The organism is Ectopseudomonas khazarica (assembly GCF_004521985.1).
GTDB classification, from domain to species: Bacteria; Pseudomonadota; Gammaproteobacteria; order Pseudomonadales; family Pseudomonadaceae; genus Aquipseudomonas; species Aquipseudomonas khazarica.
The window spans coordinates 110,199-165,811 of sequence record NZ_SBHZ01000006.1; the positions used below are offsets into that span (position 1 = coordinate 110,199).

At 65.0% G+C, this 55,613-nt stretch carries 54 protein-coding genes (2 of these 54 cut by a window edge); 25 read left to right on the forward strand and 29 right to left on the reverse strand.

Annotated features, from left to right (window positions below):
• Positions 1-493, reverse strand: partial view of a M16 family metallopeptidase gene (locus tag EPK82_RS09490; RefSeq protein ID WP_134676416.1) — the start only. Its footprint begins 881 nt before the window's first position; 493 of the gene's 1,374 nt are visible here — the first part of the coding sequence; it begins with the start codon at positions 491-493; its stop codon lies beyond the left edge, outside the window.
• A 142-nt stretch (positions 494-635) separates the two neighbouring features.
• Here EPK82_RS09490 and ftsY point away from each other — a divergent pair, with 142 nt between their 5' ends.
• From ftsY to EPK82_RS09515, 5 genes are all read left to right on the forward strand, one after another.
• Complete coding sequence (ftsY, locus tag EPK82_RS09495; protein WP_134676417.1) at positions 636-2,102, forward strand: signal recognition particle-docking protein FtsY; 1,467 nt, start codon at positions 636-638, stop codon at positions 2,100-2,102.
• Entirely contained in the window at positions 2,099-2,767 is a 669-nt protein-coding gene (gene ftsE / locus EPK82_RS09500; RefSeq protein ID WP_037056449.1) for a cell division ATP-binding protein FtsE, read from the forward strand. The genes ftsY and ftsE overlap by 4 nt, the downstream gene beginning before the upstream one ends.
• Positions 2,767-3,783, forward strand: coding sequence for a permease-like cell division protein FtsX (ftsX, locus tag EPK82_RS09505; RefSeq protein ID WP_134676418.1), 1,017 nt, complete (start codon positions 2,767-2,769; stop codon positions 3,781-3,783). Before ftsE ends, ftsX begins: the two co-directional genes overlap by 1 nt.
• A 143-nt stretch (positions 3,784-3,926) precedes the next feature.
• The gene (gene rpoH / locus EPK82_RS09510; protein ID WP_037056445.1) at positions 3,927-4,781 is read left to right on the forward strand and encodes an RNA polymerase sigma factor RpoH; all 855 of its coding nucleotides are present in this window, start codon (positions 3,927-3,929) and stop codon (positions 4,779-4,781) included.
• A 61-nt stretch (positions 4,782-4,842) separates the two neighbouring features.
• A complete protein-coding gene (locus tag EPK82_RS09515) occupies positions 4,843-5,451 on the forward strand; it encodes a hypothetical protein (RefSeq protein ID WP_134676419.1) in 609 nt (202 codons plus the stop codon).
• A 6-nt stretch (positions 5,452-5,457) separates the two neighbouring features.
• Here the strand turns inward: EPK82_RS09515 and mtgA are convergent, their stop codons facing one another.
• Positions 5,458-6,186: a monofunctional biosynthetic peptidoglycan transglycosylase gene (gene mtgA / locus EPK82_RS09520; protein WP_134676420.1), complete on the reverse strand. Its 729-nt coding sequence runs from the start codon at positions 6,184-6,186 to the stop codon at positions 5,458-5,460.
• Positions 6,187-6,397: 211 nt separating this feature from the next.
• On the opposite strand from mtgA, the gene EPK82_RS09525 reads away from it, so the two are divergent.
• The 5 genes from EPK82_RS09525 (at position 6,398) to EPK82_RS09545 (ending at position 10,329) form a co-directional block, all read left to right on the forward strand.
• The gene (locus EPK82_RS09525) at positions 6,398-6,769 is read left to right on the forward strand and encodes a DUF423 domain-containing protein (protein WP_037056587.1); all 372 of its coding nucleotides are present in this window, start codon (positions 6,398-6,400) and stop codon (positions 6,767-6,769) included.
• 102 nt (positions 6,770-6,871) lie between these two features.
• On the forward strand, positions 6,872-7,072 hold the full coding sequence (thiS, locus tag EPK82_RS09530; protein ID WP_037056584.1) for a sulfur carrier protein ThiS: 201 nt from the start codon (positions 6,872-6,874) through the stop codon (positions 7,070-7,072).
• A gap of 19 nt (positions 7,073-7,091) precedes the next feature.
• Positions 7,092-7,886, forward strand: a complete 795-nt coding sequence (locus EPK82_RS09535) for a thiazole synthase (protein ID WP_037056582.1) — start codon at positions 7,092-7,094, stop codon at positions 7,884-7,886.
• 220 nt (positions 7,887-8,106) lie between these two features.
• A complete protein-coding gene (trmB, locus tag EPK82_RS09540; protein ID WP_037056580.1) occupies positions 8,107-8,823 on the forward strand; it encodes a tRNA (guanosine(46)-N7)-methyltransferase TrmB in 717 nt (238 codons plus the stop codon).
• A 162-nt stretch (positions 8,824-8,985) separates the two neighbouring features.
• Positions 8,986-10,329: a DUF1329 domain-containing protein gene (locus EPK82_RS09545; protein ID WP_134676421.1), complete on the forward strand. Its 1,344-nt coding sequence runs from the start codon at positions 8,986-8,988 to the stop codon at positions 10,327-10,329.
• Between the two features lie 7 nt (positions 10,330-10,336).
• On the opposite strand, the gene EPK82_RS09550 is transcribed toward EPK82_RS09545, so the two are convergent.
• The 13 genes from EPK82_RS09550 to EPK82_RS09610 all read right to left on the reverse strand — a co-directional run bounded on the left by EPK82_RS09550 (position 10,337) and on the right by EPK82_RS09610 (position 20,541).
• Positions 10,337-10,765, reverse strand: a complete 429-nt coding sequence (locus tag EPK82_RS09550) for a GNAT family N-acetyltransferase (RefSeq protein ID WP_134676422.1) — start codon at positions 10,763-10,765, stop codon at positions 10,337-10,339.
• Between the two features lie 78 nt (positions 10,766-10,843).
• On the reverse strand, positions 10,844-11,167 hold the full coding sequence (locus EPK82_RS09555) for a DUF3392 domain-containing protein (RefSeq protein WP_037056572.1): 324 nt from the start codon (positions 11,165-11,167) through the stop codon (positions 10,844-10,846).
• 93 nt (positions 11,168-11,260) lie between these two features.
• Positions 11,261-12,415, reverse strand: coding sequence for a radical SAM family heme chaperone HemW (gene hemW, locus EPK82_RS09560; protein WP_134676423.1), 1,155 nt, complete (start codon positions 12,413-12,415; stop codon positions 11,261-11,263).
• A 30-nt stretch (positions 12,416-12,445) separates the two neighbouring features.
• Positions 12,446-12,988: a DUF3916 domain-containing protein gene (locus tag EPK82_RS09565; RefSeq protein ID WP_231499351.1), complete on the reverse strand. Its 543-nt coding sequence runs from the start codon at positions 12,986-12,988 to the stop codon at positions 12,446-12,448.
• A 5-nt stretch (positions 12,989-12,993) separates the two neighbouring features.
• Positions 12,994-13,599, reverse strand: a complete 606-nt coding sequence (gene rdgB / locus EPK82_RS09570; RefSeq protein ID WP_047585834.1) for an RdgB/HAM1 family non-canonical purine NTP pyrophosphatase — start codon at positions 13,597-13,599, stop codon at positions 12,994-12,996.
• Complete coding sequence (locus tag EPK82_RS09575; protein ID WP_134676424.1) at positions 13,592-14,008, reverse strand: DUF4426 domain-containing protein; 417 nt, start codon at positions 14,006-14,008, stop codon at positions 13,592-13,594. Before EPK82_RS09575 ends, rdgB begins: the two co-directional genes overlap by 8 nt.
• A 14-nt stretch (positions 14,009-14,022) precedes the next feature.
• Entirely contained in the window at positions 14,023-14,643 is a 621-nt protein-coding gene (metW, locus tag EPK82_RS09580; RefSeq protein ID WP_037056553.1) for a methionine biosynthesis protein MetW, read from the reverse strand.
• A gap of 2 nt (positions 14,644-14,645) precedes the next feature.
• A complete protein-coding gene (gene metX, locus EPK82_RS09585) occupies positions 14,646-15,785 on the reverse strand; it encodes a homoserine O-succinyltransferase MetX (RefSeq protein ID WP_037056551.1) in 1,140 nt (379 codons plus the stop codon).
• Positions 15,786-15,937: 152 nt separating this feature from the next.
• Entirely contained in the window at positions 15,938-17,905 is a 1,968-nt protein-coding gene (locus EPK82_RS09590) for a dynamin-like GTPase family protein (RefSeq protein ID WP_134676425.1), read from the reverse strand.
• 209 nt (positions 17,906-18,114) lie between these two features.
• Positions 18,115-18,405, reverse strand: a complete 291-nt coding sequence (locus EPK82_RS09595; RefSeq protein WP_037056545.1) for a DUF167 domain-containing protein — start codon at positions 18,403-18,405, stop codon at positions 18,115-18,117.
• A gap of 4 nt (positions 18,406-18,409) precedes the next feature.
• Entirely contained in the window at positions 18,410-19,003 is a 594-nt protein-coding gene (locus EPK82_RS09600; RefSeq protein ID WP_037056544.1) for a YggT family protein, read from the reverse strand.
• Between the two features lie 9 nt (positions 19,004-19,012).
• A complete protein-coding gene (gene proC, locus EPK82_RS09605; protein ID WP_037056542.1) occupies positions 19,013-19,831 on the reverse strand; it encodes a pyrroline-5-carboxylate reductase in 819 nt (272 codons plus the stop codon).
• Between the two features lie 17 nt (positions 19,832-19,848).
• Complete coding sequence (locus EPK82_RS09610; RefSeq protein ID WP_134676426.1) at positions 19,849-20,541, reverse strand: YggS family pyridoxal phosphate-dependent enzyme; 693 nt, start codon at positions 20,539-20,541, stop codon at positions 19,849-19,851.
• A gap of 215 nt (positions 20,542-20,756) precedes the next feature.
• Between EPK82_RS09610 and EPK82_RS09615 the strand changes: the two genes are divergently transcribed.
• Positions 20,757-21,791, forward strand: coding sequence for a type IV pilus twitching motility protein PilT (locus EPK82_RS09615; protein WP_037056538.1), 1,035 nt, complete (start codon positions 20,757-20,759; stop codon positions 21,789-21,791).
• Positions 21,792-21,872: 81 nt separating this feature from the next.
• Positions 21,873-23,018 carry a PilT/PilU family type 4a pilus ATPase gene (locus EPK82_RS09620; protein ID WP_037056536.1) on the forward strand — a complete coding sequence of 382 codons (1,146 nt, stop codon included), beginning with the start codon at positions 21,873-21,875 and terminating at the stop codon, positions 23,016-23,018.
• On the opposite strand, the gene EPK82_RS09625 is transcribed toward EPK82_RS09620, so the two are convergent.
• Complete coding sequence (locus EPK82_RS09625; protein WP_134676427.1) at positions 22,984-23,868, reverse strand: TIGR03915 family putative DNA repair protein; 885 nt, start codon at positions 23,866-23,868, stop codon at positions 22,984-22,986. The two genes, EPK82_RS09620 and EPK82_RS09625, sit on opposite strands and share 35 nt — an antisense overlap.
• Positions 23,868-25,079, reverse strand: a complete 1,212-nt coding sequence (locus tag EPK82_RS09630; protein WP_134676428.1) for a putative DNA modification/repair radical SAM protein — start codon at positions 25,077-25,079, stop codon at positions 23,868-23,870. Before EPK82_RS09630 ends, EPK82_RS09625 begins: the two co-directional genes overlap by 1 nt.
• Positions 25,080-25,226: 147 nt before the next feature.
• Here EPK82_RS09630 and EPK82_RS09635 point away from each other — a divergent pair, with 147 nt between their 5' ends.
• Positions 25,227-25,625 carry an NINE protein gene (locus EPK82_RS09635; protein WP_037056528.1) on the forward strand — a complete coding sequence of 133 codons (399 nt, stop codon included), beginning with the start codon at positions 25,227-25,229 and terminating at the stop codon, positions 25,623-25,625.
• Between the two features lie 139 nt (positions 25,626-25,764).
• On the opposite strand, the gene ntrC is transcribed toward EPK82_RS09635, so the two are convergent.
• The 5 genes from ntrC to glnA all read right to left on the reverse strand — a co-directional run bounded on the left by ntrC (position 25,765) and on the right by glnA (position 31,238).
• Positions 25,765-27,198: a nitrogen regulation protein NR(I) gene (gene ntrC / locus EPK82_RS09640; RefSeq protein WP_047585820.1), complete on the reverse strand. Its 1,434-nt coding sequence runs from the start codon at positions 27,196-27,198 to the stop codon at positions 25,765-25,767.
• Complete coding sequence (gene glnL / locus EPK82_RS09645) at positions 27,195-28,283, reverse strand: nitrogen regulation protein NR(II) (RefSeq protein ID WP_037056523.1); 1,089 nt, start codon at positions 28,281-28,283, stop codon at positions 27,195-27,197. The genes ntrC and glnL overlap by 4 nt, the downstream gene beginning before the upstream one ends.
• Positions 28,284-28,469: 186 nt before the next feature.
• Positions 28,470-29,087, reverse strand: a complete 618-nt coding sequence (locus EPK82_RS09650) for a DUF4124 domain-containing protein (protein ID WP_134676521.1) — start codon at positions 29,085-29,087, stop codon at positions 28,470-28,472.
• Positions 29,088-29,101: 14 nt separating this feature from the next.
• Positions 29,102-29,638 carry a DUF4124 domain-containing protein gene (locus EPK82_RS09655; RefSeq protein WP_134676429.1) on the reverse strand — a complete coding sequence of 179 codons (537 nt, stop codon included), beginning with the start codon at positions 29,636-29,638 and terminating at the stop codon, positions 29,102-29,104.
• Positions 29,639-29,831: 193 nt separating this feature from the next.
• Positions 29,832-31,238: a glutamate--ammonia ligase gene (glnA, locus tag EPK82_RS09660; protein WP_037056518.1), complete on the reverse strand. Its 1,407-nt coding sequence runs from the start codon at positions 31,236-31,238 to the stop codon at positions 29,832-29,834.
• Between the two features lie 329 nt (positions 31,239-31,567).
• Here glnA and thiI point away from each other — a divergent pair, with 329 nt between their 5' ends.
• The 3 genes from thiI to EPK82_RS09675 all read left to right on the forward strand — a co-directional run bounded on the left by thiI (position 31,568) and on the right by EPK82_RS09675 (position 36,032).
• Positions 31,568-33,076: a tRNA uracil 4-sulfurtransferase ThiI gene (thiI, locus tag EPK82_RS09665; RefSeq protein ID WP_134676430.1), complete on the forward strand. Its 1,509-nt coding sequence runs from the start codon at positions 31,568-31,570 to the stop codon at positions 33,074-33,076.
• Between the two features lie 143 nt (positions 33,077-33,219).
• Entirely contained in the window at positions 33,220-35,040 is a 1,821-nt protein-coding gene (gene typA / locus EPK82_RS09670) for a translational GTPase TypA (protein WP_037056512.1), read from the forward strand.
• A 245-nt stretch (positions 35,041-35,285) separates the two neighbouring features.
• On the forward strand, positions 35,286-36,032 hold the full coding sequence (locus EPK82_RS09675; RefSeq protein WP_037056509.1) for an NTP transferase domain-containing protein: 747 nt from the start codon (positions 35,286-35,288) through the stop codon (positions 36,030-36,032).
• A 158-nt stretch (positions 36,033-36,190) separates the two neighbouring features.
• Here EPK82_RS09675 and gbcA read toward each other — a convergent pair whose 3' ends face one another.
• Positions 36,191-37,483 (reverse strand): glycine-betaine demethylase subunit GbcA, encoded by a 1,293-nt coding sequence (gbcA, locus tag EPK82_RS09680; RefSeq protein WP_037056507.1) that lies wholly within the window; start codon positions 37,481-37,483, stop codon positions 36,191-36,193.
• A 313-nt stretch (positions 37,484-37,796) separates the two neighbouring features.
• Between gbcA and gbcB the strand changes: the two genes are divergently transcribed.
• Entirely contained in the window at positions 37,797-38,900 is a 1,104-nt protein-coding gene (gene gbcB / locus EPK82_RS09690) for a glycine-betaine demethylase subunit GbcB (protein WP_037056505.1), read from the forward strand.
• An 84-nt stretch (positions 38,901-38,984) separates the two neighbouring features.
• Here gbcB and EPK82_RS09695 read toward each other — a convergent pair whose 3' ends face one another.
• Positions 38,985-40,025, reverse strand: coding sequence for a threonine aldolase family protein (locus EPK82_RS09695; RefSeq protein ID WP_134676432.1), 1,041 nt, complete (start codon positions 40,023-40,025; stop codon positions 38,985-38,987).
• 236 nt (positions 40,026-40,261) lie between these two features.
• Between EPK82_RS09695 and EPK82_RS09700 the strand changes: the two genes are divergently transcribed.
• The 8 genes from EPK82_RS09700 to fdhA all read left to right on the forward strand — a co-directional run bounded on the left by EPK82_RS09700 (position 40,262) and on the right by fdhA (position 50,401).
• Positions 40,262-40,561, forward strand: a complete 300-nt coding sequence (locus tag EPK82_RS09700) for a hypothetical protein (RefSeq protein ID WP_037056501.1) — start codon at positions 40,262-40,264, stop codon at positions 40,559-40,561.
• A gap of 691 nt (positions 40,562-41,252) precedes the next feature.
• Positions 41,253-42,506, forward strand: a complete 1,254-nt coding sequence (gene glyA, locus EPK82_RS09705; protein WP_134676433.1) for a serine hydroxymethyltransferase — start codon at positions 41,253-41,255, stop codon at positions 42,504-42,506.
• A gap of 134 nt (positions 42,507-42,640) precedes the next feature.
• A complete protein-coding gene (locus EPK82_RS09710; protein WP_037056274.1) occupies positions 42,641-43,891 on the forward strand; it encodes a sarcosine oxidase subunit beta family protein in 1,251 nt (416 codons plus the stop codon).
• Positions 43,892-44,078: 187 nt separating this feature from the next.
• Positions 44,079-44,405, forward strand: coding sequence for a sarcosine oxidase subunit delta (locus EPK82_RS09715; protein ID WP_037056275.1), 327 nt, complete (start codon positions 44,079-44,081; stop codon positions 44,403-44,405).
• Positions 44,402-47,425 carry a sarcosine oxidase subunit alpha gene (locus tag EPK82_RS09720; protein WP_134676434.1) on the forward strand — a complete coding sequence of 1,008 codons (3,024 nt, stop codon included), beginning with the start codon at positions 44,402-44,404 and terminating at the stop codon, positions 47,423-47,425. Before EPK82_RS09715 ends, EPK82_RS09720 begins: the two co-directional genes overlap by 4 nt.
• Entirely contained in the window at positions 47,418-48,047 is a 630-nt protein-coding gene (locus EPK82_RS09725; RefSeq protein ID WP_134676435.1) for a sarcosine oxidase subunit gamma, read from the forward strand. Before EPK82_RS09720 ends, EPK82_RS09725 begins: the two co-directional genes overlap by 8 nt.
• 127 nt (positions 48,048-48,174) lie before the next feature.
• Positions 48,175-49,038 (forward strand): formyltetrahydrofolate deformylase, encoded by an 864-nt coding sequence (gene purU, locus EPK82_RS09730; protein ID WP_047592001.1) that lies wholly within the window; start codon positions 48,175-48,177, stop codon positions 49,036-49,038.
• Between the two features lie 163 nt (positions 49,039-49,201).
• Positions 49,202-50,401, forward strand: a complete 1,200-nt coding sequence (gene fdhA, locus EPK82_RS09735; protein ID WP_037056281.1) for a formaldehyde dehydrogenase, glutathione-independent — start codon at positions 49,202-49,204, stop codon at positions 50,399-50,401.
• Positions 50,402-50,504: 103 nt separating this feature from the next.
• Here fdhA and aauR read toward each other — a convergent pair whose 3' ends face one another.
• From aauR to EPK82_RS09760, 5 genes are all read right to left on the reverse strand, one after another.
• Positions 50,505-51,824, reverse strand: coding sequence for a two-component response regulator AauR (gene aauR / locus EPK82_RS09740; RefSeq protein WP_134676436.1), 1,320 nt, complete (start codon positions 51,822-51,824; stop codon positions 50,505-50,507).
• A complete protein-coding gene (locus tag EPK82_RS09745; RefSeq protein WP_208651112.1) occupies positions 51,821-53,686 on the reverse strand; it encodes a sensor histidine kinase in 1,866 nt (621 codons plus the stop codon). The genes aauR and EPK82_RS09745 overlap by 4 nt, the downstream gene beginning before the upstream one ends.
• 74 nt (positions 53,687-53,760) lie before the next feature.
• Positions 53,761-54,495, reverse strand: a complete 735-nt coding sequence (locus tag EPK82_RS09750) for an amino acid ABC transporter ATP-binding protein (protein ID WP_134676437.1) — start codon at positions 54,493-54,495, stop codon at positions 53,761-53,763.
• A complete protein-coding gene (locus tag EPK82_RS09755; RefSeq protein WP_175252709.1) occupies positions 54,492-55,160 on the reverse strand; it encodes an amino acid ABC transporter permease in 669 nt (222 codons plus the stop codon). Before EPK82_RS09755 ends, EPK82_RS09750 begins: the two co-directional genes overlap by 4 nt.
• Positions 55,157-55,613, reverse strand: the 3' portion of a protein-coding gene (locus EPK82_RS09760) for an amino acid ABC transporter permease (protein ID WP_134676438.1). The gene runs 290 nt beyond the window's last position; the window shows 457 of its 747 coding nt (coding positions 291-747); the start codon falls outside the window, past its right edge — the gene reads right to left on this strand; its stop codon occupies positions 55,157-55,159. The genes EPK82_RS09755 and EPK82_RS09760 overlap by 4 nt, the downstream gene beginning before the upstream one ends.

The following is a 55,613-nucleotide window of genomic DNA, read 5'->3' on the forward strand; positions in this document are numbered from 1 at the left end:
ACGAGGGACGGTCGTCGGTGCGCAGACGACGTTCCTCCTTGATCACCTCGATTTCCTTGTCGAACTCGTTGGCCGGCAGTTGCAGGCTGGCCAGACGGTCGGCCTCCAGCTCCAGTGCCACGCCCAGGCGGTCGCTGGCCAGGACCTGGTAGTAGGCGGTGTAGTCGTCGCTGGTGAAGGCGTTCTCTTCCGCCCCCAGGTCGCGCAGCACCTGTGAGGCCTCGCCCGGGCCGAGCTTGGCGCTGCCCTTGAACATCATGTGCTCCAGGGCATGGGAGAGGCCGGTGGAGCCAGGTGTCTCGTAGCTGGAGCCGACCTTGTACCAGAGCTGGGAGACCACCACGGGGGCGCGGTGGTCTTCGCGCACGATGACCTTGAGGCCATTGTCGAGACTGAATTCGTGAGTGGGTTGAGCGGGTGAGGCGAAGGCCACCATTGGCGCGCAAAGGGCGCCGAACAGCAGGCCGAGGGAACGGCGGGCAATGGCATTCATCGAGAGTCTGACCTGTCGGATAGCCTGGGCGGTCGTACCGCCAGCGGGCGAAGAGGTGCTAGGATACCCCATCCTTTTCCGGGGCGGCGCAGCAAGGCTTTGCAGCCTGTGAGCGAACGCTCCCTTGAGATGCAAGCGACCCATGTTTGGTTCCAATGACGACAAGAAGTCGCCGGCCGATGCCGGCGCGCAGAACCCGCCTGTGACCGAAGAAAAGAAATCCCTGTTCAGCTGGTGGCGCAAGAAACCCGCCACGTCGACGCCTGAGTCGGCGCCCGAGCCTGTGCCGGGCGTGGCTGACGAGGCCGCGAATGTGCCTGCCGCCGAGGTGCAGGAGACGCCTGCGCCGCGCCTCGACACACTCCCCGAGCCGCAGCCGCAGCCGCAGCCGCAGCCGCAGCCGCAGCCGCAGCCGCAGCCGCAGCCGCAGCCGCAGCCGCAGCCGCAGCCGCAGCCCGAGGCCCCGGCGCCTGTCGTCGAAGCCACGCCGGTGGTGCCGAGCCCTGCTCCGGCACCTGCCCCGGTTGTCGAAGCGGCGCCGAGCCCGGCTGCTGTCCCGGTCGCCGAGCCCGCGCCGAACCCGGCCATCGCGGCAGTGCCCGAGCCGGTCGCAGTCGCCGAACCGGCTGCAGCGGAAGTGCAGGCGCCCGCCGCGCCGGTTGCTGCCACCCAGGACAAGCCGGGTTTCTTCGCCCGCCTCAAACAGGGCCTGTCCAAGACCAGCGCCAGCCTGGGCGAGGGCATGGCCAGCCTGTTCCTTGGCAAGAAGGCCATCGACGACGACCTGCTCGACGACCTGGAAACCCGCCTGCTCACCGCCGATGTCGGTGTCGAGGCGACCACCGCGATCATCGGCAACCTGACCAAGCGCGTGGCGCGCAAGGAGCTGGCCGACAGCGGCGCGCTGTACAAGGCGCTGCAGGAAGAGCTGGTGACCCTGCTCAAGCCGGTCGAACAGCCGCTGCAGATCGACAGTGCCAAGCAGCCCTACGTGATCCTCGTGGTCGGCGTGAACGGCGTCGGCAAGACCACCACCATCGGCAAGCTGGCCAAGAAGCTGCAGCTCGACGGCAAGAAGGTCATGCTCGCCGCTGGCGATACTTTCCGCGCCGCTGCCGTGGAGCAGCTGCAGGTCTGGGGTGAGCGCAACAACATCGCGGTGATCGCCCAGCACACCGGTGCCGACTCGGCTTCGGTGATCTTCGACGCGGTCCAGGCGGCCAAGTCGCGTGGCGTCGACGTGCTGATCGCCGACACCGCCGGGCGCCTGCACACCAAGGACAACCTGATGGAAGAGCTGAAGAAGGTCCGTCGGGTGATCGGTAAGCTGGACGACACGGCGCCGCACGAAGTGCTGCTGGTGCTCGACGCCGGCACCGGACAGAACGCCATCAGCCAGGCCAAGCAGTTCAATCAGACTGTGAACCTCACCGGTCTGGCGTTGACCAAGCTCGACGGCACTGCCAAGGGCGGGGTCATCTTCGCCCTGGCCAAGCAGTTCGGCCTGCCGATCCGCTACATCGGCGTGGGTGAAGGCATCGACGACCTGCGCCCGTTCCAGGCCCAGGACTTCGTCCAGGCACTCTTCGAGGAGCGTGAACGCGGATGATCCGATTCGAGCAGGTCGCCAAGCGTTATCCCAATGGCCATGTCGGGCTGCACGAACTGACCTTCCGCGTTCGCCCCGGCGAGTTTCTCTTCGTCACCGGCCACTCCGGCGCCGGCAAGAGCACGCTGCTGCGCCTGCTGCTGGCGATGGAACGGCCCACCAGCGGCAAGCTGCTGCTGGCCGGGCAGGACCTGTCGACCATCACCAACGCGCAGATTCCCTTCCTGCGCCGACAGATCGGTGTGGTGTTCCAGAACCACCAGCTGCTGTTCGACCGCACGGTGTACGACAACGTCGCCCTGCCGCTGCAGATTCTCGGCCTGTCCAAGCCCGACATCGCCAGGCGCGTCGGCTCGGCGCTGGAGCGGGTCAGCCTCAGCGACAAGGCCGCCCAGGCGCCGGGGGACCTGTCCACCGGTCAGCAGCAGCGCGTCGGCATTGCCCGCGCCATCGTCCATCGCCCGGCACTGCTGCTGGCGGACGAACCCACCGGCAACCTCGACCCGCGCCTGGCCGCCGAGATCATGGGCGTGTTCGAAGACATCAATCAGCTGGGCACCACGGTGCTGATCGCCAGCCACGACCTGGCGCTGATCGCGCGCATGCGCCAGCGCATGCTCACCCTGCAACGTGGCCGCCTGATCGGCGATGGGGAGGCAGCCTGATGAGCGCGTCGAAGATGCCCACGCCGCAACCGGCCGAACGCGTCGGCGCGGCGCCGCGCAACAAGGTGGCGGCCCGTCCGGCGGACGAGCCGGATTTCCGTACCCTGTTCCACGCCTGGCTGGAAAGCCACCGCGCCAGCATCGTCGACAGCCTGCGCCGCCTGGCGCGCCAGCCCATCGGCAGTTTCTTCACCTGCCTGGTGATGGCCGTGGCGCTGAGCATGCCCATGGGCCTGTCGCTGCTGCTGGACAACGTCGAGAAACTCGGCGGCTCCTGGCAGCGTGCGGCGCAGATTTCCCTGTTCCTCGAGCTGTCCGCCAGTGAGCGTGAAGGCGAGGCGCTGCGCGAGCAGATCAAGGCGATGGACGATGTCGCCGACGTCGAGTGGATCAGTCGTGAGCAGGCGCTGGAAGAGTTCCAGCAGCTTTCCGGTCTCGGTCAGGCGCTCAAGGAGCTGCCGGAGAATCCGTTGCCGGGTGTGGTGCTGGTCACGCCGAAGGAGGTCGACAAGGCCAAGCTGGAAGCCCTGCGCCAGCGCCTGGCCGAACTGCCCAAGGTGGAACAGGCGCAGCTGGACCTGGTCTGGGTCGAACGCCTGACCGCGATTCTCAAGCTGGGCGACCGCTTCGTCTTCGGCCTCAGCGTGCTGCTGATCCTGGCGCTGCTGCTGGTGATCGGCAACACCATCCGCCTGCACATCGAGAACCGCCGCGCCGAGATCGAAGTGATCAAGCTGGTCGGCGGCACCGACGGTTACGTGCGTCGCCCCTTCCTCTACATGGGCGCGCTGTACGGTTTCGGTGCCGGTGTCTTCGCCTGGCTGCTGCTGGCCTTCGGGCTGGATTGGCTGAACGATGCTGTAGTACGTTTGGCCGGCCTTTACGGTAGCGATTTCGCGCTGGGTGGCGTACCTTCGGGCGACGGCTTTTCGCTGCTGCTGGGCGCCGTGCTGTTGGGCTATATTGGCGCCTGGCTGGCGGTAGCGCGGCATCTGAACGAGCTGGCACCGCGTTGATGGGCTTGCCCGGCAAGCTGAACGCCAGCTGACAAGTCATTGTTTTGGTTGATATTGACTATCTGTCAGGGAACTTATCCACAGGCCCTGCATCAGATAGCGCAGTGCTACACTGCACGAGTTTCGTGAATCGGAGGATTCGAATGTCCACTTCCTTGCAACCTGTTCATGCTCTGGTTCCAGGCGCCAACCTGGAAGCATACGTGCATGCGGTCAACAGCATTCCGCTGCTGACGCCCGAGCAGGAGCGTGAACTGGCCGAAAATCTCTACTACCAGCAGGATCTCGAGGCCGCCCGCCAGATGGTGCTGGCCCACCTGCGTTTCGTGGTGCATATCGCGCGCAGCTACTCCGGCTACGGTCTGGCCCAGGCCGACCTGATCCAGGAGGGCAACGTCGGCCTGATGAAGGCGGTCAAGCGCTTCAACCCGGAAATGGGCGTGCGCCTGGTGTCCTTCGCCGTGCACTGGATCCGTGCGGAAATCCACGAGTTCATCCTGAAGAACTGGCGCATCGTCAAAGTGGCCACCACCAAGGCCCAACGCAAGCTGTTCTTCAACCTGCGCAGCCAGAAGAAGCGTCTGGCCTGGCTGAACAACGATGAAGTGACCGCCGTGGCCGAGAGCCTGGGCGTCGAGCCGCACGAAGTGCGCGAGATGGAAAGCCGCCTGACCGGTCAGGACATGGCCTTCGATCCGGCCGCCGATGCCGACGACGACAGCGCCTACCAGTCGCCCGCGCACTATCTGGAAGACCATCGCTACGACCCGGCCCGCCAGCTCGAGGACGCCGACTGGAGCGACAGCTCCAGCAGCAACCTGCACGAAGCGCTGGAAAGCCTGGACGAGCGCAGCCGCGACATTCTCTACCAGCGCTGGCTGGCCGAGGAGAAGGCGACGCTGCATGACCTGGCCGCCAAGTACAATGTGTCGGCCGAGCGTATTCGCCAGCTGGAGAAGAACGCCATGAACAAGCTCAAGGGCTGTATCGCCGCCTGAGCCTGTCGAGCCAACGAGAAGCCGCACCTGGGTGCGGCTTTTTTCTGCCTGGAGCCATCGTGTGAACAAGCCACCCCTGAGAGCACAACACGGGCTCCTGTTCATCGTCGTGGCCGTGCTGTTCTTCGCCTGGGGCGCCTGGCTGATGCGCAACACCGAGGTCCAGCCGGTTGCCAACCTGCAGACCTGGCGCGACGCGCTCCTGCAGCCTCTGGCGGACGATCATCTGCAACTGGCGGATCTCCAGCGTCTGGCCCCCGGTGAGCTGTGGCTGGAACCGCGCCTGGATGGGGCGCGTCTGAGCTACCGTGCCAGGCTTCAGGGAGAGGAGGGTGAATGGTCGCTGCAGGCCGTGCTGGCGTTGAGCGACAGCCAGCGTGACAGCCTGATGGCGGCGCAAGGGTTGCGCCCGGGCGACGCCGAGCAGGTATTGCCCGCTGTACTCGTCGAGCAGATGGCGCGTTTCTCCATCGCCAGTCTGAACCTTGGCGCCCCGGCGTCACTGGCCAGCGAACGTCTGGCTGCCAGCCTGGGGCAGCCGCGTCTCAGCCTGGAGCTGGCAGAGGGACAAGCCTGGGTCTACCCGCAGTGGGGGCTGACGGTGCACCTGCGTGGTGACGACATCGCGCTGCTGCATGCGCTCCCGCGCAAGGCCTTTCGCAGTCGCTAGGGCGCCTTACAGCCAGCCTGGCCACCAGTGCGGATACCTGGGCTTGAGCTGGTTGAGGTAGTGGCCGCCCCCCAGCTGGTTCATCTGCTGGCGGATCCAGGCGGAGCGACGCAGGATGTAGCCATCCGGGCGGCCCGCGCTCCAGCGCAACGGGTTGGGCAGCACGGCGGCCAGCTGGCTGGCCTGCTGGCGATTCAGGTAGGGCGCGCCGACGCCGAAGTGATGCTGTGCGGCGGCCTCGGCGCCGAAGACGCCGTCACCCCATTCCACGCTGTTGAGGTACACCTCGAGAATGCGCTCTTTCGACCAGAGCAGCTCGATCAGCGCGGTGAACCAGGCTTCCAGGCCCTTGCGCAGCCAGCTGCGGCCGGACCAGAGGAACAGATTCTTCGCCACTTGCTGACTCAGCGTGCTGGCGCCGCGCAACGAGCCGCCATTCTGGTTGTGCTGCAGCGCGGCCTGGATGGCGCCGAGATCGAAGCCCCAGTGGTTGGCGAACTTCTGGTCTTCCGCGGCGATCACCGCCATCTTCAGGCTGTCCGGCAGCTCGTTCCATGGCCGCCACCGGCGCTTGAGTTCGAGGGGCTGCTCGCTGCCCCAGGACTCGATCTTGCGTTCGATCATCAGGGCCGTGCCGGGTGGCGGCACCCAGCGCAGGGCGAGCACCAGCAGCACGCTGGCCAGGATCAGCCAGAGCAGGAGTTTCAGCAGGCGGTGGGTCAGTGCTCGGAGCATGAGGCTTCGCAGTTATGAAATCAGCCGCTATTAAAACAAAAAATCGCCTGGAGCGATTTTTGACGTCGCTCCGCGACGGCCCGAAGGGTTGCCGCCAGGGATGGCAGACAACAAAAAGCGCTGGATCAGCCGCGGGTGTGACAATAACAGCCACTGCGCCCGCCGGCGCAGTGGTTAAACTGCGTCCACGTCGACCTCATCAGGAGTTTCCATGGCCCGCCTCTGGTTGCTGTTATCCGCTTTCGCCGGCTTTACCGGTGTCGCCCTGGGCGCCTTCGCGGCTCATGGCCTGAAACACAAGCTGACGCCCGACTACCTGGCGGTGTTCCAGACGGGGACGCATTACCAGCTGGTGCATGCGCTGGCGCTGTTCGGTGTCGGCCTGCTGGCCCTGCATGTGCCGGGACGCCTGGTCAATCTGGCCGGCACGGCGTTCGCCGTGGGCATCGTGCTGTTCTCGGGCAGCCTCTACGGGCTCACCCTCAGTGGCATCGGCAAGCTGGGCATGATCACCCCGTTCGGTGGTGTGGCCTTCCTCGTCGGCTGGCTGTGTCTGGGGCTGAGCGCCTGGAAAATGACCTGACCCTGGCGTCAGATACGAGGACGAATGGCGCCTTTTAGCCTTGGTAGCGGCTGGCTATCGGGCTAGAATGCCGGCCCTCTTTCTAGTTATGACCGAGCCGTCATGCGCATTCAATTGAATGGTGAACCCTTCGAACTGCCGGAAAATCAGAGCGTCGCCGACCTGTTGGTTCGCCTCGATCTGACCGGCCGTCGCGTGGCGGTCGAGCTCAACCTGGACATCGTTCCACGCAGCCAGCACGACAGCACGCCGCTCGCCGAAGGCGACCAGGTGGAAGTGGTGCACGCCATCGGCGGCGGTTGATCCCTCTGAGGAGTTTCCCATGAGCCAAGTTCGCAGCGACAAGCCCTTCGTACTGGCCGGTCGTACCTTCCAGTCGCGTCTGCTGGTCGGCACCGGCAAGTACAAGGATATGGACGAAACCCGTGATGCCATCGCCGCTTCCGGCGCCGAGATCGTCACCGTGGCGGTGCGCCGTACCAACATCGGCCAGAATCCGGGTGAGCCGAACCTGCTCGACGTGATCAGCCCCGACAAGTACACCATCCTGCCCAATACCGCCGGCTGCTTTGATGCGGTCGAGGCCGTGCGCACCTGCCGCCTGGCGCGCGAGCTGCTCGATGGTCACAACCTGGTGAAGCTGGAAGTCCTGGCTGACCAGAAGACCCTGTTCCCCAATGTCATCGAAACCATCAAGGCCGCCGAAGTGCTGGTCAAGGACGGCTTCGACGTGATGGTGTACACCAGCGACGACCCGATCATCGCCCGCCAACTGGCCGAGATCGGCTGCATCGCGGTGATGCCGTTGGCCGGCCTGATCGGCTCTGGCCTGGGCATCTGCAACCCGTACAACCTGCGCATCATCCTCGAGGAGGCCAAGGTGCCGGTGCTGGTCGATGCCGGTGTGGGCACGGCCTCCGATGCCGCCATCGCCATGGAGCTGGGCTGCGAGGGCGTGCTGCTCAACAGCGCCATCGCCCACGCGCAGGACCCGATCCTCATGGCGCGCGCCATGCAGCATGCGGTCGAAGCCGGTCGTCTGGCCTACCTGGCCGGGCGCATGCCGAAGAAACTCTATGCCAGCGCCTCATCCCCGCTGGATGGCCTGATCAAGTAAGGACGATTGACTGCGCGTCGGCCTCGCCGCGTCAAAACAGGCTCGGAACGCCGCTTGCGGCTGACGCACTTTCCAGTGCGGCCGTGAAGCGAGTAACGCTCATGTGCTTCGCCACCGTCGTCCGCGACGCCGAGCGTTCCTTGCCTGTTCCGTCGAAGGCAGTGCAGGCCTTGCATGGCTCCGGCCCGCGAAATCGTAAAGCATTCTAGAAGAGCACAGCATGACTGACACCCAACAGCCCGAACTGACCGAAGACGGTCGCCAGCGCCGTACCATCAAGAGTTTCGTGATGCGTGCCGGGCGCATGACCGAAGGCCAGCAGCGCGGCCTGGACAAGGGCTGGCCGCTGTTCGGCCTGGAGCTGGAAGACGGCCTGCGTGATTTCGACCAGGTCTTCGGCCGCAGCGCGCCGCGCACCTTCGAGATCGGTTTCGGCATGGGCCATTCCACCCTGGAAATGGCTGCGGCTGCGCCGGAGCATGACTTCATCGGCGTCGAAGTGCACAAGCCGGGTGTGGGCGCACTGCTCAACGGGGTGATGACGCAGAACCTGAGCAACCTGCGCGTCTACAGCTGCGATGCCCTGGAAGTGCTGCGCGACTGCGTGGCCGATGCCAGCCTGGATCGCGTGCTGCTGTTCTTCCCCGACCCGTGGCACAAGGCCCGTCACCACAAGCGCCGCATCGTCCAGCCGGCCTTCGCCGAACTGGTCCGCAGCAAGTTGAAGGTCGGCGGGGTGCTGCACATGGCCACGGACTGGGAGAACTATGCTGAGCACATGCTCGAGGTGATGAGCGCTGCGCCTGGTTATCGCAACCTGGCCGCCGATGGCACCTACGTGCCACGCCCCGAGGAGCGCCCGGTGACCAAGTTCGAGCGCCGCGGCGAGCGTCTCGGGCATGGCGTGTGGGACCTCAAGTTCCAGCGTCAGGAGTAAGACCACGCTGCTTGCGATTGACCGGCAGGATGCACGATTAGATCGGGACAACCCGACGGCCAGGATGGCGCCTCACCTCAGAACACAACAACGATAAGCACGCTCACAGAGGGCGTGCAGGTATTGGCGACGCCGCTGTCATGGCGTCGCGAGGAGAGCATTGTGTTGAGATCGGTTTCCCTTCTTCTGCTGACTGCCCTGGCATTTCAGGCGCAGGCCAAGATCGATGCCAGCCAGGCAGCCCGCCTGGGGCAGGACCTGACCCCGCTGGGTGGCGAGCGCGCAGGCAATGCCAGCGGCACCATCCCTGCCTGGACCGGTGGCCTGGCCACGCCGCCTGCGGGCTACCGGCCGGGCATGCATCACCCTGATCCCTATGCCGACGACAAACTGCTGTACCGCGTCGACAGCCAGAACCTGGCGCAATACGAGCAACTGCTGCCGGTTGGCTTGAAGACGCTGCTGCAGCAGAACCCCAGCTACTACCTGCGGGTGTTCCCGACCCGTCGCAGTGCGGCGGCGCCCCAGCGGATCTACGACGCGACGCGTTTCAATGCGCTCAACGCCGAACTGATCTCCGGTGGCAACGGTGTGCAGGGCGCTGCGGCCGGCGTGCCCTTCCCGTTGCCGCAGAACGGCCAGGAAGCCATCTGGAACCACATCATGCGCTACCGTGGCGACCAGATCAGCATGGCCACCAACCAGGCCGCCGTGCTCGCCAATGGCAGCTACAACCTGCTCAAGCTCGAGCGTGACATCTACTTCCTCTATGGGCGCGATGGCGTTGCCCCGCAGGACCTGGACAACACCCTGTTCTACTACAAGTACAAGGTGGTGGCGCCGGCCAAGCTGGCCGGCTCGGCCCTGGTGGTGCAGGAGACCCTCGACCAGGTCCTGGCCATTCGCAAGGCCTGGCGTTTCAACCGTGGCGAACGCCGCGTACGGCGCCTGCCGATGCTCGCCTACGACACCCTGCAACCGGATACCAACGGCATGGCCACCGCCGACCAGGTGGACTCCTACAACGGTGCGCCGGATCGCTACGAATGGCAGCTGCTGGGCAAGCGCGAGATGCTGATGCCCTACAACAGCTATGCCGTGCACCAGCGCGGTATTCCCTACGCCGACATCCTGCAGGCCAAACACGTCAACCCGGAGCTGTTGCGCTACGAGCTGCACCGCGTCTGGGTGGTGGAAGCCGAGCTGCGCAAGGGCTTCAGCCATCCCTACGGCAAGCGGCGTTTCTACCTGGACGAGGACAGCTGGCAGATTCTCGCCGTCGACCTGTATGACCGCAGCGGCGCGTTGATCGGCCTGCAGGAGGCGCACCCGATCAGCTACTACGACGTGCCGATGTTCGGCTCGACCCTGGAGACCATCTACGACCTCAAGGGTGGGCGCTACTTCGCCGACGGCCTCGACAACAACGAGCCGATGTACGACTTCAATGCCAAGTTGAGCCCGCGCGACTTTACCCCGCAGGCCCTGCGCCGCGAAGGCAACTGAAGCCGCCTCAGGGGCGCGACCAGGCCATCGTCAGCTGCGCCTGGCCGGTGTGCGGGTCGTGCCCCTGAGCGATCACCTCGAAACCGGCGCGACGGTAGAAGGCGGTTGCCCGCCCGTTGGCCTGGTAGACATCCAGCTCGAGCCGCGTGCGCTCGGCCATGACGGCCTCCAGCAACTGCAGGCCCAGGCCGCAGCCCTGCTGCTCCGGGCTGACGAACAGCGCCGCGAGGCGCCCCTCATGCACGGATGCAAAGGCCAGGGGCGTGCCGCCCTGTTCCAGCACCAGTGTTTCGGCCTGCGGCAGATAGTGCTCGCGCATCGCGCCGAGCTGATCGCGCCAGAATGCCTCGGGCACGAAGTCGTGGGCCTGTAGCGAGGCGCTCAGCCAGATGTCGAGCATCGCGTCGCAGTCAGTGTTCAGGTAGGGGCGGATCATGCTGACGTCTTTGTCGGGTCGAGTGCTGTGTATGGCGCCGCTGCCGGTGGTCGCTCACCGGCACTGGCGTGAGTCGGGCTAGTTGCGATCGGCGAGGATGCCGATGACCACGAAGATCAGAATCAGCACCGGTGCCAGGGTGAAGTTGTTGAAGTACGTCAGGCCCTTGGTCAGCCAGGGCGTGAGGAAGATGATCGCCAGGCCGTAGCCGACCGCGCAGAAGATCACGAACAGCAGGGTTCGCAGGACGAAATTGAGATTGCCGATGGTGCGCTGGACCCAGGCATTGATCAGCGGGCCGAACAGCACCAGCAGGGTGGCCATGATGGCCAGGGAGATGTCGCTGAGGTGGCTGCGACTCCAGCGTGACAGGGTGACGATCAGGTCCAGTAGCAGATCCATGCAGGCTCCTTGGTAACGGTCGGTGCAGCACTGCCGGTGGCTGCACGAGCGAAGCGCACAAGCCTACCGGATTGCGGCCCTGCAGTGGGTGATCTAGGCCAGGAACAGCTGCAGCAGGTCGTTGAGAAACAGCTGGCCCCTGGCCGTGGCGACCAGGCGCCTGTCGTCGGCCTGCAGCAGGCCCAGGCGTTCGCCCTCGCGCCGTGCGCCGTCGAGCTGTGCGAGTGGCAGGCCGGTGCGCTGGCTGAACAGCTCGACAGGCGCGCCCTCGGTCAGGCGCAGCACGTTCATCAGGAATTCGAACGGCAGCTCCTCGGCATCCAGCACGCGTTCGCCGGCCTGGTAGGCCTTGCTCGGGTCGAGGTAGTCCTTGGGCAGGCGCGTCTTCCAGGTTCGCAGGATGCGCCCGTCCGGTGTGCTCCGCTTGGCGTGGGCGCCGGCGCCGATGCCGAGAAAGTCACCGAAGGTCCAGTAGTTGAGGTTGTGCCGTGCCTGCCGCCCAGGACGGGCATAGGCGGAGACCTCGTACTGGGCGTAGCCCTCGGCGGCCAGCAGGGCCTGGCCGGCTTCCTGGATGTCCCACAGCAGGTCGTCCTCGGGCAGCTGCGGCGGCTGGCTCCAGAACACCGTGTTCGGTTCCATGGTCAGCTGGTACCAGGACAGGTGCGTCGGGGCCTGGGCGATGGCCGTGCGCAGGTCGAACAGGGCGTCCTCGATGCTCTGCTCGGGCAGACCGTGCATCAGGTCGAGGTTGAAGTTGTCGAAGCCGGCGGCGCGCGCCATGTCGGCGGCACGAATCGCCTCGTCGCCATTGTGGATACGGCCCAGTGCCTTGAGCTTGGCCTCCTGGAAACTCTGCACGCCGATCGACAGGCGATTGATGCCGAGGCTGCGGTAGCCCTTGAACTTGGCCTGCTCGAAGGTGCCCGGATTGGCTTCCAGGGTGATCTCGATGTCGTCGGCGAAGGCGATGCGTCGCTCGACGCCCTCCAGCAAGCGCCCCAGCGCCCGGTCGGAGAACAGGCTGGGCGTGCCACCGCCGAAGAAGATCGAGGTCAGCGGTCGGCCATGGGCATGCTGCAGATCGCTGTCGAGATCGGCGAGCAGCGCGTCGACGTACTCCTCTTCCGGCAGGGTCGGCCCGGCCGCGTGGGAGTTGAAGTCGCAATAGGGACATTTGCGCACGCACCACGGGATGTGGATGTAGAGCGCGAGGGGAGGCAGCAGGAAGTGAGAGACGTTGGGCACAGTAGGGCAACGGGATGCAGTAACGGGCGGCTATCGTGGCATGACTTCACCGAAGTACCAACGCTGGGCGATGAAGCGCCCATTAGGTTGGTCTTCGTCGAGGTAGTCGATTTCGGTGCCCAGCTCGCCACAGCCATCTGCCAGTTGCAGTGACCAGGCTTTGGATAGGCTCAGTGGTGCCAGATGGCGGCTATTGCCATACTCGCTCACCGAGGCGCGGGTGTGAGCCTGGAAGTAATCCTCATCCAGATACAAGCACACTTCGCTGGTGAAAAAATCAGGTAGGCAGATTACGGCCGTCACCCGCCAGTTCTCTGCCTCTGGTGGTTTGGAACGCATCAGATGCTGGCAGGCATTGATCAATGCCTGAGCGCAGCGAGCTTGAATCTGGGGATTGGTGTGCCGTCCCTCGACGAGGCTGAATAGCACGGGAATTTTCCAGTTCCAGTAGCGCTCGCCGGCAGGAATGCTCTGCGGAAAGTTGTCCTCAAAGCATGCTGCCCAATGATCTAGCGCCTTCAGCCGACGAGCAACACCGCGTGGTTTCTTGCTGAGAATCAGGCGTCTGACCAAGGCGATTACAGCCCCAGGCGCTGCTTGAACAGTGCCATGGCGCGGGCGCGGTGGCTCAGGCGGTTCTTCTGTTCGGCTGGCAGTTCGGCGCTGGAGCAGCCGCTTTCCGGCACCCAGAACAGTGGGTCGTAGCCGAAGCCGTGTTCGCCGCGCGCCTCATGCAGGATGCTGCCGTGCCACAGGCCTTCGCAGAGGATCGGCAGCGGGTCGTCGGCATGGCGCACCAGGGCCAGGGCGCAGACGAACTGCGCGCCGCGCTGGGCATCCGGCACGTCTTTCAGGGCGTCGAGCAGCTTGGCGTTGTTCGCCGCATCGCCCTTGCCATCGGCGTAGCGCGCGGAGTAGATGCCGGGCGCGCCTCCCAGGTAATCCACCGCCAGGCCGGAGTCGTCGGCCAGCGCCGGCAGGCCGGAGATGCGTGCGGCGTTGCGCGCCTTGAGGATGGCGTTCTCGACGAACGACAGGCCGGTCTCCTCCGGCTCGACCTGGCTGAATTCGCCGATCGAGCGCACGCGCACGGCGTCGCCGAGCATGGCCTGCAGCTCCTTGAGCTTGCCGGCGTTGTGGCTGGCCAGTACCAGTTCCTTGAAGCCATTCACGGGGTCAGTCATCCGGGAACATTTCCTGGTTGAAGGTGATGCGGTGTACGTCGTCGCCCTGACGCACGTTCAGGGTGAAGCTCAGCACTTCGCGCGTCTTGAACGGGAACTGCGCCAGGTAGTAGATGGCATCGCCCTCGCTGACCTGACGGAAGCTGAGCGCGGTGCTCTTGCCCAGCAGGTCCTTCACCTCGCCGGCGACCACGGCGGTGCTGGCCTTGCCGGCCTTGAGCACGGCGACGTTGATCACGCCCTGGGTCTTGCTGCGGGTCAGGCCGGCGGCTGCGGCGATGTCCGGTTGGATGAAGCTGGAGTTGAAGACGCTGTAGTGGACGTCGAGATCGCCGAAGCTCTGCTTGCGTTCTGCGGCAGCCGGCAAGGCCAGGCACAGGGCGATCAGGAAGGGGATGATGCGGCGCATGGTGTTCTCCTCGTTCAGACCGCGACGCGGCGGGCGGCAGGCTCCGCACCGCTGATGCGATAGATGCCGATCTCGCCCAGCAGGTTGGGCCAGGCGCGGCTTGCAAGGCCATGGCGGTGTTCGCGGTCCACTGCCAGGCGTTCTTCCACACGTGCTCCTTGAGCATGGCACAGGCGCTCGAAGTCTTCGAAGGTGCAGAAGTGAATGTTTGGTGTGTTGTACCAGGTGTAGGGCAGGAAGTCCGAAACCGGCATGCGACCTTTTGTCGTCAGGTACCAGCGGCAGCGCCAGTGGCCGAAGTTGGGGAAGGTGATGATGCAGGTCTTGCCGACACGCAGCATCTCGGCCAGCACCTTGTCCGGGTAGTGCAGCGCCTGCAGCGACTGGGTCATCACCACCACGTCGAAGCTGTTGCTGGCGAAGTTGCCGAGCCCCAGGTCGAGGTTCTGCTCGATGACGTTGACGCCGCGCTCGATGCACAGGGCGATCTTGTCCGGGTCGATCTCCAGGCCGTAACCGGAAACCTGCTTGTTGTCGCGCAGCCAGGCGAGCAGCTCGCCGTCGCCGCAGCCCAGGTCGAGCACGCGACTGCCCGGGGCGATCCACTCCTGGATGATGTCCAGATCCGCTCGCATGCTCATACCTCGATTCGCTTCATGTAACTGCCGAACGCCTGCAGGTAGCGCGGGATCGGCATGAGGAAGGCGTCATGGCCTTGCGGGGCGTCGATCTCCAGGTAGCAGACGTTCTTCTTCGCCGCCGTCAGGGCGTCGACGATTTCCCGCGAGCGGGCGGGGGAGAAGCGCCAGTCGGTGGTGAAGGACATCAGGCAGAAATCCGCCTTGGCCACGGCCAGGGTCTGCGCCAGGTCGCCATCCTGTGCGGCGGCCGGGTCGAAGTAGTCCAGCGCCTTGGTCATCAGCAGGTAGGTGTTGGCGTCGAAGCGACCGGAGAACTCCTCGCCCTGGTAGCGCAGGTAGCTCTCGACCTGGAACTCGACGCTGTGGAAATCGTAGTTGAGCTTCTCGCTCTTCAGGCCACGGCCGAATTTCTCGCCCATGGCGTCATCGGACAGGTAGGTGATGTGGCCGACCATGCGCGCCAGCATCAGGCCGCGCTTGGGAATCACGCCCTGCTCCTGGAAATGGCCGCCATGGAACTCCGGGTCGGTGAGGATGGCCTGGCGCGCCACTTCGTTGAAGGCGATGTTCTGTGCCGACAGCTTGGGCGCCGAGGCGATGGCCAGACAGTGACGCACGCGCTCCGGGTAGCTGATGGTCCACTGCATGGCCTGCATGCCACCGAGGCTGCCACCGATCACGGCGGCCCAGCGCTCGATACCGAGCTGGTCGGCCAGGCGTGCCTGGCTGTGCACCCAGTCTTCCACGGTCATCACCGGGAAGTCGGCGCCGTAGGGCTTGCCGGTGGCCGGGTTGGCGCTGCCGGGGCCGGTGGAACCGTTGCAGCCGCCGAGGTTGTTGAGGCTGACGACGAAGAACTTTCGGGTGTCGATGGGCTTGCCGGGGCCGATGCAGCTGTCCCACCAGCCGGGTTTGCGGTCGTCCGGGCTGTGGTAGCCGGCGGCGTGGTGGTGACCGGACAGGGCATGGCAGATCAGCACGGCATTGCTGCGTGCGGCGTTGAGTTCGCCATAGGTTTCGACGACCAGTTCGTACTCGGTCAGGCTGCGGCCGCAGGCCAGGGCCAATGGTTCGCTGAACTTGAACACCTGGGGACTGACCAGGCCGACGGAATCTTCGGGAAAGGCAGTGGGCATGGAGTCGCTGCTAAGGAGTCGGAGGAGGGCGCCAGTCTAAAGAGCGAGGCTGGCAGCGGCAAGCGAGCGGGCGCTCCCTCTGCGCGCCACGCCGCGCCCCAGGTGCGCGGCGCGAGGTGAACGGCCAGCGCGTGTCGTCGTGGCTTGCCGGGTCAGCGGCGTACTGCGGTTGGCAGGTTCACCACCTTGCCCTGGCGCTGCACGGGCGCCGGCCGCCGCAGGATGCGCAGCATGTCGGCAGCCTGGGCCAGTTGCTGCTCCAGCTCCTCCTTGTAGCGCGCCAGTTGCTGGCTGCGCTTGCGCGTCTGCTGGGTTTCCTGGGCCAGTGCCTTGAGCCGCAGCATGTGGCTTTCCAGCATCTGCTTGTGTTCCAGCGTGTGCTGCATCAGCGGCATCAGGGCGTCGGCCGCCCAATGTTCGGCATCCCGGCGCAGGCGCTGGTGCAGGCCGATCACTTCCTGCGCCAGGGTGGCGAAGAAGCGGCGGGTGAGGCTGCGCTGCTCGGTCAGCAGCGTCTTGACGTGCAGGCGGAACTGGTCGCCCTTGGCCTGCAGCTTGTTCAGCTCGCGCAGGTAGCGCTGGATCTTGAACTGCGGCGCATCGACACCGTTCAGCGGGTTGTCTTCGTTGTGCCGGCGGTAGATGGCAGCGACCATCTTGTTGGCCATCTCGGCCTCGTGCTGCAGGTTGTGCAGGTCGTGCTCCACGCTGCGGAAGAAGTGCAGGATGGCCTGGTTGATGCCCAGGGTGGTCCAGCTGCCGGTGAGGTTGCGGCGCACGGCACCGAGGTGCTCGTCCAGGCGTTCGCTGCGCGCGGCGTGGCGCAGCAGCTGGCCCTGGCGGTTGAGCAGGCGCTGGTTGGTCTTCAGACCGAGCAGGCGCTTGTGATGCAGGGTGTGGTCTTCCTTGGTCTTGGCGGTCAGCTCGAACAGCAGCTGGCCATTGTCCTGCTGATGGTTGCCGAGCAGGGCGAGCTGTTCGCTGACTTTCTCCAGGCGCAGGTTGAGCACGTGCTGGCTGTTGTTCAGCAGGGCCAGGACCTGGCGTACCACGTGGTCCTCGATCAGGCGCTCCTTCTGCGCCACGATGCGCTCGCAGAGCAGGGTCTCCAGCTGCGTCATCTGGCTGCGGGCCAGCAGCTCTTCGTCCTTGCGCACCTTGGCCAGCAGCGCCTGCTTGGCCGAGAGCGGCAGCACGTCCTGCTGGGCGATGCCCAGCTGCTTGGCGGTTGCGCTCTGGATCTGGCTGATGGCGTTCTGCACGAAGGCTTCGCCGGCCAGGTCGTCCCACAGCACGTCGATCTTGTTCAGGACGGCGAACAGGCAGGTCTGGGTGTCTTCGTCGAGCTGGCGGATATGCTGCTGCCAGATGCTCATGTCGCTGGCCGTGACGCCACTGTCTGCGGCCAGCAGGAAGATGATCGCCTGGGCGTTGGGCAGCATCGACAGGGTCAGTTCCGGCTCGCTGCCCAGGGCGTTCAGGCCGGGGGTGTCGAGAATGCGCAGGCCCTGGCGCAGCAGCGGGTGGTCGAAGTTGACCATGGCGTGACGCCAGGCCGGTACCAGCACCTGGCCGCGTTTGCCGGTGCCCTCGAGCATGTCCGGGTGGAAGCCGAGCTGGATCGCCTGTTCCACCGGCATGGGCTTGGTCTTGGCCACCTGGCTGAAGGCCAGGGCCATGTTGGCCGGGTCGCTGGTGTCCAGCGGGATGTTCACCCAGTGCCGGGGAATGCGCTTGAACTGCGCGACGCTGGCGGAGGCCGTGCGCGTTTCGATCGGCAGCAGGCGGATGTAGGGGCGTTCCGAGCGGGGGTCGAAGAACAGCTCGGTGGGGCACATGGTGGTGCGCCCGGCGTGCGAGGGCAGCATGCGCTGGCCGTACTCGGAGAAGAACAGGCTGTTGATCAGCTCGGTCTTGCCGCGGGAGAACTCACCGACGAAGGCCAGGGTGATGTGATCGGTGCGCAGGATCTTCAGCGCGCGTTCGAGCTTGGCCTGAACGGCGTCGGAGTTGAGGCGGTTCTGTTCCAGCCAGCTGCGATAGCGCGTGATCTCGCGCATCAGCTCGCGCTTCCAGGCAACGTAGGCGTCGACCTGTTGGCTGAGACGTTCCATGCTCATCCTGGCTCTCCTGTCGCAAGGGCAGCGACTTGCCGGTTAAGGGGTTGAGTGGCTACGCGCTCACCGTCGTCGTGACGGGGCACGGGTTGGCCGCCAGGACGCACGGCATTCGCAAGAATATTCTGCATTATGCGAGACGCGAAGCTGGCGTCAATTGCCTGCCTGTCAGTCCCGCCTTATGGTCGGGTATGGGGGCTGAGCGGTCATGTTCAGGCGCGCTGCAGTCCCGGCAGGGGCGGCAGGCTTTTCGGGGCATGGATACGCAGGCGCTTCTGGCGGTTGAGCTCGCCGCTTTCCAGGCTCACCTGGCTCTTGGCAACGCCGAAGGCCTTGGCCAGGAACGCCTGCAGCTGCGCGTTGGCCTTGCCCTCCACCGGCGGCGCGGTCAGGCGGATCTTCAGCCGCTCACCATGCAGCCCGGCGAACTCGTCCTTGCTCGCCTTGGGCTGCAGGTGACAGTCGAGGATCAGGTCCTCGCCGTCCCAGCGGAAGTAGCTCACCGCCTCAGAGGAACGGGCTGAGCATCGGCGGCAGGCCGGTGTAGGCCGCCAGGCTGCCGATGATGAAGCGGTCCGCGAGGTTGATCGCGATGAACGCGAAGATCGGCGAGATGTCCAGGCCGCCGAGGTTCGGCAGCAGGCGGCGGAAGGGCGCCAGCAGCGGCTCGCAGATCTGGTTCACCAGCTGGGCGCCGGGGTTGTAGCTGCCCGGTGCGACCCAGGAGAGGATCACGCTGACGATCAGGGCGAAGAAGAACACCTTGAGGAACAGCGAGGTCACGCCGATCACCGACCACACCAGCAGCTGCAGGATGAAGCCGCCGACGTTGTAGCCCATCAGGGTCAGGGTGACCACCATCAGGACCAGCTGGACCAGGATGGCCAGGACCAGCGAGGCCAGGTCCAGCCCGGAGAAGCCGGGGATGATCCGGCGCAGCGGCGTCAGCAGCGGCTGGGTGGCCTTGACCACGAACTGGCTCAGCGGGTTGTAGAAGTCGGCCCTGACCAGCTGCAGGATGAAACGCAGCAGCACGATCAGCAGGTACAGGCTGCCGAGGGTCTGGATGATGTAGATCAGCGCTTCGATGAGTCCGGACATGCTGTCTCCTTATTGACCGAGCTGTTCGGCCAGTTCGGCGGAACGGTTGGCGGCGGCATTGAGTGCCTGTTGCACCAGCGCTTCGAAGCCGCCGGCCTGGAAGGTTTTGATCGCCGCTTCGGTGGTGCCGTTCGGCGAGGTGACGCGGCGGCGCAGCTCGGCTGCGTCGACATCGCTCTCGCTGGCCATGCGTGCGGCGCCCAGTGCGGTCTGGATGCTCAGCTGCGCGGCGGTCTCGCGCGGCAGGCCGAGCTGCTCGCCGGCAGCGGTCATCGCCTCGATCAGCAGGAAGAAATAGGCCGGGCCGCTGCCGGAAACGGCGGTCACGGCGTCGAGCTGGCTTTCCTCGTCCAGCCACAGGGCCAGGCCCACGGCGCTCAGGACCTGCTCCGCCTGCGCCTTCTGCGCACTGCTGACTCTTGGGTTGGCGAACAGGCCGGAAACGCCCTGGCGCAGCAGGGCCGGCGTATTGGGCATGCAGCGCACCAGCGGGCGTTCGCCCAGCCAGCCTTCCAGGCTGGCGCAACTGATGCCGGCGGCGATGGAGATGATCACCTGGTTGGGCGCGAGGTGTGGCGCCAGGTCCAGGCAGACCGCTTTCATGACCTGCGGCTTGACCGCCAGCACGATCAGGTCGGCGCCGGCGATGGCCTCGGCGTTGTTGCCGAAAGTGGCGATGCCGTGTGCCTGTTGCAGGCGCTCACGCTGCTCGGTGCCTGGTTCGCTGGCACGGATGGCGCTGGCCTCCACTCCCTGGGCGCGCAGGCCGCCAATCAGGCTGGCGGCCATGTTGCCGGCGCCGACGAAGGTGATGATCGGGTTGCTCATTGCAGGAATTCCTTCATTCAGTGAGTGGGCTGGCCGTAGTCGCGGGCGCCGAACAGGGCGGTGCCGATGCGTACCCAGGTGGCGCCTTCGGCGATGGCGGCCTCCAGGTCATGGCTCATGCCCATGGACAGGGTGTCGAGGTTCAGCGCCAGGTCGTCGCGCAACTGGCGCAGACGAGCGAAGGCGGCGTGTTGCGCGGCGATATCGTCGGTGGCTTCGGGAATCGCCATCAGCCCGCGCAACCTGAGGTTGGGCAGGGCGCTGATGGCCCTGGCCAGCTCCGGCAGTTCCTCGGGGCTGCAGCCGGATTTGCTGGCCTCGAGGCTGACGTTGACCTGCAGGCAGATGTTCAGCGCGGGCAGGTGCGCCGGGCGCTGGTCGGACAGGCGTTGGGCGATTTTCAGGCGATCCACCGAATGTACCCAGTCGAAATGCTCGGCGATGGGCCGGGTCTTGTTCGACTGAATGGGGCCGATGAAGTGCCAGATCAAGGGCAGGTCGCTCAAAGCGGCCTGTTTTTCCAGGGCTTCCTGCAGGTAGTTCTCGCCAAAATCGCGCAGGCCGGCGGCATGGGCCTCGCGAACGGCGTCCGCAGGCTTGGTCTTGCTCACCGCCAGCAGGCCGATATCCTGCAAATTGCGCTGCGAGGCTTGCGCCGCCTCACGGATGCGCGCTCCGACCTTTGCAATATTCTCTGCTATCGTGGACATTACTTGCGCTCTATCAGCCCTGCCGTTCGAGAGGGTGTCTACACGTCGCTGTGCCCGGCCATGCCGCGCTGGAATCAGCCGAAAAATGCTCATGTACGGCTCGTACGTGCCACTTTTCGCCTGATTGCACCCCGCCTGACCGCTGCGCGCTGCCGTGTGAACACCGTCCAATGGGTCGCGGCATTCTACCTGCTTGCTTGTAATTGGGGAGTCCCATGGATATCACTGAGCTGCTTGCCTTCAGCGCCAAGCAAGGCGCGTCGGATTTGCACCTCTCGGCCGGTCTGCCGCCGATGATCCGCGTAGACGGCGATGTTCGCCGCATCAACCTGCCGCCGCTGGATCACAAGCAGGTGCATGCGCTGATCTACGACATCATGAATGACAAGCAGCGCAAGGATTTCGAAGAGTTCCTCGAGACCGACTTCTCCTTCGAAGTGCCTGGCGTCGCGCGTTTCCGGGTCAACGCCTTCAACCAGAACCGTGGCGCCGGTGCGGTGTTCCGTACCATTCCGTCCAAGGTACTGACCATGGAAGACCTCGGCATGGGCGACGTGTTCCGCAAGATCACCGACGTGCCGCGCGGCCTGGTGCTGGTCACCGGCCCGACCGGTTCGGGCAAGTCGACCACCCTGGCGGCGATGCTCGACTACCTCAACAGCAACAAGTACCACCACATCCTCACCATCGAAGACCCGATCGAATTCGTTCACGAGTCGAAGAAGTGCCTGGTCAACCAGCGCGAGGTGCACCGCGATACCCACGGCTTCTCCGAAGCCCTGCGCTCGGCACTGCGGGAAGACCCGGACATCATCCTGGTCGGTGAGATGCGTGACCTGGAGACCATCCGTCTGGCGCTGACCGCCGCGGAAACCGGTCACCTGGTCTTCGGCACCCTGCACACCACCTCCGCCGCCAAGACCATCGACCGGGTGGTCGACGTGTTCCCGGCCGAGGAGAAATCGATGGTTCGCTCGATGCTCTCCGAATCGCTGCAGGCGGTGATCTCGCAGACCCTGCTGAAGAAGATCGGCGGTGGTCGTGTGGCCGCTCACGAAATCATGATCGGTACGCCGGCCATCCGTAACCTGATCCGTGAGGACAAGGTCGCGCAGATGTACTCGGCGATCCAGACCGGTGGTGCGCTGGGCATGCAGACCCTCGATGCCTGCCTCAAGACCCTGGTCAGCAAGGGGTTGGTCAGCCGCGACAGTGCGCGGGAAAAGGCCAAGACCCCGGAAAACTTCTAAACCGTTCGGCCGGCGCGTGTGGAGCACGCCCGCATGCGCCGCTGAGTGCCGAACAGTGCGTGTGGATTTGCGAGAGCGACGATGGAATTCGAAAAACTGCTGCGCCTGATGGTCGAAAAAGGTGGCTCCGACCTGTTCATCACTGCCGGCGTGCCGCCGTCGATGAAGGTCAACGGCAAGATCATGCCCGTGACCAAGAACCCCATGTCGCCGGAGCAGACTCGCGAAACCGTGCTCGGCGTGATGAACGAGGCGCAACGCCGCGATTTCGCCGAGAACCACGAGTGCAACTTCGCCATCAGCGCGCGCGGCATCGGTCGCTTTCGCGTCAGTGCCTTCTACCAGCGCAACCTGGTGGGCATGGTGCTGCGTCGCATCGAGACCAACATCCCCACCATCGATGACCTCAAGCTGCCGGAAATTCTCAAGAAGCTGGCGCTGACCAAGCGCGGCCTGGTGCTGTTCGTCGGTGCGACCGGTACCGGTAAGTCCACCTCGCTGGCGGCGATGATCGGCTACCGCAACAAGAACAGCAGCGGCCACATCATCTCCATCGAAGACCCGATCGAGTACATCCACCAGCACCAGAACTGCATCGTCACCCAGCGCGAGGTCGGCATCGACACCGAGTCCTTCGAGGTGGCGCTGAAGAACACCCTGCGTCAGGCGCCGGACGTGATTCTCATCGGTGAGGTGCGCACCCGCGAGACCATGGACCACGCCGTGGCATTCGCCGAGACCGGCCACCTGTGCCTGGCGACCCTGCACGCCAACAACGCCAACCAGGCGCTGGACCGCATCATCAACTTCTTCCCGGCGGACCGGCAGAACCAGGTGTGGATGGACCTGTCGCTCAACCTCAAGGCCATCGTTGCCCAGCAGCTGGTGCCGACTCCGGATGGCAAGGGCCGCCGCGCGGTGATCGAGGTGCTGATCAACACCCCGCTGGCTGCCGACCTGATCCGCAAGGGTGAGGTGCACGAGCTCAAGGGCCTGATGAAACGCTCCACCGAGCAGGGCATGCAGACCTTCGACCAGGCGCTGTACAACCTCTACACCCAGGGCGAGATCACCTACGAGGATGCCTTGCTCTACGCCGACTCGGCGAACGACCTGCGCCTGATGATCAAGCTCGGTTCGGAGACCGATGGCGACCACCTCACCAGCATGGCCAAGGGCCTGGAGCTGGAGGTCAGCGAGGAAGATCCGGGGCGTCGCTTCCGCTGATGTCTGAGAGGGGACGCAAGGCGTCCCCTTCGTTCATCCGGGCAATGCGTTTGCCCTTCCTGCCGGCCAGCACCCGTGCCTGGCCATCGCGCTGGGCACCGGCGCGCGCCTCGCTCATCAACTGCGGGATCAGCGGGCCTTCCGGCAGGTTCTTCCAGAACCTCAGCGGCAAGTGCTGCTGCATGGCCGTGCGATTGAGCCGCGCCGGGTTGAAGGTGCTGCCGTAATAGGCGCGCCACAGCGCCTGACCACTGTCATCGGGTTGCTGCGCCCAATCCTGCCATTGGGCCGGACAGTGCCGCTCGTGCTGCAGGCACTGGCCATCCCAGTACACGCCGTCACGTGGCGTCGCGATCAGCCAGCTGTGCTTGCCCAGGCGTTCGGCGAAATGACCGCTGGCCGCGGCGAGGATGTCGTGAGCGGGCTCGAACCAGGCGACGAAGTCCGGCGCAGCGGGGGCCACGCATGGCTGGAAGCGCACGAAGGCATGCAGGTGATGGGCTTCGCGGCGCACGGCCTTGAGGCGACGGTGCAGCTCGCTGCCGTCGGGGTCGCCGGCCAGCACGGCGCTGCGCTCACCCTGGACGAAGCGCCAGAGCACGCGGTAGAGCAGGCTCCAGCGCTCATCGCCGCGATACTGCGCGGCGCTCTCCAGCAGTTCCAGCAGCTCGGGCGATACGCGCAGGCGTCCGCTGGGTTCCTGCGTCCGCTCGGCAGGCTGGTCGAACAGACCGGGGGCCGCCTCGTCGTCCTGCCATTGCAGCTGATGCGGCGCCAGGCCTTGCAGCAGGGCACGGCGCGCCACCTGGCGCCAGGTGGCGAAGGTGCCGTCGAAGCGCAGGCCGTGCATCACCACAGCGCCATCTGCGCCGGGGTATCGCGCAGTTGCTGGCGCAGCACCACGGACTCGTGTTCGCCACGCGGCGGCCGGTAATCCTGGGTGACGATGAACGGCTTGGCCTTCTCCAGCACGCAGCGCAGGCGGGTCAGGTCTTCGAAACGGATGCGTCGTTCCCGCCTCAGCGCCCCCAGGCGGCGTGCACTCAGCACGCCGATGCCCGGGACGCGGGCGATCAGGGTTTCGTCGGCGCGGTTGAGGTCGACGGGAAACTGCTCGCGGTTGGCCAGTGCCCAGGCCAGCTTGGGGTCGATGTCCAGCGCCAGGTTGCCGGGGCCGTCGAGCAGCTCGGTGGCGCTGAAGCCGTAGCCGCGCATGAGGAAGTCGGCCTGGTACAGGCGGTGTTCGCGCAGCAGTGGCGGGGCTTCGAACGGCACGCTCCCGGGGCTCTGCGGAATCGGGCTGAAGGCCGAGTAGTAGACGCGGCGCAGGCGGTAGTCGTGGTACAGGCTCTGGGCGTTGTGCAGGATGGTGCTGTCATCGGTGGCGTCGGCGCCGACGATCATCTGCGTGCTCTGCCCGGCCGGGGCGAAGCGCGGTGCCCGCCGTTCTTCCCGTGCTTCGCGTTCGCCCTGGTGGATGTTGTGCATGGCCTGGTGAATGCTGCCGACGTTCTTCTCCGGGGCGAGGCGGACCAGGCTGGTCTCGGTGGGCAGCTCGATGTTGACGCTGAGGCGGTCGGCATACAGGCCGGCCTCGGCGATCAGCTCCGGCGCGGCGTCGGGAATGGTCTTGAGGTGGATGTAGCCACGGAACTGGTGCTGTTCGCGCAGCAGCCTGGCGACGCGGATCAGCTGCTCCATGGTGTAGTCGGCCGAGCGGATGATGCCGGAGCTGAGGAACAGGCCGCTGATGCAGTTGCGCTTGTAGAAGTCGAGGGTCAGGGTGACCACTTCCTCGGGGGTGAAGCGCGCACGTGGCACGTCACTGGAGCGGCGATTGATGCAGTACTGGCAGTCGTACAGGCAGAAATTGGTCAGCAGGACCTTGAGCAGCGCCACGCAGCGGCCATCCGGCGTGTAGCTGTGGCAGATGCCCATGCCGTTGGTCGAGCCGATGCCGTCCTTGCCCCTGGAACTGCGCTTGGGTGCGCCGCTGCTGGCGCAGGAGGCGTCGTACTTGGCGGCGTCGGCGAGGATGGTGAGTTTTTCGATCAGTTGCATGGCGGGCGATATCGATACTGTTTTTTTATACAGTATATGGGCGCCGTACAGCTATCAAGCAGTTCGTCCTGTTGCCTTGCCGTGGCAGGCATGCAACCTTCGCCTGGCGCGCAGCGTCTGAATCGTATCTCGCACAAGGAGTTCCTCATGCAACGACAGGACACGCACAGCAAGCTGATCGGCTACCTGCTGTGGATCTTCGGTTTCCTCGGTTCGCACCGTTTCTACTACGGCAAGCCGGTCACCGGCACCATCTGGTTCTTCACCCTCGGCCTGTTCTTCATCGGCTGGATCATCGACCTGTTCCTGATCCCCTCGATGGACCGCGAGGCCGACCTGCGCTTCACCGCCGGCGACACCGACTACAACGTGGCCTGGATCCTGCTGACCTTCCTTGGTGTGTTCGGCGTGCATCGCATGTACCAGGGCAAGTGGATCACCGGGATCATCTACCTGTTCACCGGCGGTCTGTTCCTGATCGGCGTGCTCTACGATTTCTGGACGCTGAACACGCAGGTCTCGCTGAAGAACGCGCAGCGCGCTTGAGCGGCAGAGGCCGGCGCTATGTACGGTCTGCTCCCTCTCAAGCAAACGTCAGAGGGGAGACGGTTCCGTAGCCCGGATGCAATCCGGGGAAATGAAAAGGGCATCCTGTGGGATGCCCTTTTTTCGTGACTCGGCGGGATCAGTCGTCGCTGTCGTCGTCGTCCCCGCCGTCGACCTTCATGCCCAGCTCCTTGATCTTGCGGGTCAGGGTGTTGCGACCCCAGCCCAGCAGCAGTGCGGCATCCCGACGGCGGCCGGCGGTGTGCTTGAGGGCTGTCTCGATCATGATGCGCTCGAAGGCCGGTACCGCGCTGTCGAGCAGGTTGGACTGGCCACGGGCCAGGGCCTGGTCGGCCCACAGGCGCAGCGCCTGCTCCCAGTTGGTGACGGGCGCGGCATCCTGCGGTTGGGTCAGCAGTTCCGGCGGCAGGTCGTCGACATGCACTTCGCGGCCCGAGGCCATCACCGTGATCCAGCGGCACGTGTTCTCCAGCTGGCGCACGTTGCCCGGCCAGGGCAGGTGCTTGAGGTAGTCCTCGGTTTCGCTCTTGAGCAGCTTGGGCTCCACTGCCAGTTCCTGCGCGGCGCGGGCGAGGAAGTGGTTGGCCAGGGTCGGGATGTCCTCGCGGCGGTCGGCCAGGCGCGGGATGTGGATGCGAATGACGTTGAGGCGGTGGAACAGGTCTTCACGGAACTTGCCGGCCTGCACCAGGGTTTCCAGGTTCTGGTGGGTCGCGGCGATGATGCGCACGTCCACCTTCACCGGGGTGTGGCCGCCGACGCGGTAGAACTCGCCATCGGCCAGTACGCGCAACAGGCGCGTCTGGGTGTCGGCCGGCATGTCGCCGATCTCGTCGAGGAACAGGGTGCCGCCGTCGGCCTGCTCGAAGCGTCCACGGCGCTGGTTGGCCGCACCGGTGAAGGCGCCTTTCTCGTGGCCGAACAGCTCGGACTCCATCAGGTCCTTGGGGATCGCCGCCATGTTCAGGGCGATGAAGGGTGCTGCGGCGCGCGGGCTGTGGCGGTGCAGGGCATGCGCCACCAGCTCCTTGCCGGTCCCGGATTCGCCGTTGATCAGCACGGTGATGTTGGAGTGGGACAGCCGGCCAATCGCACGGAACACCTCCTGCATCGCCGGCGCCTCGCCGATGATCTCGGGTGTGCGCGCCTGGGCGGCGGGGGCGGCCAGGCTCTGCTGTTCCTGGGCATGCTGGAAGGCGCGCTTGACCAGCGACACGGCCTCGTCGACGTCGAACGGCTTGGGCAGGTACTCGAAGGCGCCGCCCTGGTAGCTGGCCACCGCGCTGTCCAGGTCGGAGTGCGCGGTCATGATGATCACCGGCAGGCGTGGATACAGCTCGCGAATGCGCGCCAGCAGGTCGAGGCCACTGGCGCCGGGCATGCGGATGTCGGAGATGATCACGTCCGGCTGCTGGCGGGTCAGGCGGGCGAGGACACCGTCGGCACTGTCGAAACTCTGGGTGGTCATGCCTTCCTGTTGCAGGGCCTTTTCCAGTACCCAGCGGATGGAACGATCGTCGTCGACAATCCAGACGGTTTCACTGCGGCTCATGGCGTGGGCGCTCCTTGTTCCAGCGGCAGGAAGATCGAGAATACGGTGTGGCCGGGATAGCTCTCGCATTCGATCAGGCCTTGATGCTGGCTGATGATGTTCTGGGTGATGGCCAGGCCCAGGCCGGTGCCGTCGGCACGGCCACTGACCATGGGATAGAAGATGGTTTCCTGCAGCTCCGGCGGAATACCGGGGCCGTTGTCGATGATCTCCACCTTGACCACCAGGCGGTGGCGGGTGTGGCCGATGGTGAACTGGCGCAGGGTGCGGGTGCGCAGGCTGATGCGCCCAAGGCCCATGTCGTGCTTCTGCCCGGCGATCGCCTGCATGGCGTTGCGCACGATGTTGAGCACGGCCTGGATCATCTGCTCACGATCGATGAGCAGGTCGGGAATGCTCGGGTCGTAGTCGCGCACCAGGGTGATGCCGCCCTGGCTTTCCGCCTCGATCAGGTTGGCGACGCGCTCCAGCACCTCATGCACGTTGGTCATCGCCAGCGACGGCAGCTTGTTCGAGCCGAGCATGCGGTCGACCAGGTTACGCAGGCGGTCGGCCTCCTCGATGATGACGTTGGTGTAGTCCTTGAGGTCTTCGTTGGGCAGTTCGCGCGAGAGCAACTGAGCCGCGCCGCGAATGCCGCCGAGCGGGTTCTTGATCTCGTGAGCCAGGCCGCGTACCAGCAGCTTGGTGGTCTCCTGCTTGGACAGCTGCGCCTCTTCCTTGGTGATGCGCAACAGGCGGTCGCGTGGGTGCACCTCCAGCAGCAGCAGGGTCTCGCCCTTGCTGAACAGCGGGGTCACCGCGTAGTCCACGGTCAGCGTCTGGCCGGTGACCGAGGTCAGCACGGCTTCGCGCTTGTTGAACGGATGCGCCTGTTCCACCGCCTGGCGCAGTGAAGTCAGCGCTTCAGGCGATTCGGTGAACAGGTCGCTGATGAACTGACCATGGCTGCGCTGGCCGCTGACGGCCAGGAGCATTTCCGCCGCCGGGTTCATGTACTCAAGGCACAGCTGGCTGTTGAGCAACAGGGTGGCGGTGGTCAGGTTGTCGAGTAGCAGGCGGTGCAGTGCGTCGTTGATGGTCATAGGCAGCGCGTTCCGGCAATGGGCAGGAAAATGCAAGAAGCAAACCAAGGCCCCGAAAAGACGCATTTTTTGTGCGGTCTGCCAGGTTTTGGTTGTGTGGCGGCGCGGCTGGGCGGGGAAAAACGACCCAAAACAGGGAGAGTTTAGGAGGTGGTGCGTCAGTGCGCACCATAAAGGTGCGCTCTGTCAGAAGAAGGGCAGGATGCTCACGTCTTCCTTGGGTTTGTCCTTGAGCGGGCACTCGGGACGTACGCCGTAGTCGTTCTTCTTGCAGGGGTTGACCTTGCGCTTCTGCGCCAGGCTCATCCGGTGCATGTGGAACGGTTGTGGCGGTGTGCGCTCGACGATGAGCCCGGCGGCGTCGATGATTTCCGCGGCCAGCTGATGGGTGCCGCGGTCGACGTGCTGCAGCGAGAACACCGGGCTGCGGCTCGCCTCGCCCTGCAGCTCGCCATCTAGCAGCAGGCGATAGCTGTGCCCTGGCAACAGGCCGGGTTCGCTGGTGAGGGTGACGATCATGTCGCCGGAGCCATTGTGAATCGAGGCGTCGGGCTCGGGGACGAGGATGCGCAGGACCTGATAGTGCATGACCGGTTTAGTCACGGCGGGCGCCGGGGCCACGCGCACGGTCGGTGCCGGCGCGTTGAGCTGCGCGCTGTTGGACGGGGCGAGGATCACCCGTTCGGCGCTGCTGCTGCGCGGTTTGTCCGTGAACACGCGGTTACCCTCGGCGTCGATGTAGGTGTACACCTGGGCCAGGGCGGTTTGGGTCATGAGCAGCAGGCCGAGCAACAGCGTCCGCATGGTGATGGGGGGCTTCACGGCGCGCCACGAGCCGGGCTGTTGACGCTGATGCGCTGCACGGTGAAGGTCTCCGTCGCGCTCTGCTGGACGATGCGATCACCGGCCATCACCGCGACGGCCAGGCTGTGCTCGCCACGGTCGAGGTTGGTCAGTTGCAGGCTCGGGACATTGCTCGCCTGGCCGTAGGGCTCGCCGTCGAGGATCAGGCGCAGGCGGTGGCCGGCTTGCAGGCGTGGCTGGATGTTCACGCTGACGATGAAGGTGCCGTTGTTGGCGCGCATTGCCTCTTCGTCAGGAATGCCCTGCAGGCTCAGCGCGGAGTAGGGCGCTGCGCTCTGGCTGGTGTCGCTGTCGTGCTTCTGGTCGGCCGGGACGTTCGGCGTCTTCATGTCGACCGTGTTGGTGCGCGGCAGGGTGACGCTCTCGCTGGGCGTGCCTTCCGGTGGCTGATTGGTGAACACCGTGTTGCCGTTGGCGTCGGTGTATTTGTAGATCTGCGCGCTGGCCGGCAGGGCCAGGGCGAGCAACAGGCAGGCGAGTAACGGGCGCATGGGCCGATCCTTCCGCGGATGATGCGCTAAGCCTTGCACTGCTGAGGATTCCTGGCAAGCGCAGGGCGTCGTGGCTGTGATGCCCGACCCTAAATCAGCTACGCCGCGTCTGCCTCTGAAATGAAAAAAGCCCCGCCTGGCAGGGCCGGGCGGGGCTTTCGAACGCGCCGCCCGAAGGCGGCGCGGCACTGGCTTAGACGCTGTAGTACAGGTCGTATTCCAGCGGGTGTACGAAGGTACGTACCTTGATTTCTTCTTCGCTCTTCAGCTCGATGTAGGCATCGATGAAGTCGTCGGAGAACACGCCGCCCTTGGTCAGGAACGCGCGGCCCTTGTCCAGCTCTTCCAGGGCTTCTTTCAGGCTGCCGCAAACCTGCGGGATCAGCTTGCCTTCTTCCGGCGGCAGATCGTAGAGGTTCTTGTCAGCGGCATCGCCCGGGTGGATCTTGTTCTGGATACCGTCCAGACCGGCCATCAGCAGAGCGGCGAAGGCCAGGTACGGGTTGGCAGCCGGGTCCGGGAAGCGCGCTTCGATGCGGCGGGCTTTCGGGCTGGCGACGTACGGGATACGGATCGAGGCGGAGCGGTTGCGGGCCGAGTAGGCCAGCATGACCGGTGCTTCGAAGCCCGGAACCAGACGCTTGTAGGAGTTGGTCGACGGGTTGGTGAAGCCGTTCAGGGCCTTACCGTGCTTGATGATGCCGCCGATGAAGTACAGGGCAGTCTCGGACAGGCCGGCATAGCCTTCACCGGAGAAGGTGTTCTTGCCGTCCTTGGAGATCGACATGTGCACGTGCATGCCCGAGCCGTTGTCGCCGTACAGCGGCTTCGGCATGAAGGTGGCGGTCTTGCCGTAGGCGTCGGCCACGTTGTGCACGCAGTACTTCAGGGTCTGAACTTCGTCAGCCTTGTTGACCAGGGTGTTGAACTTCACGCCGATTTCGTTCTGACCGGCAGTGGCCACTTCGTGGTGGTGCACTTCGACGACCAGACCCATCTCTTCCATGGCGTTGCACATGGCGGTACGGATTTCGTGGTCGTGGTCGCACGGCGGAACCGGGAAGTAACCGCCCTTGACGGCCGGGCGGTGACCCTTGTTGCCGCCTTCGACGTCGCCGTCGGTCATCCAGGAACCTTGCTCGGAGTAGATCTTGAACATCGAGCCGGAGATGTCGGATTTGAACTTGACTTCATCGAAGATGAAGAACTCGGGCTCCGGGCCGACGAATACGGTGTCGCCGATGCCGGTGGACTTCAGGAACTCTTCGGCGCGCTTGGCGATGGAACGCGGGTCGCGGTCATAGCCCTGCATGGTGCTCGGCTCGATGATGTCGCAGACCAGGATCAGGGTCGGTTCTTCGGTGAACGGATCCAGTACGGCGGTCTCGTCGACCGGCATCAGGATCATGTCGGAGGCTTCGATGCCTTTCCAGCCATGGATGGACGAGCCGTCGAACATCTTGCCGTGCTCGAAGAAATCTTCGTCCAGGGCGTCACGGGCCGGCATGGTCACGTGGTGCTGCTTGCCCTTGGTGTCGGTGAAGCGCAGGTCTACCCACTTCACGTCGTGTTCTTTGATCAGTTGAACAGCCTTAGACATGTTGTCCTCCAGGTGGAAAAGGCTCCTATCTATGAGCCTCGAATGTACGGTGAAGCCCGGCGGGATAGTCCGTCAGGGCGACCTGCCTCACAAGGGAGCAAATTGCATGCCAGTGCCCTGTATTGGGCAGAAGCCTGGAAACTCAGGCATGGCGCCGGCTGCGCGGAATTTCCCTGGAGATATTTGCACTGATATGGGGCTGTAAATTATGGCAATGCCCGATTTTGGTGCGCGTAGTGTTCGTTGCAGTATTTTTGGTCAAAGCTTGAGCAATTTCCGCTATAATCCGCGCCCCTGTTTTTTCGTCGCCTCGAGCGGGCGCCTTATCCATGAAACTGATCGTCAAAGTTTTCCCTGAAATCACCATCAAGAGTCGCCCGGTGCGCAAGCAGTTCATCCGCCAGTTGGGGAAGAACATCCGTGCCGTGCTGCGCGACCTCGACCCCGCACTGCGGGTGACCGGTGTGTGGGACAACCTGGAGGTCGAGACCGACCTGGACGATCCGCGCCTGCTCGCCGAGATGACCGAACGCCTGCGCAACACGCCGGGCATCGGTCTGTTCCTCGAAGTCAACGAGTACCCGCTGGGTGACCTCGACGAGATCACCGAGCACTGCAAGCGCCACTACGCCGACCAGCTGCCGGGCAAGATCTTCGCCGTGCGTTGCAAGCGCGGCGGCAAGCATGCGTTCAGCTCCATCGATGTCGAGCGCCATGTCGGCAGCCGACTGCGTCAGGAGTGCGCTGCCGCCGGTATCGACCTGAAGAAGCCGGAAGTCGAAGTGCGCATGGAGATCCGCGACCAGCGCCTGTTCGTGGTGCACCATCGTCACGAAGGCCTGGGCGGCTATCCGCTGGGCTCGCTGGAGCAGACCCTGGTGCTGATGAGTGGCGGCTTCGACTCCACCGTGGCGGCTTATCAGATGATGCGCCGCGGCCTGGTCAGCCACTTCTGCTTCTTCAATCTCGGCGGTCGTGCCCATGAGCTGGGCGTGATGGAGGTTGCGCACTATATCTGGCAGAAGTTCGGCCGCTCGCAGCGCGTGCTGTTCATCAGCGTGCCGTTCGAAGAGGTGGTCGGCGAGATTCTCTCCAAGGTCGACAACAGCCAGATGGGCGTGATCCTCAAGCGCATGATGCTGCGTGCCGCGACCCGCGTGGCCGAGCGCCTGGATATCGAGGCGCTGGTGACCGGCGAGGCGATCAGCCAGGTGTCCAGCCAGACGCTGACCAACCTGGCGGTGATCGACTCGGCCACCGACATGCTGGTGATGCGCCCGCTGATCGCCAGCCACAAGCAGGACATCATCGATACCGCCACGCAGATCGGCACCGCCGAGTTCGCCAAGAACATGCCCGAGTACTGCGGGGTGATCTCGGTCAACCCGACCACCAAGGCGCGTGGTTACCGCGTGGAGAAGGAAGAAGCGCTGTTCGACATGGCCATTCTCGAGCGTGCCCTGGAGCGCGCGACCCAGCTGCCGATCGATCGGGTGATCGACGAGCTGGGCAAGGATGTGCAGGTCGAGACCGTTTCCGAGGCGCTGGCCGGACAGATCGTCATCGACATCCGCCATCCCGATGCCGCCGAAGACGAGCCGCTCGAGGTGCCCGGCGTCGAAGTGCAGGCGCTGCCCTTCTATGCGCTGAACAACAAATTCAAGGAACTGGATGAGAATCGCCAGTACCTGCTGTATTGCGACAAGGGCGTGATGAGTCGCCTGCATGCCCACCACCTGCTGAGCGAGGGGCATGCCAATGTGCGCGTGTACAGGCCCTTCGGGCAGCCGCAAGCTGCAAGCCACCAGCCGCAAGACGGGCGCGTGCAGTCACCATGAAAGGACATATCAGACGCAGTGCGCGGCGCCGCAGGCATCCTCCCGACTGCGACACCTGAATCCGTCATGTTTTTAGGCTTTTCTTTGGCTTTATCTTGCAGCTTGCCGCTTGCGGCTCGCGGCTCTCTTTCTAGGAAAAAACAGTGATCGAAAATCTGCGCAACATCGCCATCATCGCCCACGTCGACCATGGCAAAACCACCCTCGTCGACAAACTGCTGCGTCTGTCCGGCACCCTCGACCGCAAAGAAGCGGAAAACGAGCGCGTGATGGACTCCAACGACCAGGAGAAAGAGCGCGGCATCACCATTCTGGCGAAGAACACCGCACTGAAGTGGGGCGACTACAACATCAACATCGTCGACACCCCCGGACACGCCGACTTCGGCGGTGAAGTGGAGCGTGTGATGAGCATGGTCGACTCCGTGCTGCTGGTGGTCGACGCTCAGGACGGCCCGATGCCGCAGACCCGCTTCGTGACCCAGAAGGCGTTCAAGGCCGGTCTGCGTCCGATCGTCGTGGTCAACAAGATCGACCGTCCGGGCGCGCGTCCTGACTGGGTCATCGACCAGATCTTCGACCTGTTCGACAACCTCGGCGCCACCGACGAGCAGCTGGACTTCCCCATCGTCTACGCCTCGGCCCTGAACGGCATCGCTGGTATGGATCACGAGAACATGGACGACAACATGGACGCCCTGTTCCAGGCCATCGTCGACCACGTGCCGGCACCGGTCGTCGATGCCACCGGCCCGTTCCAGATGCAGATCTCCCAGCTGGACTACAACAGCTTCCTCGGCGTGATCGGTATCGGCCGCATCGCCCGCGGCACCATCAAGGCCAACAGCCCGGTGACCGCCATCGGCGCCGACGGCAAGAAGCGCAACGGCCGCATCCTGAAGATCATGGGTCACTCCGGTCTGCAGCGCGTCGAAGTGCAGGAAGCTACTGCGGGCGACATCGTCTGCGTATCGGGCATGGACGAGCTGTTCATCTCCGACACCCTGTGCGACCAGAACAACGTCGAGGCCCTGCCGCCGCTGACCGTCGACCAGCCGACCGTGAGCATGACCTTCCAGGTCAACGACTCGCCGTTCGCCGGCAAGGAAGGCAAGTTCGTCACCAGCCGCAACATCAAGGACCGTCTGGACAAGGAGCTGCTGCACAACGTGGCGCTGCGTGTCGAGCCGGGCGAGACTCCTGAGAAGTTCAAGGTCTCCGGCCGTGGCGAGCTGCACCTGTCGGTACTGATCGAAACCATGCGCCGTGAAGGCTTCGAACTGGCCGTTGGCCGTCCGGAAGTGGTGATCATCGAGAACGAGGCCGGCGACAAGCAGGAACCGTACGAGAACGTCACCATCGACATCGAAGAGCAGCATCAGGGTTCGGTGATGGAGCAGATGGGCCTGCGCAAGGGCGATCTGACCAACATGATCCCCGACGGCAAGGGTCGTATCCGCCTGGAGTACACCATCCCGGCACGTGGCCTGATCGGCTTCCGTAACAACTTCCTGACCCTGACCTCGGGCAGCGGCATCCTGACCTCGACCTTCAGCCACTACGGCGCGATCAAGGCCGGTGAAGTGTCCAACCGTCAGAACGGTGTACTGGTCTCCATGGCCACCGGCACCGCGCTGACCTATTCGCTGGAAACCCTGCAGGCGCGCGGCAAGCTGTTCCTCGAGCCGGGCCAGGAAATCTACGAAGGCCAGCTGGCCGGTATCAACAGCCGTGACAACGACCTGGTGATCAACCCCACCAAGGGCAAGAAGCTCGACAACATGCGAGCTTCCGGCAAGGACGAAGTCATCGCTCTGGTGCCGCCGATCAAGTTCACCCTCGAGCAGGCGCTGGAATTCATCGCCGACGACGAGCTGGTGGAAGTGACGCCGAAGTCGATCCGTCTGCGCAAGAAGTACCTGAACGAGAACGACCGCAAGCGTTTCGAACGCGCCAAGGTCTGACGGCAGCTACCAGCAGCACGCTGCAAGTTGCAAGGGAAAGCCCCGCCAGAGCGATCTGGCGGGGCTTTCGTCGCTTATGTTCCTCTTGGTGTCTGCTGCTTCGGCTGGTAGCCGTTGATCGAAAACGCTGGTGAGCTTGAATTTATTGACGCCTGTGAAGTGGCGCTTTGATATTATTTGCCGCTGAAATTCGCTTATTTGTGTCCGGTGCCTGTGCCATGCACAGATCAGGGAGATGTATGCCAATGAATGGCCTGACAGTTCTAATTCTGGCTGCGGAAAACGGCGTCAAGCAGGAGCGCTGGACCGAGCCAGCGGCGCCGAAGCAACTGATCAAGGTGCGCGGTGAAACCCTCCTGGGGCGCACACTGCGTCTGCTTGGGGAGCGGGGCGTAGAGACTCCCTGGCTGCTTACCGGCAATGAGGTGCTGGCGCGCTATCCGGTGCTCAGCTGGTGTCCGTTGCAGCGAGAAACCAAGGCGCACAGCCTGCTCGCGGCGGAGGCGGTGGTAGGTGCGGGCGATCTGCTCGTGCTCTACAGCGACGTGTATTACTCCGAGGCGGCCATCGACAAGATCCTGGCGTCCCGGGCGACACGCTTCTATGGGCGTGATGGGCGTAGTGCCTATACCTTCAAGAACTATGGCGAGTTGTTCGCGGTACGTATCGCAGATGCTGACCGTGAGCGTGCCCGTGCTGCACTGATGCAGGCCGTTACGTTCTATCAGAGCACGGGAAACCAGAGTTTCTGGTCGTTCTATCGGTTGATGGCGGGGTTGCCGCTGACGGATAACAAGGCTATCGAGCGTCATGTCTTCGTGGACATCCACGATGAAACGGACGATGTCGATTTCGCCGATGAGGTCCCGCTGTTGCTGGCCGCCATCAACAAGCCCCTGCGCTGGCGGGTGCGGCACCTGGTGCGCCGGCTGAGTCTTGCCAACAAGAGGCGCCGTGACCGGGGGCGTCGGGCCGTGGACAAGGCTGCCTGAATTCGCCAATCCAGCTCGTGCTGAATGCGAGTGCCCAATAGCAGGCCCCGGTGCCCGAGAGGACGCCGGGGCTTTTTGCATCGCTCAGCCGCGCTGTGGTCGACAGGCCAGCAGCCCGTAGGCCGTCAGACCGATCAACAGCAGCAGGCTGAGCGTCATCACTCGCCCGCCACCTGGCGCAGCGACTGTGCCGGGGTGTCGCCGAGGTTGTTGAGCATGCGCTCGCTGTACCAGTCGATGAAGTTGATCACGCCGAACTCGTAGGTCTTCGAGTAGGGGCCGGGCTGGTAGGCGGTGGAGTTGATGCCGCGCTGGTTTTCCTCGGCCAGGCGACGGTCCTGGTCGTTGGTGGCGTCCCATACCTGGCGCAGGCGGGCGACGTCATAGTCGACGCCTTCCACGGCATCCTTGTGCACCAGCCACTTGGTGGTGACCATGGTTTCCTGGGCGCTGATCGGCCACACGGTGAAGACGATCATGTGATCGCCCATGCAGTGGTTCCACGAATGTGGCAGGTGCAGGATGCGCATCGAGCCGAGGTCCGGGTCGGTGATGCGGCCCATCAGCTTCTTGCAGCCCTGCTTGCCATCCATGGTCATGGATACGGTGCCCTTGAGCAGCGGCATGCGCACGATGCGGTTGCGCAGGCCGAAGCTGGCGTGAGCGTAGGGGATGTTGTCCTTGTCCCAGCGGGTGGTGCACTCGGCGACCTGATCCTTGAACGCCTGGCTGGCGCGCGGATCGGTGACGTCGTCCCACTCCAGCAGGGTGTTGAGCAGTTCGGGGTGCGAGCCGTTGCAGTGGTAGCACTCGCGGTTGTTCTCGAGCACCAGCTTCCAGTTGGCCTTCTCCATCAGGGTGGTCTGCACGGCCACCTTGGTGTTCTCCATGTCGTAGGGTTCCATGTAGTGCGTCAGGGTCGCGAGGAACTCGTCGATGGCTGGCGGGTTTTCCGCCAGGGAGATGAAGATGTAGCCACCGGCGGTCTTGCAGGCGACCGGCTTGAGGCTGTAGTCGGCGAGGTTGAAGCCTTCGCCCATCTCGGTGCCGGCGAACAGCAGGCGGCCGTCCAGTTCGTAGGTCCACTGGTGGTAGGGGCAGACCAGCTTGGCGACCTTGCCCTTGTCGCTGACGCACAGGCGCGAGCCGCGATGGCGGCAGACGTTGTGGAAGGCATGCACCTGACCGTCATTGCCGCGCAGGACGATGACCGGGTTGTCGCCGATCTGCAGGGTGAGGAAGTTGCCCTTGGTCGGGATTTCGCAGGTCATGCCGGCGATCAGCCATTCCTTGTGGAAGATCTCCTGCATGTCGACCTGGAACAGGCGCTCGTCGTTGTAGAAGGGCTGCGGCAGCGAGAAGCTGTGGTCGCGCTCGTTGAGCATCTGTGCGGTCGCCTTGCGGACGGGCTCCAGCGGGTCGCCCAGGCTCAGGTTTTGGGTGCAGTCCATGATGACTCCTCATTGGCGGGTGCCTGGCACCTGCCGGAAATAGTGGCTGTTACGGTTGTGCCGCAAGGTGTCGAGCGGTCGCTGCTGCCTGCTCTGGGCACGCATGCTTGGTGAGGCGGAGTGTGGATCCGGCCCGCGCCGAATCCTTATCCATGGGCGACATGGCCGGATGCGTTTCCGACGCGCCGAGCCCCGTGCAATGGGGCAGGTCGCGATAAGCATGCGGATGTCGCTGGTGGATAAATGACGTCCGCCAGCCTTTCGCACAATCCGCTGCAATTAGGCCGATGTCCGGCCGTGTGGAGAGTCGTTCATGACCGCCAACGCCTTCCTCAATCCGGTGACTACCCAGACCTGGACCAATGGCCGCCACATGGTGCGCTGCGTCAAGGTCATTCAGGAAACCTGGGACGTGCGCACCTTCTGCTTCATGGCCGATCAGCCGGTGCTGTTCTTCTTCAAGCCCGGGCAGTTCGTCACCCTGGAACTGGAGATCGAGGGGCAGCCGATCATGCGCTCCTACACCATCTCCAGCTCGCCGTCGGTGCCCTACAGCTTCTCCATCACCATCAAGCGGGTACCGGGCGGCCGGGTTTCCAACTGGCTGCACGACAACCTCAAGGAAGGCGACGAGGTGCCGGTGCACGGGCCGGTGGGGCTGTTCAACGCCATCGACTTCCCGGCGGACAAGGTGCTGTTCCTGTCTGGTGGGGTCGGCATCACGCCGGTGATGTCGATGGCGCGCTGGTTCTACGACACCAACGCCAATGTCGACATGGTGTTCGTGCACAGCGCGCGCTCGCCGAAGGACATCATCTACCAGCGCGAGCTGGAGCATATGGCCGCGCGCATCAACAACTTCAGCCTGCATGTGATTTGCGAGAAGCATGGCCTGGGCGAGTCCTGGGCGGGCTATCGCGGCTACCTGAACAAGGCGATGCTGGAGCTGATGGCGCCGGACTACCTGGAGCGGGAAATCTTCTGCTGCGGCCCGACCCCATACATGGGTGCGGTCAAGCGCCTGCTCGAGGCGGCGGGCTACGACATGAGCCGCTACCACGAGGAGGCGTTCGGGCCGACGCCGCCGGAGATTCGTGCCGAGGTCAAGGAGCTGGCCGCCGAGGCGGCCGACGCGCCGGAAGTGCCGGTTGGCGAGCTCAATCAGGTGGAGTTCTCCAGTACCGGCAAGAGCATCCGGGTGGCGCCGGGGGAAACCGTGCATGCGGCGGCGGCCAAGCTCGGCCTGCACATTCCCAAGGCCTGCGGCATGGGGATCTGCGGCACCTGCAAGGTCATGAAGACCTCGGGCGAGGTGGAGATGGAGCACAATGGCGGCATCACCGACGAAGACGTCGCCGAGGGCTACATCCTGTCCTGCTGCAGCGTGCCGAAGGGCGACGTGGCGATCGATTACTGATCGCTACGCCCCCTTGTAGCCCGGATGCAATCCGGGTTGCAGCGGCCTGCCGCTGCAGGCGAGATCCACTCCCGTGCGTGCCGCTCAGGCCCCCATCACTTCGCGGATATCGGCGGCCAGCTGGCGCACGCGGGCTTCGTCGGTATCCCAGCTGCACATGAAGCGTGCGCCGCCGGCGCCGATGAAGGTGTAGAAGCGCCAGCCGCGGGCGGTCAGGGCTGCGATGGCGGGTTCCGACAGCTGCAGGAACACACCGTTGGCCTCCACCGGGAACATCAGGCTGACGCCCGGTACGTCGGAAACCAGCGTGGCCAGCAGTTGCGCGCAGTGGTTGGCGTGGTTGGCGTACTTCAGCCAGGCGTCGTCCTGCAGGATGCCGACCCAGGGCGCCGACAGGTAGCGCATCTTCGAGGCCAGCTGGCCAGCCTGCTTGCAGCGGTAGTCGAAGTCCTCGGCGAGGCCCTTGTCGAAGAAGATGATGGCTTCGCCCACGGCCATGCCGTTCTTGGTGCCGCCGAAGCACAGCACATCGACGCCGGCCTTCCAGGTCAGCTCCGCCGGGCTGCAGCCGAGGAAGGCGCAGGCGTTGGAGAAGCGGGCGCCGTCCATGTGCAGGTGCAGGCCGAGTTCCTCGCAGGTCTGGCTGATGGCGCGGACCTCTTCGGGGCGGTAAACGGTGCCGACCTCGGTGGCCTGGGTGAGGGTCACCACGCGCGGTTTCGGGTAGTGGATGTCCTGGCGCTTGAGTGCCACGTCGCGAATCGCCTGCGGGGTCAGCTTGCCGTTGTCGGTCCGGGCCGGCAGCAGCTTGGAGCCGTTGGAGAAGAACTCCGGAGCGCCGCATTCGTCGGTCTCGACGTGCGCGGTCTCCGAGCAGATCACGCTGTGGTAGCTCTGGCACAGCGAGGCCAGGGCCAGGGAGTTGGCGGCTGTGCCGTTGAAGGCGAAGAACACCTCGCAGTCGGTCTCGAACAGGCGGCGGAAGTGATCGGCGGCGCGCGCCGTCCACTCGTCATCGCCGTAGGCGCGCTGGTGGCCCAGGTTGGCTTCGGCCATGGCTGCCCAGGCTTCGGGACAGATGCCGGAATAGTTGTCGCTGGCGAATTGCTGGGCATTGTCGGGCATTGGCGCGTTCCTTCTGAGTCGCAGCCGGCGAGGGTGCCGGCAAAGCCACCACTTTACTCCGTGGCTGGTGGGATGGACGTCCGTGGCGGCGACGACTTGTTGTGTCGATGCGTACTGCCGGGTCGGATCCTGAATGACCGTTCGCCGCAGGGAGGGAACTCGTGTCGGCGGATGGTGTTCCCACTACAGAGGGCGGCATCTGGCCCGTCTTCCGCAATCAAGAGAAGGAGTTTCATATGACCTATCGTCACCTGCTCGCCATCGCGCTGCCACTGGTCGTGGCCGTACCCGCCTCCGCCGCCGAGTGGTCCGACAATGCCAAGACCGAGTTCGTGCAGCAGTGCATCGCGGGCGCCCCGGCAGGCTACGAGGAGCCACAGCTGAGGGCGTATTGCGACTGCGCCGCGACCAAGGTCAGTCAGGAATTCAGCGAGGCCGAGCTGCAAGCCATGAGCCGTCAGTCGCCGCCTGATCAGGCCATGCAGCAGCGTCTGGTGAATGCATCCAGCAGCTGCAGCGGCAAGCTCAAGCCTTGAGTCGCATTGAGCAAATAGCACACGCTTGCGCCGGAGCCGCATCGGCTCTGGCCTGGCGCCGGTTTTCCACAGACAGCCCACAGCACTGCTCACAGTATTTGTGCACAAGCAGATGCTATCTCATTGATCCTGCTCGATTTTTGCTCTCGCCTCGGTAAGCCCCGCCAGCACTGGCCTGGGCCGTTAACCGAACAGTCTATGCACAGCTTCATCCACATAATCTGTGCATATCCCCAGCGTTCCTCCCCTTGTCGTCCCGGTCGCAGGTGGACAACTCCGCCCGCGCGCAGCCCTGAGTGGATATCGATCAGTTCAGCGTACGTCAGGCCCTGCGCGGCCCCTGGACTGGTATGGACAGCTTTTCCACAGGCTGTTCCACCGCTTCTGTGTATGTCTCTGGTTGTTAACTTATTGATATTGCTCGGGAAATGACCTGATTTCGGGAGCCCGCGTGGCATCGGCCCTGCGCCCGCTTGTGCACCGCTTATCCACCGAACGATCCCCGTTTTCTGTGCGCAAGAGGCGTCGCCTGGTTGGTGCTTCCGTTTGCGACAGAGGCATGTCGCAAACGAATGCTCTCGCGGCGTTGGCAGGCATTTGAGGGGGCAGGGCCGGCCCTACCATCGCTGCAAATGGGCCTGCCGGCCCGCCCGACCAAGACCGCCGCCAGCAGGCGCGCAGGAGAATCGAGATGTTCAGCAAACAGGACCAGATCCAGGGTTACGACGACGCGTTGCTCGCCGCCATCAATCAGGAAGAGCGCCGTCAGGAAGAGCACATCGAGCTGATCGCTTCGGAGAACTACTGCAGCCAGCGTGTCATGGAGGCGCAGGGCAGCGGCCTGACCAACAAGTACGCCGAAGGCTATCCGGGCAAGCGCTACTACGGTGGCTGCGAGTACGTCGACAAGGTCGAGCAACTCGCCATCGACCGTGCCAAGGAACTGTTCGGTGCCGATTACGCCAACGTCCAGCCACACTCCGGTTCCTCGGCCAACAGCGCCGTCTACCTGGCGCTGCTGAATGCCGGTGACACCATCCTGGGCATGAGCCTGGCCCATGGCGGTCACCTGACCCACGGCGCCAAGGTGTCGTCCTCGGGCAAGCTGTACAACGCGGTGCAGTACGGCCTGAACCCGGCCACCGGCCTGATCGACTACGACGAGGTCGAGCGCCTGGCCGTGGAGCACAAGCCGAAGATCATCGTGGCCGGCTTCTCCGCCTACTCCAAGACCCTCGACTTCCCGCGCTTTCGCGCCATCGCCGACAAGGTCGGTGCCCTGCTGTTCGTCGACATGGCCCACGTCGCCGGCCTGGTCGCCGCCGGCCTGTACCCGAATCCGATTCCGTTCGCCGACGTGGTCACCACCACCACGCACAAGACCCTGCGCGGCCCGCGTGGCGGCCTGATCCTGGCCAAGGCCAACGAAGAGATCGAGAAGAAGCTCAACTCCGCCGTGTTCCCCGGCGCCCAGGGCGGCCCGCTGATGCACGTCATCGCGGCCAAGGCGGTGTGCTTCAAGGAGGCCATGGAACCGAGCTTCAAGGCCTACCAGCAGCAGGTGATCGACAACGCCCAGGCCATGGCCGAAGTGTTCGTCGAGCGTGGCTACGAGGTGGTCTCCGGCGGTACCGACAACCACCTGTTCCTGCTCAGCCTGATCAAGCAGGGGCTGACCGGCAAGGAGGCCGACGCGGCCCTGGGTCGTGCCGGCATCACCGTGAACAAGAACGCCGTGCCGAACGACCCGCAGTCGCCGTTCGTCACTTCCGGCATCCGTATCGGCACGCCGGCCGTGACCACCCGAGGCTTCAAGGTCGCGCAGTGCCAGGCGCTGGCGGGCTGGATCTGCGACATCCTCGATCACCTCGGCGATGCCGACGTCGAGGCGCAGGTCGCCAAGCAGGTGGCCGCACTGTGCGCGGATTATCCGGTGTATCGGTAATTCGCAGGGTGGAAGGCGCTGTTTCCTTCCACCCGCTATCGGTGGATCGATGAGGCGCGATCCACTTCAAGTGACCCTCTCCCCCGGCCTCTCTCCCGCAAGCGTGAGAGGGGAGTAAAAACTGGAGCATGCCCATGCAACGTTATTCCGGCTTCGGCCTGTTCAAGCACTCGTTCAGCCACCATGAGAACTGGCAGCGCATGTGGCGCAACCCGACGCCCAAGCCGGTGTACGACGTGGTCATCGTCGGCGGTGGCGGTCATGGCCTGGCCACCGCCTACTACCTGGCCAAGGAGTTCGGCGTGAAGAACGTCGCGGTGGTCGAGAAAGGCTGGCTCGGTGGCGGCAACACCGCGCGCAACACCACCATCGTGCGCTCCAACTACCTGTGGGACGAATCCGCGCATCTCTACGAGCATGCGATGAAACTGTGGGAAGGCCTGTCCCAGGACCTGAACTACAACGTCATGTTCTCCCAGCGCGGCGTCTACAACCTGTGCCATACGCTGCAGGACATGCGTGATGCCGAGCGTCGCGTCAGTGCCAACCGCCTCAACGGCGTGGATGGCGAGCTGCTCGACGCCAGGCAGGTCGAGGCGGAGATTCCCTACCTGGACTGCAGCAAGAACACCCGCTACCCGATCATGGGCTCCACCGTGCAGCGTCGCGGCGGCGTGGCCCGTCACGATGCCGTGGCCTGGGGCTATGCCCGTGCGGCCGATGCGGCCGGTGTCGACCTGATCCAGAACACCGAGGTGATCGGTTTCCGCAAGCAGAACGGCGCGGTGATCGGCGTGGAGACCAACAAGGGCTTCATCGGCGCCAAGCGCGTCGGCGTGGTCACTGCCGGTAACTCCGGGCACATGGCCGGGCTCGCCGGTTTCCGCCTGCCGCTGGAATCCCACCCGCTGCAGGCGCTGGTATCCGAGCCGATCAAGCCGATCATCGACAGCGTGATCATGTCCAACGCCGTGCACGGCTACATCAGCCAGTCGGACAAGGGCGACCTGGTCATCGGTGCCGGTATCGACGGCTACAACGGCTATGGCCAGCGTGGCTCCTACCCGACCATCGAACACACCCTGCAGGCCATCGTCGAGATGTTCCCGGTGCTTTCGCGGGTGCGCATGAACCGCCAGTGGGGCGGCATCGTGGACACCTGCCCGGACGCCTGCCCGATCATCTCCAAGACGCCGGTGGACAACCTGTTCTTCAACTGCGGCTGGGGTACCGGTGGCTTCAAGGCCACGCCGGGCTCGGGCCACGTGTTCGCCGCCAGCCTGGCCAAGGGGGAGATGCACCCGCTGGCCAAGCCGTTCTCCATCGATCGTTTCCACACCGGTGCACTGATCGACGAGCACGGCGCGGCTGCCGTGGCTCACTAAAACGCGCGTAGCGCAAAACCGATGACCCTCTCCCGCTTGCGGAAGAGGGTGGCCCGAAGGGCCGGGAGAGGGCGGCGCGGCCAGCACCGCACGCCCTCTCCCCCGACCCCTCGCCCACGGGTGGGCGAGGGGAGACCAGATAAACCCCGTTGGCATCTGCGAGCGGGGAGCGTTTCAGGAGGCCACCATGCTGCACATCTTCTGCCCCTACTGTGGCGAACAGCGCTCCGAAGAGGAGTTCCATGCCAAGGGCCAGGCGCATATCGCCCGCCCGCTCGACCCCGATGCCTGCAGCGATGCCGAGTGGGGCGAGTACATGTTCTTCCGCGACAACCCGCGCGGTATCCACCATGAGCTGTGGGTACACGCGGCCGGTTGCCGCAAGTATTTCAACGTCACCCGCCACACCGTGACCTACGAGATCCTCGAGACCTACAAGGTCGGCGAGCAGCCCTCGGTCACCGCAGCCGGCGCCTCCGAGAAGAAAGCCGTGGCAGAAGGAGTAACGGCATGAGCCAGGTCAATCGTCTTGCCAAGGGTGGTCGCATCGACCGCAGCCAGCCGCTGAGCTTCAGCTTCAACGGCCAGAACTATCAGGGCTACGCGGGCGACAGCCTGGCGGCCGCACTGCTGGCCAACGGTGTCGACATCGTCGGTCGCAGCTTCAAGTATTCGCGTCCGCGGGGCATCGTCGCGGCCGGCAGCGAAGAGCCCAATGCCGTGCTGCAGATCGGTTCCCGCGAAGCCACGCAGATCCCCAACGTGCGCGCTACGCAGCAGGCCCTGTACGGCGGCCTGGTGGCCAGCAGCACCAACGGTTGGCCGAGCGTCAACACCGACCTGATGGGCATTCTCGGCAAGGTCGGCGGGGGCATGATGCCGCCCGGCTTCTACTACAAGACCTTCATGTACCCGCAGAATCTGTGGCTGACCTACGAGAAGTACATCCGCAAGGCGGCGGGCCTGGGCCGTTCACCCACCGAGGTCGACCCGGACATCTACGACCAGCTGAACCAGCACTGCGACGTGCTGATCGTCGGCGCGGGGCCGGCCGGCCTGGCTGCCGCACTGGCCGCCGGTCGCAGTGGTGCCCGCGTGATCCTCGCCGATGAGCAGGAAGAGTTCGGCGGCAGCCTGCTCGACACCCGGCAGACCCTCGATGGCAAACCGGCCAGCGACTGGGTGGCCAAGGTGGTCGCCGAGCTGGAGAGCCTGCCGGAAGTGACCCTGCTGCCGCGTGCCACGGTCAACGGTTATCACGACCACAACTTCCTGACCATCCATCAGCGCCTCACCGATCACCTCGGCGAAGTCGCGCCCATGGGCCAGGCGCGCCAGCGCATGCACCGCGTGCGCGCCAAGCGCGTGGTCCTGGCCAGTGGTGCGCACGAGCGGCCGCTGGTGTACGCCAACAACGACGTGCCGGGCAACATGCTCGCCGGCGCGGTGTCGACCTACGTGCGCCGCTACGGCGTGGCGCCGGGCAAGGCCCTGGTGCTGTCGACCAACAACGATTACGCCTACCGCGTGGTGCTCGACTGGCTCGACGCCGGTCGCCAGGTGGTGGCCGTGGCCGACGCGCGCAGCAATCCGCGTGGTACCTGGGTCGAAGAGGCGCGCTCGCGTGGCGTGCGCATCCTCACCGGCAGTGCGGTGATCGAGGCGCGCGGCAGCAAGCGTGTCACCGGTGCCCGTATCTGCGCCATCGACGTCAAGAACCACAAGATCACCAGCCCCGGCGAAGTCGTGGACTGCGACCTGATCGTCAGCTCCGGCGGCTACAGCCCGGTGGTGCACCTGGCTTCCCACCTGGGCGGTCGTCCCGAGTGGCGCGAGGACATCCTCGGCTTCGTCCCCGGTGCGGGCAATGGCATCCAGCAGCGCATCGATGCCGGTGCGGTGAACGGCGTATTCGGTCTCGGCGACGTGCTGGCCAACGGCTTCGAGGCCGGTGCCAAGGCCGCCGCGGATACCGGTTACAAGGCCGTCAGCGACAGCCTGCCGAAGGCCAGCATCCTCAACGAAGACCCGATGCTGGCGCTGTTCCAGGTCCCGCACGAGAAGAACACCGCGCGTGCGCCGAAGCAGTTCGTCGACCTGCAGAACGACGTCACCGCCGCCGGCATCGAGCTGGCCACCCGCGAAGGCTTCGAGTCGGTCGAGCACGTCAAGCGCTATACCGCGCTGGGCTTCGGTACCGACCAGGGCAAGCTGGGCAACATCAACGGTCTGGCCATCGCGGCCCGTTCCATGGGCATCAGCATCCCGCAGATGGGCACCACCATGTTCCGCCCGAACTACACCCCGGTGACCTTCGGCGCCGTGGCCGGCCGTCACTGTGGTGCGCTGTTCGATGCCAAGCGCTACACCGCGATGCAGGCCTGGCATGTCAGCAACGGCGCCGAGTTCGAGGACGTCGGCCAGTGGAAGCGTCCCTGGTACTTCCCGAAGAACGGTGAGGACCTGCACGCCGCCGTGGCCCGCGAGTGCCTGGCGGTGCGCAACAGCGTGGGCATTCTCGATGCCTCCACCCTGGGCAAGATCGACATCCAGGGCCCGGATGCGCGCGAGTTCCTCAACCGCGTCTACACCAACGCCTGGACCAAGCTGGACGTGGGCAAGGCTCGCTACGGCCTGATGTGCAAGGAAGACGGCATGGTCTTCGACGACGGCGTGACCGCCTGTCTGGCCGACAACCATTTCGTCATGACCACCACCACCGGCGGCGCGGCGCGCGTGCTCGAGTGGCTGGAGATCTACCACCAGACCGAGTGGCCGGAACTGAAGGTGTTCTTCACCTCGGTCACCGACCACTGGGCCACCATGACCCTGTCCGGCCCGAACAGCCGCAAGCTGCTGGCCAAGGTCACCGACATCGACCTGGACAAGGACGCCTTCCCGTTCATGAGCTGGAAGGAAGGCCTGGTCGGCGGCGTGCCGGCGCGGGTGTTCCGCATCTCCTTCACCGGCGAGCTGAGCTACGAGGTGAACGTGCAGGCCGACTACGCCCTGGGCGTGTGGGAGCAGATCATCGAGGCGGGCAAGGAATTCGACCTGACCCCCTACGGCACCGAGACCATGCACGTGCTGCGCGCCGAGAAGGGTTTCATCATCGTTGGCCAGGATACCGACGCCTCGGTGACGCCGGACGACCTCAACATGGGCTGGTGCGTCGGCCGCACCAAGCCGTTCTCCTGGATCGGCAAGCGTGGCATGAACCGCGACGACTGCCTGCGTGAAGACCGCAAGCAGCTGGTCGGGCTGAAGCCGGTCGACCCGAACAAGGTGCTGCCGGAAGGTGCGCAACTGGTGTTCGACCCGAAACAGTCCATCCCGATGCAGATGGTCGGCCACGTCACCTCCAGCTACATGAGCGCGGCCATGGGTCACAGCTTCGCCATGGCCGTCGTCAAGGGCGGGCTCAAGCGCATGGGTGAGCGGGTGTTCGCCCCGCTGGTCGATGGCAGCGTGATCGAAGCCGAAATCTGCAGCTCCGTGTTCTATGACCCGAAAGGGGATCGCCAGAATGTCTAACGTCAACCTGTTCCTACAACGTCCCGCCGACATCGCCGGGCAATCCCCGCTGCATCACGCCGGCCTGCACGAGCTGGCCGGCAAGGGCAGCAAGAGCGCCGGCGTGACCCTGCGCGAGAAGAAGCTGCGCGGTCATCTGGTGATCCGTGGCGACGCCAGGGACGCGGCGTTCTCCGGTGGCATCCACAAGGCCGTCGGCCTGGAACTGCCGGTGGCGCTGACCCTGGTGGCCGATGGCGACACCTCGCTGCAGTGGCTCGGCCCTGACGAATGGTTGCTGATCGTGCCCGGCGGCACCGAGTTCGACGTCGAGCGCAAGCTGCGCGAGGCGCTGGACGGCCAGCTGTTCTCGGTGGTCAACGTCAGCGGCGGGCAGACCCTGCTGCAGCTCTCCGGGCCCAAGGTGCGCGAGATGCTGATGAAGTCCACGTCCTACGACGTGCACCCGAGCAACTTCCCGGTCGGCAAGGCGGTGGGCACCGTGTTCGCCAAGTCGCAGCTGGTGATTCGCCATGTCGGCGAGGACACCTGGGAGCTGGTGATCCGGCGCAGCTTCGCCGACTACTTCTGGCTGTGGCTGCAGGATGCCTGCGCCGAGTACGGGTTGGCGGTCGAGGCTTGATATCCAACGGCTCCCTCTGGGGAGGCGGGAAGGGCAGACCGCGTTGACTCGGATAGCCCTCTCCCCGACCCCTCTCTCATGAACGGGAGAGGGGTGAACAGCAACGGAGTTTGTCTCGGAGATTGTTATGGGCCGCACCCCCGATACCTGGATTCTCACCGCTCACTGCCCGAGCGTGCTCGGCACCGTGGACGCGGTGACGCGCTTTCTCTTCGAGCAGCACTGCTACGTCACCGAGCACCACAGCTTCGATGATCGGCTGTCGTCGCGCTTCTTCATCCGCGTGGAGTTTCGTCAGCCGGATGGCTTCGACGAGCAGGCCTTCCGCGACGGCCTGGCCGAGCGCCTGGCGCCGTTCCAGATGCAGGTCGAGCTGACCCCGCCGGGCTATCGCGCCAAGGTGGTGCTGATGGTCTCCAAGGCTGACCACTGCCTCAATGACCTGCTCTATCGCCAGCGCATCGGCCAACTGGCCATGGACGTGGTGGCGGTGGTCTCCAACCACCCGGACCTCGAGCCGCTGGCGCGCTGGCATGGCATTCCCTATCACCATTTCCCGCTCGATCCGGCCGACAAGCCGGCGCAGGAGCGCAAGGTGCTCAAGGTGATCGAGGATACCGGTGCCGAACTGGTGGTGCTCGCCCGCTACATGCAGGTGCTGTCGCCCGAGCTGTGCAAGAAGCTCGATGGCTGGGCGATCAATATCCATCACTCGCTGCTGCCCGGCTTCAAGGGCGCCAAGCCCTATCACCAGGCCTACCAGAAGGGGGTCAAGCTGGTCGGTGCCACGGCGCACTACATCAACAACGACCTCGATGAGGGGCCGATCATCGCTCAGGGCGTGGAGGCGGTGGATCACGCCCATTACCCCGAGGACCTGATCGCCAAGGGGCGTGACATCGAGTGCCTGACCCTGGCGCGTGCGGTCGGTCATCACATCGACCGCCGTGTGTTCCTCAACGCCAACCGCACGGTGGTGCTCAACGCCTGAGGACGGATCACCGGTAACCCGGACGCAAACCGGGGAAATTCTCGCTCACCGCCCTGCCAGGCTTTACCGGCGGTGACCGGCAACAGACGAAAGAAGCTCCAGTGCAAGGCCGCGTGGCCCTTCGGTCGCGCCTTGTATCCACAAAAAGAAAGGAGAGTTACGCATGTCTGGTAATCGTGGTGTGGTTTATCTCGGTGCGGGCAAGGTCGAAGTGCAGAAGATCGACTACCCGAAGATGCAGGACCCGCGCGGCAAGAAAATCGAGCACGGCGTCATCCTGAAAGTCGTTTCCACCAACATCTGCGGCTCCGACCAGCACATGGTGCGCGGCCGTACCACCGCTCAGGTCGGCCTGGTGCTGGGCCACGAGATCACCGGCGAGGTGATCGAGAAGGGCCGCGACGTCGAGCGCCTGCAGATCGGTGATCTGGTTTCCGTTCCGTTCAACGTCGCCTGTGGCCGTTGCCGCTCCTGCAAGGAACAGCACACCGGCGTCTGCCTGACCGTCAACCCGGCGCGTGCCGGTGGCGCCTACGGTTACGTCGACATGGGCGACTGGACCGGTGGCCAGGCCGAATACGTGCTGGTGCCCTACGCCGACTTCAACCTGCTCAAGCTGCCGGACCGCGACAAGGCCATGGAGAAGATCCGCGACCTGACCTGCCTGTCCGACATCCTGCCGACCGGCTACCACGGTGCCGTGACCGCCGGTGTCGGTCCGGGCAGCACCGTCTACGTCGCTGGCGCTGGCCCCGTCGGCCTGGCCGCGGCCGCCTCGGCGCGCCTGCTGGGTGCCGCCGTGGTAATCGTTGGCGACCTCAACCCGGCGCGTCTGGCGCATGCCAAGGCCCAGGGCTTCGAGATCGCCGACCTGTCCAAGGACACCCCGCTGCACGAGCAGATCGCCGACCTGCTGGGCGAGCCGGAAGTCGATTGCGCCATCGATTGCGTGGGCTTCGAGGCCCGTGGTCATGGCCACGAGGGGGCCAAGCACGAGGCACCGGCCACCGTGCTCAACTCGCTGATGCAGGTGACCCGCGTCGCCGGCAAGATCGGCATCCCCGGCCTGTACGTGACCGAAGATCCGGGCGCGGTCGATGCCGCCGCCAAGATCGGCAGCCTGAGCATTCGCTTCGGCCTCGGCTGGGCCAAGTCGCACAGCTTCCACACCGGCCAGACCCCGGTGATGAAATACAACCGTGCGCTGATGCAGGCCATCATGTGGGACCGCATCAACATCGCCGAAGTGGTGGGCGTGCAGGTGATCAACCTGGACGACGCGCCGCGTGGCTATGGCGAGTTCGATGCCGGGGTGCCGAAGAAATTCGTCATCGACCCGCACAAGACCTTCAGCGCAGCCTGAGTTTCACGGCCCTGGGCGCATTGGTCCGCGCCTTTTTCGGGAGCCTGCGGGCTCCCTTTTTTCCTTTGCCAGGTTCATGAGACGCCGGGGGCGATAGCCGCGCCTACAGGCCGTACTTCTTCACCTTGTCGAACAGCGTGGTCTTGGCCATGCCCAGCGTCTGCGCGGCCTGGCTGAGGTTGCCGGCGTGGCGTTCCAGTGCAGCGCTGAGCAGGCTGCGTTCGAAGGCTTCCACGGCCTCGTTGAAGCCCAGCGTGTTGTTGTCGGCCTGGCCGCTTTTCTTGAACACCGGCAGGCCGAGGGCGAAGCGCTCGGCGACGTTGCGCAGTTCGCGCACGTTGCCTGGCCAGTCGTGGGCGCTGAGCGCGGCCAGGGTCTGGCGGTCCAGCTCGGGCACGGCGCGGTCGAAACGCAGCGCCGCCAACTGCAGGAAGTGCTCGAACAGCAGGGCGATGTCCTCGCGGCGCTCGCGCAGTGGCGGCAGTTCCAGGGTCACCACGTTCAGCCGGTAGTACAGGTCGCTGCGGAACTCGCCACGTTTGCCCAGTTCATCCAGGTCGGACTTGGTCGCGGCGATCACCCGGCAGTCGACGGCGACCGACTGGTTCGAACCGAGGCGTTCCAGGCTGTGCTCCTGCAGGACGCGCAGCAGCTTGATCTGCAGGTTGAGCGGCATGCTCTCGATTTCGTCGAGGAACAGGCTGCCGCCGTCGGCGTGCTCGATCTTGCCGATGCGGCGTTTGCCGGCGCCGGTGAAGGCATGCGCCTCGTGGCCGAATATCTCGCTCTCGAACAGGCTTTCCGGCAGGCCGCCGCAATTGAGCGCGACGAACTGCTTGCTCTGCCGCCGGCTGAAGTCGTGCAGGCAGCGGGCGACCAGTTCCTTGCCGGTGCCGGTTTCGCCCTCGATCAGCACGTTGGCGTTGGTGTCGGCGACGTTGGCGATCAGCTCGCGCAACTGCTGCATGGCCGACGAGCGGCCGATGATGCGCTGCTCCAGTGCCTGGCGCCCGGCCAGCTGGCGGCGCAGGGCGCTGACCTCGCGGGCCAGGGCGCGCTGCTCCAGGGCGCGGCGGGCGACGTCCACCAGGCGTTCCGGCGAGAACGGCTTCTCCATGAAGTCATAGGCGCCGTCACGCATCGCCCCCACGGCCATGCCGATGTCGCCATGGCCGGTGATCAGTACCACCGGCAGGCTGGCGTCGCGTTGCTTGAGGCGCGTCAGCAGCTCCAGGCCATCGATGCCGGGCAGGCGGATATCGCTGACGACGATGCCGGCGAAGTCGCTGTCGACCTGGGCCAGGGCTTCCTCGGCGCTGCTCACGCCGATGCTGGGAATGTCTTCCAGGGCCAGGGCCTGCTGGCAGCCGAGCAGCACATGGGGGTCGTCTTCGACGATCAGGACGGTGAGGCGGTCGCTCATGCTTGTGGCTCTCGCGGATAGGGCAGGCTGAGGACGAAGGCGGTGCCGCCTTCTTCCGGGTGGCGCACGGTGAGGCTGCCACCGGCGGCGGCGGCGAGGCTGGCCGAGAGAGTCAGGCCGAGCCCCAGGCCCTGTTCGCCCGGCTTGGTGGTGAAGAAGGGTTCGAACAGATGGGCGCGGGTTTCCGGCGCGATGCCGGGACCGTTGTCGCGGATTTCCAGCAGGTAGTGCTCGGCTTCGGTGTTGCCGCTCAGCCAGATATGCCGGTCGCCTTGCGCTTGCAGCGCGTCGACGGCGTTGCTGATCAGGTTGACCAGGATCTGTTCCAGGCGAATCTGCTCGATGGCCAGGCGCGCCTCGGCGAACTCCTGGTGGATCTTCACCCGGGTGCGCTGCAGGCGCGGATGCAGCAGCAACAGCGCGGCGTCCACCGCCTGCTGCAGCGAGGCTTCGCCCTGGTCGCCGGCGCGGCGGGCGAAGGCGCGCAGGCTGGCGGTGATCTTGCCCATGCGGTCGACCAGCTCGGCGATGTTCTGCAGGTTGCTGCTGGCGACATCCAGCGCGCCGCGCTGGAGAAAGCGCACGGTGTTGGCCGACAGCGTGCGCAGGGCCGCCAGTGGCTGGTTGAGCTCATGGGCGATGCTGGTGGACATCTGCCCGATCACGGCCAGCTTGCCGGCCTGGACCAGCTCGTCCTGGGCCTGGCGCAGAGTGGTTTCGGCCTGCTCGCGCTCGCTCACTTCCGCCAGCAGGCGCGCGTTGCTGGCCTGCAGGTCGGCGGTGCGCTCGGTGATCTTGCGTTCCAGTTCGTCGTTGGCCGCCTGCAGCGCTTCGCGTGCGGCCAGGCGGGTGGCGATGACCTTGCGCCGCTCGTTCCAGGCGATCAGCAGGAAGGCCAGCAGCGCGCAGGCCACCGCCGCCAGCAGGGCATTGAGCAGGGCGGCGCTGCGCTGCTCCTGCAGCGGGCTGAGCAGCGTCAGGTGCCAGGGCGTGTCGACCAGCGGGCGAGTCTGCAGCAGGTAGCGGGTGATGCTGCCGTCGTGGTCGAGGCTGATCTGTTCCAGGCCGTCGCCGAGCGCTTCACGCCCGGCGAACTGCAGCTCCTCCAGCGCCGCCCAGTGATACTGCAGGCTGCGCGCCAGGCGCTCGCGGCTGGCGTCGTCCAGCGCCTGCACGGCCTTGAGCCGGCGCTCCGGCTTGCTGGAGAGGATGATGATGCCGTTCTCGTCGCTGACGTAGGCTTCCAGGTGGGCGCGCTGCCAGCGCTCTTCGAGGGTGTCCAGGCGCACCTTGACCACCGCCACGCCGATCACTTTGCCGTCTTCGCGCAACCCGTGAGACAGGTAGTAGCCCGCCTCGCCGGTGGTGCTGCCGATGCCGTAGAAGCGGCCGGCCTTGCCCTGCACGGCATCCTGGTAGTAGGCACGGAACGACAGGTCCTCGCCGAGGTAGCTGTCGGCGCGGTCCCAGTTGCTGGTGGCGATGACCCGCCCGTCCAGGTCGAGCACGTAGATGGCCAGGCTGCCGCTGCGCTGGTTCAGCCCGGCCAGGTACTGGTTGACGTGATGCCTGCGGTACGCCGTGGGGAACTGCAGCAGGCGCGAGACGTTGCCTTCCAGCTCCAGCAGGCTGGGCAGGTAGGTGTATTTGGTGATCTCGCTTTCCACCGCGCGGGCATTCAGTTCGAGCTGGCGCTCGCCGCTTTCGGCCAGCGTCTGGATACCGCTGCGGTCACTCAGCAGATAGGCCGCATAGCCACTGCCAAGCACCAGCAGGAGGAGCAGGCAGGCCAGCGAGAGATGGCGAAGCAGGCGCGTTTTCACGATCAGGTCGGCGTGAGTACTGGCGGGCAGGCATTGCATCACAGTCATCCCTGTCTGGCCAGATGAGCGCCGCGCCGGGTGCGGCGTGCGCACCCGGCGGCGTCCGTGGGCGCTCAGTGCTGGAGGATCTTCGCCAGGAACTGCTGCGCGCGTTCGGAGCGGGCATTGATGTCGCCGAAGAACTCTTCCTTGGCGCAGTCCTCGACGATCTGCCCGCGGTCCATGAAGATCACCCGGTCGGCGACCTTGCGTGCGAAGCCCATTTCGTGGGTCACGCACATCATGGTCATGCCTTCCTGGGCCAGCTGCACCATCACGTCGAGCACCTCGTTGACCATCTCCGGGTCGAGCGCCGAGGTGGGTTCGTCGAACAGCATCACCACCGGGTCCATGGCCAGCGCACGGGCGATCGCCACGCGCTGCTGCTGGCCGCCGGAGAGCTGGCCCGGGTGCTTGTGCGCGTGGGCGGCGAGGCCGACACGGTCAAGCAGGGCCAGGCCCTTCTCGGTGGCCTCGTCCTTGCTGCGGCCGAGCACCTTGACCTGGGCGATGGTGAGGTTCTCGGTGATCGACAGGTGCGGGAACAGCTCGAAGTGCTGGAACACCATGCCGACGCGCGAGCGCAGCTTGGGCAGGTTGGTCTTCTTGTCGGCGATGGAGGTGCCGTCGACCACGATGTCACCCTGCTGGAAGGGCTCCAGCGCGTTGACGCACTTGATCAGGGTCGACTTGCCCGAACCCGACGGGCCGCAGACCACGACCACTTCGCCCTTCTTCACTTCTGTGCTGCACTCGGTCAGCACCTGGAAGTCCCCGTACCACTTGTTGACGTTCTTGATGGCAATCATACGGCTAACCTTTTCTGCAGAAGCTTGACCAGTTGCGAGGCGGCGAAGCTGACGGTGAAGTAGACCAGGCCGGCGAAGATCAGAAACTCGTGGGGCTGGCCGATGATGTCGCCACGCGAGCGGGCGGCGTTGAGGAAGTCCATCAGGCCCACGGTGTACACCAGCGAGGTGTCCTGGAAGAGAATGATGCTCTGCTGCAGCAGCAGCGGGGTCATCTTGCGGAAGGCCTGCGGCAGGATGATCAGGCGCATGCTCTGCGCGTAGCTCATGCCCAGCGCCGAGGCGGCGCCCATCTGGCCCTTGGGGATGGCCTGGATGCCGGCGCGGACGATCTCGCAGAAATAGGCGGCCTCGAACATCACGAAAGCCACCAGGCAGGAGCTGAACGCCCCGACCGGCGTGTCCTCGCCGGTGATCCAGCGCAGGATGAAGGGCACCGCGAAGTAGAACCAGGTGACCACCAGCAGCAGCGGGATCGAGCGGAAGTAGTTGACGTAGGTGGCGGCGATGTTCGCCAGCAGCCGGCTGTGCGACAGGCGCATCAGGGCCAGCAGGGTGCCCAGCACCACGCCGCCGAGCACGCCGAGGACCATCAGCTGCAGGGTGATCAGCATGCCTTCCCACAGCCCCGGCAGCGCCGGAACGATCTGGCTGAAGTCCATCACTTGCCTCCTACGGAAATCAGGCCCGGCACCGCGACCTTCTTCTCGATCAGGCGCATCAGCAGCATCAGGCTCATGTTCAGGGTGAAGTAGATCAGCGTGGCCAGGGTGAAGGCCTCGAACAGGTTGGCGCTGAACTCGGCGGTCTGCTTGGTCTGCGCCAGCAGCTCCATCAGGCCGATCAGCGAGGCCACCGAGGAGTTCTTGAAGATGTTGAGGAATTCGCTGGTCAGCGGCGGGATGATGATGCGAAACGCCTGTGGCAGCAGCACGTCCCGGTAGATCGGCGGCAGGCGGAACCCCAGCGCGTAGCCGGCGGCCAGCTGGCCCCTGGGCAATGCCTGGATACCGGTGCGCACCTGTTCGCAGACCCGCGCCGCGGTGAACAGGCCGAGGCACACGACGACCGAGAGATAGGCCGAGGTGGCCGGGTTGAGGTCCTGCTTGAACCACAGC

What these genes read in the sequence shown, in the direction of transcription:
- ftsY (WP_134676417.1), top strand. Translation starts at nt 636, where the DNA reads ATGTTTGGTTCCAATGACGACAAGAAGTCGCCGGCCGATGCCGGCGCG.
- ftsE (WP_037056449.1), top strand. Translation starts at nt 2,099, where the DNA reads ATGATCCGATTCGAGCAGGTCGCCAAGCGTTATCCCAATGGCCATGTC.
- ftsX (WP_134676418.1), top strand. Translation starts at nt 2,767, where the DNA reads ATGAGCGCGTCGAAGATGCCCACGCCGCAACCGGCCGAACGCGTCGGC.
- rpoH (WP_037056445.1), top strand. Translation starts at nt 3,927, where the DNA reads ATGTCCACTTCCTTGCAACCTGTTCATGCTCTGGTTCCAGGCGCCAAC.
- mtgA (WP_134676420.1), bottom strand. Translation starts at nt 6,186, where the DNA reads ATGCTCCGAGCACTGACCCACCGCCTGCTGAAACTCCTGCTCTGGCTG.
- EPK82_RS09525 (WP_037056587.1), top strand. Translation starts at nt 6,398, where the DNA reads ATGGCCCGCCTCTGGTTGCTGTTATCCGCTTTCGCCGGCTTTACCGGT.
- thiS (WP_037056584.1), top strand. Translation starts at nt 6,872, where the DNA reads ATGCGCATTCAATTGAATGGTGAACCCTTCGAACTGCCGGAAAATCAG.
- EPK82_RS09535 (WP_037056582.1), top strand. Translation starts at nt 7,092, where the DNA reads ATGAGCCAAGTTCGCAGCGACAAGCCCTTCGTACTGGCCGGTCGTACC.
- trmB (WP_037056580.1), top strand. Translation starts at nt 8,107, where the DNA reads ATGACTGACACCCAACAGCCCGAACTGACCGAAGACGGTCGCCAGCGC.
- EPK82_RS09550 (WP_134676422.1), bottom strand. Translation starts at nt 10,765, where the DNA reads ATGATCCGCCCCTACCTGAACACTGACTGCGACGCGATGCTCGACATC.
- EPK82_RS09555 (WP_037056572.1), bottom strand. Translation starts at nt 11,167, where the DNA reads ATGGATCTGCTACTGGACCTGATCGTCACCCTGTCACGCTGGAGTCGC.
- rdgB (WP_047585834.1), bottom strand. Translation starts at nt 13,599, where the DNA reads ATGACTGACCCCGTGAATGGCTTCAAGGAACTGGTACTGGCCAGCCAC.
- EPK82_RS09575 (WP_134676424.1), bottom strand. Translation starts at nt 14,008, where the DNA reads ATGCGCCGCATCATCCCCTTCCTGATCGCCCTGTGCCTGGCCTTGCCG.
- metW (WP_037056553.1), bottom strand. Translation starts at nt 14,643, where the DNA reads ATGCGAGCGGATCTGGACATCATCCAGGAGTGGATCGCCCCGGGCAGT.
- metX (WP_037056551.1), bottom strand. Translation starts at nt 15,785, where the DNA reads ATGCCCACTGCCTTTCCCGAAGATTCCGTCGGCCTGGTCAGTCCCCAG.
- EPK82_RS09590 (WP_134676425.1), bottom strand. Translation starts at nt 17,905, where the DNA reads ATGAGCATGGAACGTCTCAGCCAACAGGTCGACGCCTACGTTGCCTGG.
- EPK82_RS09600 (WP_037056544.1), bottom strand. Translation starts at nt 19,003, where the DNA reads ATGTCCGGACTCATCGAAGCGCTGATCTACATCATCCAGACCCTCGGC.
- proC (WP_037056542.1), bottom strand. Translation starts at nt 19,831, where the DNA reads ATGAGCAACCCGATCATCACCTTCGTCGGCGCCGGCAACATGGCCGCC.
- EPK82_RS09610 (WP_134676426.1), bottom strand. Translation starts at nt 20,541, where the DNA reads ATGTCCACGATAGCAGAGAATATTGCAAAGGTCGGAGCGCGCATCCGT.
- EPK82_RS09615 (WP_037056538.1), top strand. Translation starts at nt 20,757, where the DNA reads ATGGATATCACTGAGCTGCTTGCCTTCAGCGCCAAGCAAGGCGCGTCG.
- EPK82_RS09620 (WP_037056536.1), top strand. Translation starts at nt 21,873, where the DNA reads ATGGAATTCGAAAAACTGCTGCGCCTGATGGTCGAAAAAGGTGGCTCC.
- EPK82_RS09625 (WP_134676427.1), bottom strand. Translation starts at nt 23,868, where the DNA reads ATGCACGGCCTGCGCTTCGACGGCACCTTCGCCACCTGGCGCCAGGTG.
- EPK82_RS09630 (WP_134676428.1), bottom strand. Translation starts at nt 25,079, where the DNA reads ATGCAACTGATCGAAAAACTCACCATCCTCGCCGACGCCGCCAAGTAC.
- EPK82_RS09635 (WP_037056528.1), top strand. Translation starts at nt 25,227, where the DNA reads ATGCAACGACAGGACACGCACAGCAAGCTGATCGGCTACCTGCTGTGG.
- ntrC (WP_047585820.1), bottom strand. Translation starts at nt 27,198, where the DNA reads ATGAGCCGCAGTGAAACCGTCTGGATTGTCGACGACGATCGTTCCATC.
- glnL (WP_037056523.1), bottom strand. Translation starts at nt 28,283, where the DNA reads ATGACCATCAACGACGCACTGCACCGCCTGCTACTCGACAACCTGACC.
- EPK82_RS09650 (WP_134676521.1), bottom strand. Translation starts at nt 29,087, where the DNA reads ATGCGGACGCTGTTGCTCGGCCTGCTGCTCATGACCCAAACCGCCCTG.
- EPK82_RS09655 (WP_134676429.1), bottom strand. Translation starts at nt 29,638, where the DNA reads ATGCGCCCGTTACTCGCCTGCCTGTTGCTCGCCCTGGCCCTGCCGGCC.
- glnA (WP_037056518.1), bottom strand. Translation starts at nt 31,238, where the DNA reads ATGTCTAAGGCTGTTCAACTGATCAAAGAACACGACGTGAAGTGGGTA.
- thiI (WP_134676430.1), top strand. Translation starts at nt 31,568, where the DNA reads ATGAAACTGATCGTCAAAGTTTTCCCTGAAATCACCATCAAGAGTCGC.
- EPK82_RS09675 (WP_037056509.1), top strand. Translation starts at nt 35,286, where the DNA reads ATGAATGGCCTGACAGTTCTAATTCTGGCTGCGGAAAACGGCGTCAAG.
- gbcA (WP_037056507.1), bottom strand. Translation starts at nt 37,483, where the DNA reads ATGGACTGCACCCAAAACCTGAGCCTGGGCGACCCGCTGGAGCCCGTC.
- gbcB (WP_037056505.1), top strand. Translation starts at nt 37,797, where the DNA reads ATGACCGCCAACGCCTTCCTCAATCCGGTGACTACCCAGACCTGGACC.
- EPK82_RS09695 (WP_134676432.1), bottom strand. Translation starts at nt 40,025, where the DNA reads ATGCCCGACAATGCCCAGCAATTCGCCAGCGACAACTATTCCGGCATC.
- EPK82_RS09700 (WP_037056501.1), top strand. Translation starts at nt 40,262, where the DNA reads ATGACCTATCGTCACCTGCTCGCCATCGCGCTGCCACTGGTCGTGGCC.
- glyA (WP_134676433.1), top strand. Translation starts at nt 41,253, where the DNA reads ATGTTCAGCAAACAGGACCAGATCCAGGGTTACGACGACGCGTTGCTC.
- EPK82_RS09710 (WP_037056274.1), top strand. Translation starts at nt 42,641, where the DNA reads ATGCAACGTTATTCCGGCTTCGGCCTGTTCAAGCACTCGTTCAGCCAC.
- EPK82_RS09715 (WP_037056275.1), top strand. Translation starts at nt 44,079, where the DNA reads ATGCTGCACATCTTCTGCCCCTACTGTGGCGAACAGCGCTCCGAAGAG.
- EPK82_RS09720 (WP_134676434.1), top strand. Translation starts at nt 44,402, where the DNA reads ATGAGCCAGGTCAATCGTCTTGCCAAGGGTGGTCGCATCGACCGCAGC.
- EPK82_RS09725 (WP_134676435.1), top strand. Translation starts at nt 47,418, where the DNA reads ATGTCTAACGTCAACCTGTTCCTACAACGTCCCGCCGACATCGCCGGG.
- purU (WP_047592001.1), top strand. Translation starts at nt 48,175, where the DNA reads ATGGGCCGCACCCCCGATACCTGGATTCTCACCGCTCACTGCCCGAGC.
- fdhA (WP_037056281.1), top strand. Translation starts at nt 49,202, where the DNA reads ATGTCTGGTAATCGTGGTGTGGTTTATCTCGGTGCGGGCAAGGTCGAA.
- aauR (WP_134676436.1), bottom strand. Translation starts at nt 51,824, where the DNA reads ATGAGCGACCGCCTCACCGTCCTGATCGTCGAAGACGACCCCCATGTG.
- EPK82_RS09745 (WP_208651112.1), bottom strand. Translation starts at nt 53,686, where the DNA reads ATGCAATGCCTGCCCGCCAGTACTCACGCCGACCTGATCGTGAAAACG.
- EPK82_RS09750 (WP_134676437.1), bottom strand. Translation starts at nt 54,495, where the DNA reads ATGATTGCCATCAAGAACGTCAACAAGTGGTACGGGGACTTCCAGGTG.